Source organism: Mycoplasmopsis canis PG 14, assembly GCF_001553195.1.
GTDB classification, from domain to species: domain Bacteria; phylum Bacillota_I; class Bacilli_A; order Mycoplasmatales; family Metamycoplasmataceae; genus Mycoplasmopsis; species Mycoplasmopsis canis.
Map to the genome: position 1 here is coordinate 807,401 of NZ_CP014281.1, position 57,671 is coordinate 865,071.

At 28.5% G+C, this 57,671-nt stretch carries 45 protein-coding genes (1 of these 45 cut by a window edge); 25 read left to right on the plus strand and 20 right to left on the minus strand.

Annotated features, from left to right (window positions below):
* Nucleotides 1-644: the 5' portion of a TrmH family RNA methyltransferase gene (locus AXW82_RS03175; RefSeq protein ID WP_004795217.1), read on the minus strand. The gene continues 82 nt to the left of window position 1, outside the view; only the first 644 of its 726 coding nucleotides appear in the window; the start codon lies at nucleotides 642-644; its stop codon lies beyond the left edge, outside the window.
* Nucleotides 628-1,164, minus strand: coding sequence for a tRNA (cytidine(34)-2'-O)-methyltransferase (locus AXW82_RS03180; RefSeq protein ID WP_004795216.1), 537 nt, complete (start codon nucleotides 1,162-1,164; stop codon nucleotides 628-630). The genes AXW82_RS03175 and AXW82_RS03180 overlap by 17 nt, the downstream gene beginning before the upstream one ends.
* Nucleotides 1,165-1,323: 159 nt before the next feature.
* On the opposite strand from AXW82_RS03180, the gene AXW82_RS03185 reads away from it, so the two are divergent.
* Entirely contained in the window at nucleotides 1,324-1,899 is a 576-nt protein-coding gene (locus AXW82_RS03185) for a hypothetical protein (RefSeq protein WP_004795214.1), read from the plus strand.
* Nucleotides 1,900-1,934: 35 nt separating this feature from the next.
* Here the strand turns inward: AXW82_RS03185 and tuf are convergent, their stop codons facing one another.
* Nucleotides 1,935-3,122: an elongation factor Tu gene (gene tuf / locus AXW82_RS03190; protein WP_004795211.1), complete on the minus strand. Its 1,188-nt coding sequence runs from the start codon at nucleotides 3,120-3,122 to the stop codon at nucleotides 1,935-1,937.
* A 432-nt stretch (nucleotides 3,123-3,554) separates the two neighbouring features.
* Here tuf and AXW82_RS03195 point away from each other — a divergent pair, with 432 nt between their 5' ends.
* The 3 genes from AXW82_RS03195 (at nucleotide 3,555) to AXW82_RS03205 (ending at nucleotide 7,721) form a co-directional block, all read left to right on the plus strand.
* On the plus strand, nucleotides 3,555-5,936 hold the full coding sequence (locus tag AXW82_RS03195) for a phosphoketolase family protein (protein WP_004795209.1): 2,382 nt from the start codon (nucleotides 3,555-3,557) through the stop codon (nucleotides 5,934-5,936).
* Nucleotides 5,937-6,011: 75 nt separating this feature from the next.
* Nucleotides 6,012-6,473, plus strand: a complete 462-nt coding sequence (locus tag AXW82_RS03200; protein ID WP_223212187.1) for a hypothetical protein — start codon at nucleotides 6,012-6,014, stop codon at nucleotides 6,471-6,473.
* 93 nt (nucleotides 6,474-6,566) lie between these two features.
* Nucleotides 6,567-7,721 (plus strand): trigger factor-related chaperone, encoded by a 1,155-nt coding sequence (locus AXW82_RS03205; RefSeq protein WP_004795205.1) that lies wholly within the window; start codon nucleotides 6,567-6,569, stop codon nucleotides 7,719-7,721.
* Nucleotides 7,722-7,758: 37 nt separating this feature from the next.
* On the opposite strand, the gene rsmI is transcribed toward AXW82_RS03205, so the two are convergent.
* The 7 genes from rsmI to AXW82_RS03240 form a co-directional block, all read right to left on the minus strand.
* A complete protein-coding gene (gene rsmI / locus AXW82_RS03210; RefSeq protein ID WP_004795204.1) occupies nucleotides 7,759-8,487 on the minus strand; it encodes a 16S rRNA (cytidine(1402)-2'-O)-methyltransferase in 729 nt (242 codons plus the stop codon).
* Nucleotides 8,480-9,421 (minus strand): DNA polymerase III subunit delta, encoded by a 942-nt coding sequence (locus AXW82_RS03215; protein ID WP_004795202.1) that lies wholly within the window; start codon nucleotides 9,419-9,421, stop codon nucleotides 8,480-8,482. The genes rsmI and AXW82_RS03215 overlap by 8 nt, the downstream gene beginning before the upstream one ends.
* Nucleotides 9,422-9,423: 2 nt before the next feature.
* A complete protein-coding gene (gene tmk, locus AXW82_RS03220) occupies nucleotides 9,424-10,071 on the minus strand; it encodes a dTMP kinase (protein ID WP_004795199.1) in 648 nt (215 codons plus the stop codon).
* A gap of 11 nt (nucleotides 10,072-10,082) precedes the next feature.
* Nucleotides 10,083-10,670 carry a toprim domain-containing protein gene (locus AXW82_RS03225; RefSeq protein ID WP_004795198.1) on the minus strand — a complete coding sequence of 196 codons (588 nt, stop codon included), beginning with the start codon at nucleotides 10,668-10,670 and terminating at the stop codon, nucleotides 10,083-10,085.
* Nucleotides 10,671-10,672: 2 nt separating this feature from the next.
* Nucleotides 10,673-10,960, minus strand: coding sequence for a YbaB/EbfC family nucleoid-associated protein (locus AXW82_RS03230; protein WP_004795197.1), 288 nt, complete (start codon nucleotides 10,958-10,960; stop codon nucleotides 10,673-10,675).
* A gap of 3 nt (nucleotides 10,961-10,963) precedes the next feature.
* Nucleotides 10,964-12,970 carry a DNA polymerase III subunit gamma/tau gene (dnaX, locus tag AXW82_RS03235; protein ID WP_004795195.1) on the minus strand — a complete coding sequence of 669 codons (2,007 nt, stop codon included), beginning with the start codon at nucleotides 12,968-12,970 and terminating at the stop codon, nucleotides 10,964-10,966.
* 265 nt (nucleotides 12,971-13,235) lie between these two features.
* The gene (locus AXW82_RS03240) at nucleotides 13,236-14,408 is read right to left on the minus strand and encodes an IS30 family transposase (RefSeq protein ID WP_060913340.1); all 1,173 of its coding nucleotides are present in this window, start codon (nucleotides 14,406-14,408) and stop codon (nucleotides 13,236-13,238) included.
* A 525-nt stretch (nucleotides 14,409-14,933) separates the two neighbouring features.
* On the opposite strand from AXW82_RS03240, the gene AXW82_RS03245 reads away from it, so the two are divergent.
* Entirely contained in the window at nucleotides 14,934-17,045 is a 2,112-nt protein-coding gene (locus AXW82_RS03245; RefSeq protein ID WP_004795192.1) for a bifunctional metallophosphatase/5'-nucleotidase, read from the plus strand.
* Nucleotides 17,046-17,071: 26 nt separating this feature from the next.
* On the opposite strand, the gene AXW82_RS03250 is transcribed toward AXW82_RS03245, so the two are convergent.
* From AXW82_RS03250 to AXW82_RS03285, 8 genes are all read right to left on the minus strand, one after another.
* A complete protein-coding gene (locus tag AXW82_RS03250; RefSeq protein ID WP_223212188.1) occupies nucleotides 17,072-17,689 on the minus strand; it encodes a hypothetical protein in 618 nt (205 codons plus the stop codon).
* Nucleotides 17,690-17,769: 80 nt separating this feature from the next.
* Entirely contained in the window at nucleotides 17,770-18,096 is a 327-nt protein-coding gene (locus AXW82_RS03255) for a MazG nucleotide pyrophosphohydrolase domain-containing protein (RefSeq protein ID WP_004795190.1), read from the minus strand.
* Nucleotides 18,096-19,403, minus strand: a complete 1,308-nt coding sequence (der, locus tag AXW82_RS03260; protein WP_004795188.1) for a ribosome biogenesis GTPase Der — start codon at nucleotides 19,401-19,403, stop codon at nucleotides 18,096-18,098. The genes AXW82_RS03255 and der overlap by 1 nt, the downstream gene beginning before the upstream one ends.
* Nucleotides 19,403-20,068: a (d)CMP kinase gene (gene cmk, locus AXW82_RS03265; RefSeq protein ID WP_004795186.1), complete on the minus strand. Its 666-nt coding sequence runs from the start codon at nucleotides 20,066-20,068 to the stop codon at nucleotides 19,403-19,405. The genes der and cmk overlap by 1 nt, the downstream gene beginning before the upstream one ends.
* Nucleotides 20,069-20,079: 11 nt before the next feature.
* Nucleotides 20,080-20,433, minus strand: coding sequence for a hypothetical protein (locus AXW82_RS03270; protein ID WP_004795184.1), 354 nt, complete (start codon nucleotides 20,431-20,433; stop codon nucleotides 20,080-20,082).
* A 69-nt stretch (nucleotides 20,434-20,502) separates the two neighbouring features.
* Nucleotides 20,503-21,264: a hypothetical protein gene (locus AXW82_RS03275; RefSeq protein WP_004795182.1), complete on the minus strand. Its 762-nt coding sequence runs from the start codon at nucleotides 21,262-21,264 to the stop codon at nucleotides 20,503-20,505.
* Nucleotides 21,265-21,333: 69 nt separating this feature from the next.
* A complete protein-coding gene (locus AXW82_RS03280; RefSeq protein WP_237076668.1) occupies nucleotides 21,334-21,957 on the minus strand; it encodes a hypothetical protein in 624 nt (207 codons plus the stop codon).
* Between the two features lie 62 nt (nucleotides 21,958-22,019).
* Nucleotides 22,020-22,733, minus strand: a complete 714-nt coding sequence (locus tag AXW82_RS03285) for a hypothetical protein (protein ID WP_004795178.1) — start codon at nucleotides 22,731-22,733, stop codon at nucleotides 22,020-22,022.
* Nucleotides 22,734-22,997: 264 nt separating this feature from the next.
* On the opposite strand from AXW82_RS03285, the gene uvrA reads away from it, so the two are divergent.
* From uvrA to fusA, 13 genes are all read left to right on the plus strand, one after another.
* Nucleotides 22,998-25,862: an excinuclease ABC subunit UvrA gene (uvrA, locus tag AXW82_RS03290; RefSeq protein ID WP_004795176.1), complete on the plus strand. Its 2,865-nt coding sequence runs from the start codon at nucleotides 22,998-23,000 to the stop codon at nucleotides 25,860-25,862.
* Between the two features lie 21 nt (nucleotides 25,863-25,883).
* Nucleotides 25,884-26,819 (plus strand): HPr(Ser) kinase/phosphatase, encoded by a 936-nt coding sequence (gene hprK / locus AXW82_RS03295; RefSeq protein ID WP_004795172.1) that lies wholly within the window; start codon nucleotides 25,884-25,886, stop codon nucleotides 26,817-26,819.
* Entirely contained in the window at nucleotides 26,812-27,798 is a 987-nt protein-coding gene (gene lgt / locus AXW82_RS03300; protein ID WP_004795171.1) for a prolipoprotein diacylglyceryl transferase, read from the plus strand. The genes hprK and lgt overlap by 8 nt, the downstream gene beginning before the upstream one ends.
* Nucleotides 27,799-27,806: 8 nt before the next feature.
* Nucleotides 27,807-28,745, plus strand: a complete 939-nt coding sequence (locus tag AXW82_RS03305) for an NAD(P)/FAD-dependent oxidoreductase (RefSeq protein ID WP_004795169.1) — start codon at nucleotides 27,807-27,809, stop codon at nucleotides 28,743-28,745.
* 112 nt (nucleotides 28,746-28,857) lie between these two features.
* A complete protein-coding gene (locus tag AXW82_RS03310) occupies nucleotides 28,858-31,224 on the plus strand; it encodes a putative immunoglobulin-blocking virulence protein (RefSeq protein WP_004795167.1) in 2,367 nt (788 codons plus the stop codon).
* A 160-nt stretch (nucleotides 31,225-31,384) separates the two neighbouring features.
* A complete protein-coding gene (locus AXW82_RS03315; protein ID WP_004795166.1) occupies nucleotides 31,385-33,730 on the plus strand; it encodes a putative immunoglobulin-blocking virulence protein in 2,346 nt (781 codons plus the stop codon).
* A 219-nt stretch (nucleotides 33,731-33,949) separates the two neighbouring features.
* Nucleotides 33,950-36,406, plus strand: coding sequence for an Ig-specific serine endopeptidase MIP (gene mip / locus AXW82_RS03320; RefSeq protein WP_060913341.1), 2,457 nt, complete (start codon nucleotides 33,950-33,952; stop codon nucleotides 36,404-36,406).
* Between the two features lie 11 nt (nucleotides 36,407-36,417).
* Nucleotides 36,418-38,829: a putative immunoglobulin-blocking virulence protein gene (locus AXW82_RS03325; RefSeq protein WP_004795162.1), complete on the plus strand. Its 2,412-nt coding sequence runs from the start codon at nucleotides 36,418-36,420 to the stop codon at nucleotides 38,827-38,829.
* A 278-nt stretch (nucleotides 38,830-39,107) separates the two neighbouring features.
* Complete coding sequence (locus tag AXW82_RS03330) at nucleotides 39,108-41,471, plus strand: putative immunoglobulin-blocking virulence protein (protein ID WP_060913342.1); 2,364 nt, start codon at nucleotides 39,108-39,110, stop codon at nucleotides 41,469-41,471.
* A 21-nt stretch (nucleotides 41,472-41,492) separates the two neighbouring features.
* Nucleotides 41,493-44,114 (plus strand): Ig-specific serine endopeptidase MIP, encoded by a 2,622-nt coding sequence (mip, locus tag AXW82_RS03335; protein ID WP_004795158.1) that lies wholly within the window; start codon nucleotides 41,493-41,495, stop codon nucleotides 44,112-44,114.
* A 206-nt stretch (nucleotides 44,115-44,320) separates the two neighbouring features.
* Complete coding sequence (gene rpsL / locus AXW82_RS03340; RefSeq protein WP_004795156.1) at nucleotides 44,321-44,734, plus strand: 30S ribosomal protein S12; 414 nt, start codon at nucleotides 44,321-44,323, stop codon at nucleotides 44,732-44,734.
* Nucleotides 44,735-44,782: 48 nt separating this feature from the next.
* On the plus strand, nucleotides 44,783-45,253 hold the full coding sequence (rpsG, locus tag AXW82_RS03345; protein WP_004795154.1) for a 30S ribosomal protein S7: 471 nt from the start codon (nucleotides 44,783-44,785) through the stop codon (nucleotides 45,251-45,253).
* A 26-nt stretch (nucleotides 45,254-45,279) separates the two neighbouring features.
* The gene (fusA, locus tag AXW82_RS03350; RefSeq protein ID WP_004795151.1) at nucleotides 45,280-47,370 is read left to right on the plus strand and encodes an elongation factor G; all 2,091 of its coding nucleotides are present in this window, start codon (nucleotides 45,280-45,282) and stop codon (nucleotides 47,368-47,370) included.
* Between the two features lie 88 nt (nucleotides 47,371-47,458).
* Here the strand turns inward: fusA and AXW82_RS03355 are convergent, their stop codons facing one another.
* Nucleotides 47,459-47,974 carry a hypothetical protein gene (locus AXW82_RS03355; RefSeq protein WP_004795149.1) on the minus strand — a complete coding sequence of 172 codons (516 nt, stop codon included), beginning with the start codon at nucleotides 47,972-47,974 and terminating at the stop codon, nucleotides 47,459-47,461.
* A 45-nt stretch (nucleotides 47,975-48,019) separates the two neighbouring features.
* Here AXW82_RS03355 and AXW82_RS03360 point away from each other — a divergent pair, with 45 nt between their 5' ends.
* From AXW82_RS03360 to lysS, 7 genes are all read left to right on the plus strand, one after another.
* Nucleotides 48,020-48,622 (plus strand): ribonuclease HII, encoded by a 603-nt coding sequence (locus AXW82_RS03360; RefSeq protein WP_004795146.1) that lies wholly within the window; start codon nucleotides 48,020-48,022, stop codon nucleotides 48,620-48,622.
* Nucleotides 48,623-48,718: 96 nt separating this feature from the next.
* Entirely contained in the window at nucleotides 48,719-49,987 is a 1,269-nt protein-coding gene (locus AXW82_RS03365) for a hypothetical protein (RefSeq protein ID WP_004795145.1), read from the plus strand.
* Between the two features lie 114 nt (nucleotides 49,988-50,101).
* Nucleotides 50,102-50,902, plus strand: a complete 801-nt coding sequence (locus AXW82_RS03370; protein WP_004795144.1) for an energy-coupling factor transporter ATPase — start codon at nucleotides 50,102-50,104, stop codon at nucleotides 50,900-50,902.
* Entirely contained in the window at nucleotides 50,893-51,777 is an 885-nt protein-coding gene (locus AXW82_RS03375) for an energy-coupling factor transporter ATPase (protein WP_004795142.1), read from the plus strand. The genes AXW82_RS03370 and AXW82_RS03375 overlap by 10 nt, the downstream gene beginning before the upstream one ends.
* Nucleotides 51,777-52,832: an energy-coupling factor transporter transmembrane component T family protein gene (locus AXW82_RS03380; protein WP_004795140.1), complete on the plus strand. Its 1,056-nt coding sequence runs from the start codon at nucleotides 51,777-51,779 to the stop codon at nucleotides 52,830-52,832. The genes AXW82_RS03375 and AXW82_RS03380 overlap by 1 nt, the downstream gene beginning before the upstream one ends.
* Nucleotides 52,833-52,958: 126 nt before the next feature.
* Complete coding sequence (locus AXW82_RS03385) at nucleotides 52,959-55,526, plus strand: DNA topoisomerase IV subunit A (RefSeq protein WP_004795138.1); 2,568 nt, start codon at nucleotides 52,959-52,961, stop codon at nucleotides 55,524-55,526.
* A 4-nt stretch (nucleotides 55,527-55,530) separates the two neighbouring features.
* Nucleotides 55,531-57,000 (plus strand): lysine--tRNA ligase, encoded by a 1,470-nt coding sequence (gene lysS, locus AXW82_RS03390; RefSeq protein WP_004795137.1) that lies wholly within the window; start codon nucleotides 55,531-55,533, stop codon nucleotides 56,998-57,000.
* Nucleotides 57,001-57,048: 48 nt separating this feature from the next.
* On the opposite strand, the gene AXW82_RS03760 is transcribed toward lysS, so the two are convergent.
* Nucleotides 57,049-57,243, minus strand: coding sequence for a hypothetical protein (locus AXW82_RS03760; protein WP_060913343.1), 195 nt, complete (start codon nucleotides 57,241-57,243; stop codon nucleotides 57,049-57,051).
* Nucleotides 57,244-57,671: the final 428 nt, after the last annotated feature.

Below are 57,671 nucleotides of genomic sequence, written 5' to 3' on the forward strand. Positions count from 1 at the left end.
ATATTAGTGTCAGATAAGTTCTTTACCTTATCGCTAATTCCATTTCCTTCATTACCTAAAACAATTACTATTTTTTTATCTTCAAAAATAACATCATTTAACTTTTTAGCATTGGTATCCAAAAGTGTTTCATAAACTTTAAATCCTTTTTCTTTCAAAATTTTTAAATTTTCTGTTATGTCTTTGGTTTCTATAATATTAATGTTGAATAGCGCTCCTTGCGAAGATCTTACTACTTTATCATTAAAAGGGTCAATATTTTCGACAATCACTGTATCAAAATTAAATGACTTAGCTAATCTAATTATTGTTCCTACATTTCCTGGATCTTGAAGATTATTTAAAGCTATTACATGGTTAATATCTTGATTTATTAGTTTAGGTTTCTTACATAAAGCAATAACCTTTTGCGGTGTAGATGTTTCAGAAAGTCATTTAATAATATCATAAGAAACTTTTGTAGAATTTAAAAAAACACTAGAATCTGCAGATTCAAATATTTCTTCTACTAAATTGTTTTTTAGCGCTTCTTCTACTAAATGAAATCCGGAAACCAAAAATTTGTTTTCTTGATTTCTATATTTTTTTTCTTGTAATTTTTTTAAATATTTAACTTTTGAATTTTGTTTACTTGTTAGAACCATTAGATAATAAAAATTCTTTCCCTTTTTCTACTTCATATAATGAAAGTTCTTCTCAATTTAACTGCCTCATAACCTCAAAACTTACAATACATACAGAATTAGCTAAATTAATTGACCGCATTTGAGAAACCATAGGTATCCTCAAACAATTATCAATGTTTTTCTGTAGTATTTCTTTATCAATTCCTGTTGATTCACGACCAAACATTAATCAAACTTCTTTATTGTCTTTAATTTCTTTTGTATAATCTTGGTCAGAATAAGTTTTTAAACCATAGCGTGTTATGTAAAAAATATTTTTATCACTATATTTCTTATAAAACTCCTCATACGAATCATGCACTTCGTGTCTAATATCAGATAGCATTCTTCCCGCACCTGCTCTCTTTAAGTATTTCGGGTGTAAATCAAAACTAATTGGTTTAATTATGTGTAATTTGGCCCCAAGTGCAAAGCAAGTTCTTATAATATTACCTGTATTAGGTGAAATTTCTGGTTGAAATAAAACTATATTAAGCATAAAAACCTCCATTTATTAATTTAAATTATATATTTTTAAAAATTTATGTTTAAAAGATTTTCACAAAAACTAATAAAAGTTTGTTTTCTTATTATTTTTAATACAAAAAAGCATTTTTTGCTAAAATAGGATTGTTAAAAATATATATAAAGGAGGCTTATGATAAGAATATTAAGGTTTTTAATACCACTTTCTTTATCTACAACACTTTTTATTGCTTCATGTCAATTTCAAAAAAGTGATCAAAATCATAATAAAATAGAAGCTAACAAAAACAATAAAAGTAGTAGTGAAAACTCTAAACAAGAGGCAAGAAATATTGATTTAGATTACACAAAATATGGAATCGATAAATTTAATGGTGTAGTTAAAGAAAGGGTTTTATTATTCCCGGCGCAAACTAGAGAGAATAATTTGGATTCAAACGGAGTATTTAAAATAAAACTACATTTATCTCCTGTAAAAGGGGTAACAGGTGAATGAATTGCATTTGCTACAGAGGTTCAAAATGCTAAAAACAATAAATTAACTAACCCAATTATTATTAAAAAATCAACTACTCTTGCTAATCCGGATAACGAATACCCTCTTACTTGATCTTTTGAAAAAGATAAGCTTGAGAATGGTAAATCATACACATTTATCTTTTGAAAGAAAGATGGATCTGAAAAAATTATTTTTAGCAAGGAACACATAAATGAAAATTTAGATATATTCCCTGCTAAGCTACCATAATAAAAAAATAACAGCTTTTGCCGTTATTTTTTTTATTATTTAATAATTTTTGTTACTGAACCAGCACCAACTGTACGTCCACCTTCACGAATAGAGAATTTTGTTCCCTCTTCTACAGCGATAGGAGCGATTAATTTAACTTTTAAGTTAACGTTTTCTCCTGGAATAACCATTTCACGTCCAGCTTCGAATTCAACTCCACCTGTTACGTCTGTTGTACGGAAGTAGAATTGTGGTTTATAGTTCTTGAAGAATGGAGTGTGACGTCCACCTTCTTCTTTTTTAAGAACATAAATAGCAGCTTCGAATTCTGTGTGAGGAATAATTGAACCTGGTTTAGCTAAAACTTGTCCACGTTCAACATCTTCACGGTTAACTCCACGAAGTAATAATCCAGCGTTATCTCCTGCTTGTGCTTCTTTAAGGTTTTTACGGAACATTTCAATTCCTGTAACAACTGTTTTTTTAGTAGCTTTTAATCCAACGATTTCAACTTCATCGTTTAATTTTAATGTTCCACGTTCAACACGTCCTGTAGCAACAGTTCCACGTCCTGTAATTGTGAAAACGTCTTCAACAGCCATTAAGAATGGTTTGTCAAATTCTTTAACTGGTGTTTCAATGTATGAATCAACAGCATCCATTAATTCCATAATTTTAGCTTCATATTTTTCATTTCCAGCTAAAGCTTCTGAAGCTGATCCACGGATAATTGGAGCGTTATCTCCGTCAAATCCGTATTCTGAAAGAAGACCACGAATTTCTAATTCAACTAATTCGATCATTTCTTCTTCACCTTCTAACATATCAACTTTGTTTAAGAAAACAACGATACGAGGAACACCAACTTGTTTAGATAAAAGAATGTGTTCACGTGTTTGAGGCATAGGTCCATCTGTTGCAGCAACAACTAAGATAGCACCATCCATTTGAGCAGCCCCTGTAATCATGTTTTTAACGTAGTCAGCGTGACCAGGACAGTCAACGTGAGCATAGTGACGTTTTTCTGTTTGGTATTCAATGTGTGATGTATTAATTGTAATACCACGTGCTCTTTCTTCTGGAGCGTTATCAATAGAAGCATAATCACGAGCTTCTGATAATCCTTTTTTAGCTAAAACTGTAGCAATAGCAGCAGTTAATGTAGTTTTACCATGGTCAACGTGTCCAATTGTACCAACGTTAACGTGTTCTTTACTACGGTCAAAATCTAATTTTGCCATATTTTCCTTTCATATAAAATTTTATTTTATTTTGTTTGTCTTAGCGCTAAAACCAACCTATAGTCTAGTCTTTCATCTAGATCCTGTCCATTTAAAGTCGAGTTATGTTTAGCAAATTAATTTTACCAAAAATTGACTTTTTTAAAAGCGCTATATTTTAATTAAAAAACTTTGAAATATTTTAGCATAAAAATCTAATAATTATATATTTTGGAAGTTTTTTAATATTTAAAACTCTTAGCGACTAATCTTCTTAAAATTATTTTTAATCCTACTAAATAAATAAAAAAGAAGGGAAAATTATATTTTTTAAAATTAAAAATAAGACTTTAAAATATTCAATTTTTTAATAAAATATTAGTACATATTTAAATAACAAAAATATTTATGTATGTCAAATGAAATTTAAATCAAAAATTCAAGGAGAAATTAATGAATAAGTCAAAATTTGATGACAAAAAATTACTAGATAAATTGCACGCTTGATGAAGAGCTGCCAACTATTTATCAGTAGGACAAATGTACTTAAGAAGTAATCCACTTTTATTAAGTGAATTAAAAGCTGAAGACGTTAAAATGTATCCAATCGGACACTGAGGAACAATTCCAGGACAAAACTTAATTTACGCTCACTTAAACCGTGTTATTAATAAGTATGATCTTGAAATGTTTTACATTGAAGGTCCAGGTCACGGTGGACAAGTTATGATTTCTAACTCATATTTAGATGGAAGTTATACAGAATTATTCCCAGAAATCACTAAAGATGTTGATGGTCTTACAAAAATGTTTAAGAGATTCTCATTCCCAGGTGGTACAGCATCTCACGCTGCTCCAGAAACTCCTGGATCAATTCATGAAGGTGGAGAATTAGGGTATGCTCTTTCACATGCTACAGGTGCTATTTTAGATAATCCAAAAATTATTGCCGCAACTGTTATAGGGGACGGGGAAGCTGAAACAGGTCCTTTAGCTGCTGGTTGATTTGCAACATCATTTATTAACCCAGTTAACGATGGAGCTGTTTTACCAATCGTTCACGTAAATGGTGGTAAAATTTCTAACCCAACAATTTTCGCAAGAAAAACAAATAAAGAAATTTCTGATATGTTATCAGGATTTGGTTGAGAAGCTATTTTCGTTGAAGCCGATGTTAATGATCAAGTTGGTATTCACGAAATTATGGCAAAACAATTTGACTTAGCCGTTGAAAAAATATTAAAAATTCAATCTGAAGCAAGAAAAAAACCTGCTGAACAAGCTACAAGACCTATTTGACCAGCTCTTATCGTTAGAACACCAAAAGGTTGAACACAACCACACACAATTAATGGACTTACATACGAAGGAAGCTTTAGAGCTCACCAAGTTCCACTTCCAGTTACATCAGAAAATCCAAAAATGTTAGCAGAATTAAAAGAATGATTAATGTCATATCGTCCACACGAATTATTTAACAAAGATGGATCATTCAAATCTGAATTTGCTGAAGTTGCTCCAAAAGGATTTAAGAGAATGGGAATGCACCCTATCACAAATGGTGGTGTTAATCCAAAACCTTTAAACTTAGGAAAATGAGAAGACTTTGCTCTTAAATTTACTAAACCAGGTGAAATTAAGGGACAAGATATGGTTACAGCTGGAACATGATTTGCAGATGTTATTAAGAGAAACCCAGATAACTTCCGTGCATTCGGACCAGATGAAACTAAATCAAACAGATTATTTGATATCTTCAAAGTTACAAATAGACAATGAATGGAAAAAATTGATCCAGAACTTGACGAATTCTTAAGTCCAGTTGGAAGATTAATTGATTCACAATTATCAGAACACCAAGCAGAAGGATTCTTAGAAGGATATGTATTAACAGGACGTCACGGATTCTTTGCATCGTACGAATCATTCTTAAGAGTTGTTGACTCAATGTTAACACAACACATGAAATGAGTTGTTAAAGCTCGTAAAATCAATTGAAGAAAAGATTATCCATCTCTTAATATTATTGCTACTTCTACAGCATTCCAACAAGATCACAATGGTTACACACACCAAGATCCAGGTATTTTAGGACACTTGGCTGACAAGCGTCCAGAATTAATCCGTGAATACTTACCTGCTGACTCAAATACATTATTAGCTGTTTTAGATAAAGCCTTTAGAGAAAGAGATGTTATTAACTTGATTGTTGCTTCAAAACAACCAAGAGAACAATTCTACTCAGTTGAAGAAGCAAAAGAATTAGTTGAAAAAGGATATAAAGTTATTGATTGAGCATCAACAGTTAAAAAAGGTGAAGAACCAGATTTAGTAGTTGTTGCTTCAGGTACAGAACCTAACTTAGAAGCCTTAGCTACAGTTTCAATTTTAAACAAACATTTCCCTGAAATGAAAATTAGATTCGTTAATGTTGTTGATTTATTAAGATTAAGACACCAAAGCATCGATCCTCGTGGTCTTTCAGATGAAGAATTCAATAGTGTATTCACAACAAATAAACCAGTTGTATTTGCATTCCACGGATTTGAAGGTCTTATTAGAGATATCTTCTTCTCACGTCAAAACCACAACTTATTTGTTCATGGTTATAGAGAACACGGAGATATTACAACATCATTCGACATTCGTTTAATGTCAGAAATGGATAGATTCCACATTTCACAAACAGCTGCTGCAGCAGTTTATGGTGAAAAAGCAAAAGACTTCTTAGCGTTAATGGATTCAAAAATTGAATACCACAATAAATACATTAAAGAAGTGGGAATTGATATTGATGAAGTAAGATTCTGAAAATGAGAAGGACTTAAAAAATAATAATTAAAAACAAAACTATAAAAATCATAGTTTTGTTTTTTATATGATAAAATTTGAGTACAAAAAATAAGGAGAATGATGAGAGAAAATTTAAAACTGTTAAGAACTTTTTCTATTACAAATTTAACCCTTTCAATTGTTGCGGCTATTTTATTAATTATTTCATTAACGATGCTTTCGGTAGGGGTTGCAACAGAAAATAGGGCAGCGATAGTTTCTGGTAGCATCGCTACAACTGTTATTATTGCTTTTTCTGTGCTCGCTTCAATTGCGGCAATTGTTTTAGTTATTTTAGGAACTATAAAGGCTTATAATCTAAGCAAAATGTCACAAAAATATTCTGTTATTTTTATTTTATGATTAATTTTAGCTATATCGCAAGTTTTTAACATAATGTTCGTGTGAATACCTATAGTAGGTTTTGTTATTGGTTCAATGTTGTCAATATATATTATATTTGTTTATATTTATACAATTATAAAAACTTCTGGGTCGCTTAAAGAATATATTGATTTTAAAGAAGTTGAACAAAATTAAAACCATGTTAAAGCGTGGTTTTAATTTTGTTCCAAAAAATATATAAATTCATAAAATCATTTATAATTAAATAATCAATATATAGGAGTATACATGAAATTTATTACAAAAAACTTCAAAATCGAAGGCTCAGAATGAGTAAAAATCCAGAATGAAGCTTTAAAATTTTTAGAAAGCCAAAAACAAAAAATAAATCAACAAATTATTTTAGATTTTGCAACTGATGGTTGTTTAGAAGCAACAATTACTAATGAATTTAGAGAAAATTCACAAAAAATTAAAGATTTTCAATTTTTCTTTAGACCAATTATCTTAAACAAAGAATCTAACATTAATCAACTCAGTTTTGAACTTAAATCATTTTATTTTGATAAAGAAGATTTAAAGGATTTATCGTCAAATAATTATAAAGACTTGGATTTTTCTTTAAATCCTGGTTACGAAATGCAAATTTCTGAATTTACAAAATCTTATATTAGTAATTTTAAATTCAGAGAAGATAAAGGTAAAGAAGCAGTAGTTTCTGATACAGATGTTGTAAGAATAGAAGTAAAAGACTTAAAAAAAGGTTTAAATCAGAAATTTGAACTAGTCGCTTCAAAAGACCTTGATGAAATAAATCTTGAAAAATTCATTATAGGGAAACAAGTAGGACAAAAATTTATTTATAAGCCAAACAACGATTTCGAATTAGAAGTATTGGTATTAGGTGCTTTTAAAGTCGTTTCTGAACCAATTACAGATCTTAATGCCCATAAAATTGGAATAGAAGAATTAAAAACTCTGAGTGATGTTAAAAAATATATTTATGACTCATTGATGGAACAAATCGTTGGTGAAGCATTATTTGAGTACGGATGAAGAATAGTTGAAAGCATTAAAGAAGAAAATAATGAAATTGAGCTACCAGAAGAACTAATTCAAAGTGATATTAATGCATTTAATTTCGCACCTTCATTCGAGGGAAATAAAGAAGAAATTGTTCATTCTTCAATTGTTAATTACTTTTGATTTAATTGAGTAGCTAGAAAATTTGATATTTCTATAACAAATAACGAATTAAACTACGAAGTAAAGAGAGTTAAAACATTTTTAAATATGGAAAACAATAAGCAAGTGGATATTAAAAAAGTTGCGGATGCAATTTTGATGAAAAAGCTTGCTGTTAAAGTTCTTAAAGAAAGCAAAAATTCTTTTATTGATGAATTCGATAAGTACATTATTTTTGAGGAAAAAAATAAAGCATAAAAAAAGAGACTTTTGTCTCTTTTTTCTTTAAAGTGTCTTAATCAACTTTTGAAAATCTTGCGTACTTATTAATTTTTTCTCTTTTTTCTTTCGGAATCATTAGACACATTGTAAATTCACCCTTAATACTTTCTAAACCAGAAAAGTAAGATATTAATTTGCTAGGCGAATCAAAGAATCAAGTCTCATGTATTTTAGTTAATTCTTTTGCTAATGAAATTTTAATAGTATCTTCGAAAATTTCGTAAATATCACCTAAAGTAGATAATAATTTGTGAGGAGCAACAAAATAAATATACGGATGATTTTTTAATACTATAGTTTCTTTTAACTCTTTTTTTCTCTGTTCTGTTTTGTCTTTAACAAAACCCATAAAAGTAAAATTATTACTAAATCCTGAGCCCACAAATGTAGTTATAGATGCACTTACTCCTGGTATAATCTCGACAGCAATATTGTGTTCTCTTGCGGAATTAATAATTTCAAATCCAGGATCAGACACAGAAGGCATTCCAGCATCTGACACTACCGCAACTGATGTTCCATTCAAAACCATAGATATAATACCTTGAGCTGAGTTTTTTTCTGTAAAAGAATTGTATGTTATCAACTTTTTGTTTTTTATTGAAAATTTGTCCAATAACTTTTGCGTTACTCTTGTATCTTCACAAGCAATTACATCAACACTTTTCAGGGTTTCTAATGCCCTAATAGTGATGTCATTTAAATTACCAATAGGAGTACCTACAACAAAAACCTTATTCATAAATTTCTCCCATCTTTAATAACATATCTTGTTTTTGAATTTTAAAATTCCCAAACAGCTCAATATTTTGTAAAAAATCATTAATATAATTTATTCACTTTGTTAGGTAAATTTGTTCCTTAAGGATAAAATTTGAAATTTTGTTTAGTTCCTTAAAATAATTATTATGAATATAAAAATTATTAGTTTCATTAATACCAATAATTGAATATTTAATAAGATTTAGTATAAAAATATTTCTTTCTTGCTTGTCTTTCTCTAAATCTTCATTCAAAGAAACATATAATGAATAAAAGAAATTTTGTTTTTTATAAGCATTTTGCATTATTTTGACATATTTATCAAAAATTTCGTTATAAGACTTATTGCTAAATTCCTTAGCTCTTGAAATATTGTTATTCGAAAATAATACACAAACTTCAACAAACGCATCAAAATGAGAATCGAACTCCTTATATACCTCAGATAAATCTTCTTCATCTAAAGTAACTATTTGTGCACGAGATAAGATAGTGGGCAGTAATTTTTTAATGTTATTTGAGAAAATAAAGATACTAATATTTTCTCCAGGTTCTTCTATTTCTTTTAATATAGAATTTAAACCTTCAAGTGAGGTAGATTCTAAATTTTCTATAATACCAACTTTATATTGATAAGGATTCATCAGAGACGATAAGTTTAATCTTTCAAAAAAATGATTAAGATCCTCTTTTTTTATTTTATTACTATTGCCATCGAGATAGAAAATATTAGGAAAAATGTTATCTAATTCGTAATTCATGTATTCATCTATTTTGAGATCTGAGGAATTTATTGCCTTAATCAATTTTAAGATTTCTTTTTTTGTATTTGCAACTTTTTGTGTATTGATTATATATAAATGTGAAAGCTTGTTCGATTGAACAAGCTTTTCTATTTGCTTATAGATGCGCATTATTAAATTGTTTGTATAAATTTCTTAAATTTTTCATTCTTATATAATTTATCAACAATTTCGTTGCAAACTTCTTCTGGGGTCATCATTGCATCCACTATTAAAAAACGGTTTGGATCCTCATTAATAAGATGTTTATATCCACCATACACTTTTTGATGAAATTCAGTTTTTTCATTTTCAAGACGATCTTCAAATAATCTAGATTTATCTCTTCTTTTTTTAGAATCTTCTGGGGTAGCGTCTAAGAAAATTGTTATATCAGGAATAGCGTTATCGATAATTAATGTTGTTAAAGATTTAGCAAATTCATAACCTAAACCTCTTGCAAAACCTTGATATGCATAAAAACTATCTATATACCTATCACATAATACTAATTTGTTCTCTTTAATTGCAGGTCATATAATTTTTTCTAAATGTATTCTTCTACTTGTTGAATAAAGCATTGCTTCGGCAACGGGAGAAAGATCGCTTTGAGTATCGAGAATTATTTCCCTTATTCTTTCAGCTTCTTTTAAATCCTTCCCTCCAGGTTCTCTTGTCTCTATTATTTCTAGTCTAGGATTCAGTGATCTTAGTTTTTTTGACAATTCTTTCATAACTGTAGTTTTTCCACTACCATCTAGTCCTTCAAATGTTATAAACATAATTTTTCCCCTTATTTTGTTCTATTTTCTAAAGATAATTTTAAAGTGATTTCATCAATGTAATCAACTGATGAACCAACCGGTAATCCGACAGCAAGTTCAGAGATATTTTTATTGTTATTTTTTATGTATTTTTTTAAAACAAATTTAGTAATTTCTCCATCTATATTTGGGGAAATACCAAATATAACTTCATCAAATCCCTTAGTATAATCTGATAATCTATTTATAAGATCTTTTTCTTTTTCTATAAGATAATCTGAATTTAGTTTTTTCCTAAAAACAAAATATTTGCCTTTGTAAAATCCTGCTTTTTCAATTTTTTGCATTATTTGTAATGACTCAACAATTAATAATGTATTTTGCCTATCATTGTCTCCGCATATATCGCATGGTTCATTATCAAAAAGTGGTTTTGTACACATTTCACAAAAACTAATACCATGTTTAATAGCTTTAAAAGCATTAGCTAATAAATTTACTTCAGATTCTTCGGAATCAAAAACTCAATAAACTATTTTTTCGGCTGTTTTTTTTGTTATTCCGGGTAGTTTGGTTAATTTTACTATAAAATCATTAATTTTTTCTGAATTAAACATTATTAAAACGGAAATCCACCAGGCATTGCAGGAGCCATTTTATCTTGTTCTTCTTGAATTTTTTCAAACAAATCATTTAATGCTACCACAAGTAAATCTTGTAATAATTCTTTATCATCCGGGTCAATTAAAGCGTCATCTAGCTCTATATTTTGAATTTCTCTATTTCCTAAAGCAGAAATTTTAATTCCTTGCTTTTCAACTATAAATTCTTTTGATTCTAGTTCTGCTTGTTTTGATTCTAGTTCTTTTTGCATTGTTTTTAATCTTTTAATTAATTCTGGATTCATAATTTAGTTCCTCTTTTCTTCTTTAAATATACTATTAAATAATTCTGTTGCATTTGCTTTTTTAGGATCAATCAGAGCCGGGGCTTCTGGTCTATATAATTCAAAAGGTATTTTAATTTTTCCTTCACTAGTTCTAAATGAAGAAAACTGATTTGCTATATCTTCCTTTTCGTTTATTGAAATGAAAAATAAAGTCTTATAACCATCTGAAAAAAGATAATCAACATAACTTTGGATATCATAATCTTTTGATTTTGATCTAAGTTCTTGTAATGCTTCTTCATCAGATACAACAAAGATAATGGCATCCTTTGTTGCTCCAATTAATTTTGCTTTTTTCAATAATTCTTTTTCTGCCACAAATTCTGTGTTTGTTTTTTCAGAAAGAATTTCGTTATTTTTCTTAATGGTTCCGTACTGTTTTGAAAAATCCTCATTTTTAAATTTAGCATATAATAGTGCATTTAAAACTTTTTTTAGGTATTCTTCATGATTTTCGTTTTGAATTTCTTTGTCAAAAAAAGTTATTTCACGTGTATTGATCAATTCGCTTTTAGCAAATTCAGAAGTGTTTGGTGAAGGTTCATCAAGATCTCTTGATAAATCGTTATAATCTCCATTTTGTTCATTTAGTTTTATAAAAAACTCATTTGTTTGTCTAATCATTTCATCAGCTTTTTTTAGTAAGTCTTCTTCTTTAAAAATTTCTTCTTCATCAGCTGAAAATTTTTTGTTTATAAAGGTATCATTTTGAATTTCTAAGAAAAAATCATTATTTTGAGAATTTTCTACTTTATTTTCTTTTGTTATATGTTGAGTTTCTGAATTATTTTGAAATTTGCTGATTGAAGAATCTTTTTTGGTCTCCTCTATTTTTGGAGAAATTTCAGGAATATGTGGTTTTTCAAGGTTTTGCATAAAGGTATGATTGCTTTTTTGTATTTCTATTTTTTCTAAAAGAGCTATAAAAGCAATTTGAATTAACTCGTATGGACTTTCATGTCTGCTGATTTTTGAAAAAATTTCATATAGCTCATCATAAATAATTATCGCATTAGATTGTGAAAGCTTTATTTTTAGAAGTTGCTCATGTGTAATTCAATTTAAGAAAGAAATATCTTTTGTTTTACTGTACAACAATCATTCTTTAACTAAATTCATCAAAGCTTTAATCAATTTATTTGCATCGGCTCCACTATCATTGAAATCATTAGTTGTGCTAATGATTTCTTTTACATTACCTTCCAAAATTTTGTTCAATAATTTAATGTAATTATCAACGGAAGAAACTCCAAAATTTCTTTCTATAGATTCTTGGTCGATAAAATTATCATTAAAAGAACTTGCTTGATCGGCGATTGATAGTGCATCTCTCATACCACCAGTAGATAATAAAGCAATTGTTTTCAATGCTCTTTCTTCATATTTTATTTTTTCTATATCTAAAATTTCTTTTAAATGACTAATAATTTCGTTGTCTGAAATTCTTTTAAAATTATATCTTTGAACTCTAGAAAGTATTGTCAATGGTATTTTTTGCGGATCAGTAGTAGCTAAAATAAATATTGTGTGAAATGGCGGTTCTTCTAAGGTTTTCAAAAGTGCATTAAATGCACTTTTACTTAGCATATGCACCTCATCAATAATATAAATTTTAAACTTACCATTAATAGGGGCTTGTTCCACTTTTTCTTTTAGTAATCTTATTTCATCAACACCGTTATTTGAAGCTGCATCCATCTCGATTATGTCTAAATTATTATCAAGATTTTCTAAACAAAAATTACATGCCTTTGTGGGTTCAGAACTATGTACACAATTAAGTACCGAAGCAAAGATTTTTGAAATCGATGTTTTACCAGTCCCTTTAGGACCAGTAAAAAGATAAGCGTGGCCTATTTTTCTATTTGTAAGTATATTTTTAAGAGTTTTTATGACGTGTTCTTGACCAACTACTTGTTCAAAAGTTTTGGGTCTATACTTACGATATAGTGTTTTATAATCACTCATGTCTCCCCTTTCTAATAATATTATTTAATTATATAAAATTGCAGTGTAATAAATACCTATTTTTTAAGTTTTTTAATGTATGAATATTCTAAAAGTCATTTGCAAGGATGTAATAAAAAAACTGTAAAATAATTTTATCAAATTTTAAATTTACAAAAAGGTATAGGAAAATAGAAAACTTTAAAAGTTTTCTCGCCGCTTTTGCTTACTTTTTCAAAAAGTAAGGCTCCCTTGTCTGAAATCAAGGGCGGGGGGTTAAAATAATCTAAGGTTGATTAATAATTTTTCTATAGTTATTTATTCATTCCATCATAAAATCAATTTCTTCTTGAGTATAATTGTCAAGACTTTTACCTTTAGGAATAAAATACCTTATTAATCTATGCATATTTTCAATGGAGCCTTTTTGCCATGAACTATATGGAAGACATTTGAACAATCTGTCTTTAGGAATGATTTTGTGTAATAAAACATTTTCCTTACCATTATCGACAGTTAAGGATTTAATATTTAAACCAAACTTTTTAATCATATTATTTAAAGCTTGATGAATATATTTTGAACCTCTTTTGGTTATTGTAGCATATGACTTTCTAGTTTGTCTTTCTAACAAAGTTACTAAACACTTTTTATCATCAATTTTGCCCATTACAGTATCAAGTTCGTAATGGCCCATTTCTGATCTATCGTTAATATAATTTGGTCTCTTAGTTATTTCGGTAGCGTTATTCAATGTTACTAATTTAGTCTTCTTGGTTGTTTTCCTAATATATTTACCTTCTGATTTTCTAATTATATGTTCATAATCTATATAAAATGGTAAGGATTGCATCTTTTTATACACTGAACTAACAGAAGGGCTAAAGCCAATGTGAGATTTCTTAAAAGAATTTACCAAAAACTTTACAGAAGTTTTTGGCATCTTTTCTTTAATATTTCTTTTGATTTTGTATTTATTATATTTATGTCTAATATCATTTCAATACTCTTTAAATGGTTCTCATTTTTCTTGTAACTTAGTATTTCTGAAAAACAATCTTGAGTATCTATAATCCAATAAATGATCGTATATTTTAGAAAAATGAATAACTTTAACCTTAGTGACTCTTTTAAAACAATTGTTACATTGAAATCTTTGATATTTTAATAAATCTTTAGAATGTTTACTAGTCATAAGATCAATTTTGTTTTTTATTGTTCTCACATCTCTTTTTATTTTTCTAGAGGCTTTTTGAATTGATATACCTTGGCTAATTTCAAATAAAGCATTATAAATTGAATCAATATCCATTTGTTTTTTCTGTAAATTTCTAGTTAGTTCTAATTTTCCTTGAAACTTTCAAATAGTATCAATATTTTCTGCAATTTCATAATGAGTATATTTATTTTCTTTCTTTGATTGATCAAAAATACAAATTCATTTTCCTAAATTTTTCATTATAATATTAATGTATCCTTTCTTGTTTTTGCACATTTATTTTATTACAGGATACATAAAAACAAAGTCATATGCATGTTCAACTTGCATATGACTTTTCTAATTAATAGTTTTTTAATGTAAAAATATAGTATTTTTTTAAATTTTTTTAAATATAAAAAAATAAAAAACCGCTTTTGCGGCAATTATTGTGTGAATTAAGCAGCTGCAGCTCTTTCTTGTCTTCTTACTTCTCTTGCGTGTTCTCTTGAAAGTTTTTTAGCTCTTTTTTCAGCACGTAATTTATTTTTTAATCTAACTACTTTACGCATGTTGTTTCCTTTTGTGAGTTTTTTATAATAAGTGACTATATTTTACATTAAATTTTAAAAACTAAAAGTAAAAATAAAATGCTACTTATAATTACCACTTTTTGAAAAAGATAATAGTAAAAAATCAAAAATCTTGCTAGCAAGTTTCACACTTTATTTTCTATCTTTATTATTAATGTTCTACAATTATAGAAAACACAAAATGGAGAAAAGTATGAAAAATAAAAGAATTTTTAAGAATATGTTAATAGGTCTATCAAGTGTATCATTTGTAACCCCGTTAGTAGTTACAAGTTGCTCAGTTGATAAAGTACAAAAATCAAGTAATGTTGAAGAGTTAAGGAAAGAGTACAAACAAAATAATATTGAATACAATCAAAAAATTAATGAATTTTCAAAAAAATTAAAAGACTTAAAAGAAAAACTTTCTAAAGCAGCAGAAAGCGAAAAAGCAAAAGTAGAAGATGAAATTTTTGATTTGTTTTTTGAATCAAACAGAACTCTTAAACCACTTGTTAAAAAATACAACTACTTATTCACAAAATTAAGAGAAGCAGAAAGAAAAGAAAACACAAAATTAAAAACAGTTAAAATTTATCATTCAAATGACGAACATGGTCGCTTAGAATTTGATGATTATAAATACAATAGATATGCTGGGATGGTCGAAACTTCGAGATACCTTGATGATAAGAAGAGAGATTTATTATTATCAGCTGGTGATTTAATTCAAGGATTACCTTTATCAGACTCTGATAAAGGTGAAACAATCACTAAGATTGCTAAGTATATGGGTTATGATTCTGTCGCTATCGGTAACCATGAATTTGATTATGGTCTTAAGCACATGCTTGATTTAAATAAAATGTCTTCAAAAGAGCAATTTGGAAAGAATACACCATTTATATCAGCAAATATTTATTACAAAGACTTAGCTAATGAAGCTAACAAACCTGAAGGCTATGACCAAAACAATGTTGGAAAAAGAGTTTTTAAACCATATATTGTAAAAGAATTAGAAAGTGGTCTAAAAGTTGCTGTTTTTGCTCTAACAACACCAGATACTGTTTATACTTCACACCCAAGAAACTCAGCTTTAGTTGAATTTAGAGACCCTGTTGAATCAGCAAAACAAGTAATTGCAGAAATCAAAAAAGATCACCCTGAAATTAGTTTTATAATTGCAACAACACACTTAGGTACAGGAAGAAATGAAGCGAGATGAACTTCAGAATATCTTGCTCAAAATGTTGAAGGAGATTTAGATTTAATATTAGATGGCCACAGCCATACTTATGTTGAAATTAATAAAAAACATGCTGAAGACAAAAATATTTATATAACTCAAACAGAAGCTTACACCAAATATTTAGGAGATATTGATGTAACTTTCAATACTGAAACTGGAAAAATAGAAGAAGTTCACCAAGTTTTAAGAAATGTTGATCAAATTGAAGTTTATAATACTAATTTAAGCGAAAAATTAGTTAACAGACTAAAAAAAGCTTTCGACAAAGAGAATAAAGTTGTTGCTTTTACGTCTCCAGGAGTATTTGAACATACAACAACAAAAGAAGTTGACAAAACTCCATACTGAATTGGTAGAATTCTGCCTACATCATTAGGTACATTTGCTGCTGATTCTATTGCTTGAGGATTTATAAAAGAATCACCATGAAAATCTCATGAAGGATGAGATGAAGCTACACTTGACAATTCGATTGGACTAGTTAATGGTGGTGGATTACGTGCTAATTTTGCTAATGGGGAAATTACAAAAGGGGACGCACTTTCTGTTAGTCCATTTGGAAACAGAATTTCAACAGTAAGAGTAAAAGGAACGGTATTAACAGAAGTTCTTAAACATGGACTTTCAAAAGGAAGATCAGGAGCTTTTTCTCAATTGTCTACTAATGTTGCATATCAAGTTAATGTTACAAAGAAAATGAATGATAAAACACAAAAAGAAGAATATGTTTGAGTACCTGACGAAACTTCATTCAAAATTAATGATAAAGCAATCGAAGCAGAAAAATACTACTACATTACAACTAACGACTTTATTCTAGCAGGTGGTGATGGATATTCAATGATAAACACAAACAAAGTGAAAACAATAGAATTAGCTTATGAAGGTGATAAGTATATTAATACATTAATTGAATTTGCTAAATTAACAACAGCAACTGACGCAGCATTGGATGCAAATAAATTTCAAAAACCAATGGGTGATTATCTAAAGGAAAGTACACGTTCAAAACAAGTTGTTAATATTCCAAGCGAAGCTTACACAAATACACTAAAAGAACCTAACAATAAACCTTAATAATCAAAAGAAAAATCACTAAGTAATTAGTGATTTTTCATCTCATTTTCTTCATAATATAAATTAACAAAATCTTGATATATATCTAAGTTATTATATTCTACGCTCTTTACGTCAGAAAAATGAACTCCTCAAATAATTAAATAAATCTCTCCTAATGAAATTTTTTTCTTTACGTTTTTTAATAAATTAAAATTGATTGCTAAACTTTTTTTAATTTTTAATTTTAGATTACCAGTTATCAGGTTTTCGTTTTTAGCGTATTCTTTATCAAAATAAAAACTTTCATTATCAAATGACCATTTCGAGATTTTTTCCAATGCATCTTTGATGCGTTTTTTAGTAATAAATAGTATTTTCAAATGAAATGCAGATATAAAGAAAGGAATAATTGGCCATACTAGCATTATATAATCTGTCTCATCATTTAATTCACTTTTGAAAACTAAAAAATTAATTAATAAATATGTAATAAGCATTAAAGTTAGAAATAAATAAAATAACATTATAATGAAATGATTTCTTCTAACTTTTTTTAATATAGATTCAAAAGATTCCTTAAATAGAATATTAACTTTAATATATTCATCTTTTATGTAATGAATTTTTTCAAAAACAAATTTATATATTAATTGTTTTTTCATAAAAAGAATGAATAGAACACTCATTATAAGAAAAGTGCCAAAAAATAATGACATAAAAATTATGTATGAGTTCATTTTAACTATTTTCTCCTTTCAATAAATTCAGTTAGGTTTATCTTGTGGTTATATCTAATAGAAGCTTCTTTATCTTTTTCAAGAATAATTTCAGTTAAGTCGATGTTATTTATGCTTGCAATTGCTATTGTATAATGAATTACATCAGCTAGCTCAGAAGCTAATGAAACGCCGTCTTTAGGTTTTTTTCAGTTTTGATCTATCGCCACTGCTTCAGCTACTTCACCAACTTCTTCTATTAACTTTGTTAAAAGTCTTGGGTTATTACCAAAATCTTTATATCTATCATAAAGATAATCTTGTAAATCTTTTATTGTTAGTTCTTTTTTCATTATTCTAATCCGTTTTTATTTTTAAAAATTAATTTTATTGGACAACCTTCAAAGTTAAAGGTTTGTCTTAACTGATTTTCCAGAAATCTTTCATATGAAAAGTGTACAAATTTTTTGTTATTAACAAAAAAAGTAAATGTTGGGATTTTTGCTAATTCTTTTCTTGCGTAATAAATATTAAGTCTTCCTCCATTAAAAGGTTGCGCCGGTTGAATTAACTGTGTTTCTAATATTAAAGATGAAAGTAATGATGGTTTAATATCTCTTTCTAAGTTTTCTCTTACTTCATTTAATTTATCAACCAATTTATTGAGTCTTTGATTAAATTTTGCTGAAATGAAGACAAAAGGAACTCATGGAACAAAGTGAAATTTATTTCTTAATCTTTTCTCAAATTCAGCCATTGTATTTGTTTCTTTTTCGACAAGATCTCATTTATTAATAACTATAATCAATGGCTTATTATTATCAAGCGCATATCCAATAATTCTAGAATCAAAATGAGAAATTTCTGGTTGAGTTGCATCTATCACCACAAGAGATAAATCGGCTTCTGCTAGTGAATTCATTGCTCTCATTAACGCATAATGATCAACACTCTCGATTAATTTTGATTTTCTTGTAATACCTGCTGTATCTACTATATTATATTTTTTACCCGAAATTTCTACTATAGATTTAACGCTATCTCTTGTTGTTCCTGCAATTTCAGAAACTATTGACCTATTTTCTTTTGCAAGATTATTTAATAAAGAGCTTTTTCCTGCATTTGGTTTACCAATAATGGCCAAATTAAACAAATCTTCTTCTTCTGTCTTTGTAAAATCTAAATACTTCATACATGCATCTAAAACTTCTCCAACACCCTCACCATGTAGCGCTGAAATAGGAAAAATTTCATCAACACCAAGAGCATATCAACCATAATCAAATGTTTGATTTGACTCAAGTTTATTTGCGGCTGCAATAATTGGTTTATTGCTCTTTCTTAAAATATTCATTATAAATAGTTCATCATTAGAAATTTCATTGGTCCCATCAAAAATGAAAACTATAACATCAGCTTCTTCAATTGCTATTTTTGCTTGAATCTGAATTTGTTCTTGAAATGGTCTATTTTCAATTTCTATACCACCAGTATCGATCAAACGAATTTCTTCACCTGATCAATTAATTGTTTCATATAACCTATCTCTAGTAACACCTGGTTGATCATAAACGATAGAAACTTTTTTACCTATAATTCTATTAAAAAGCGTACTTTTACCAACATTTGGTTTACCTATAATTGCTACTGTATTTTTCATTATTTACCTATTTTCTCATTAACAAGAGAGATGATTTTAGCAATAACTTCTTCAATAGTTAATTCAGTACAATCAATAAATACTGAATCTTCTGTCTTATGAAGTGGATCTACTTCTCTGTTCATATCTTGTTCATCTCTTTTTTTAACATCATATAAAACTTCATTAAAACCAGTATTGTAACCTAATTCTTGGTTTTGAATCATTCTTCTTCTGGCTCTTTCTTCAGCTTCTGCTCATAAAAATATTTTTACTTCTGCATGAGGCATAATTTTAAAAGTTGTATCTCTACCGTCAATAATATAACCCTTACCTTTTTTGGTCATATATTGAATATGATCTACAACAAACTCTCTAACTTCAGGAATCTTAGCTATATTAGGAGTAACTTGAGATATATAATCGGCTCTAATTTGATGCGAAATATCCACACCACGTAGCTCAATTTTATCATCAGCTAAAAGTTTAATCATTCCAACTTCAAGAGTTTTAATTACATTCTCAACGTCTCTAGTATCAACGCCTTTGTCAACAGCATTCTTAGCAATAGCTCTATATACACTACCACTATTTATAAAGGTGTACCCTAATCTTTTGGCTATTTCTTTTGAAACTGTTGACTTTCCTACACCACTTGGTCCATCAATTGCTATATTTACTTTCATAATGACTCCTTTTAATTATTCTTATTATCAATTTCAATTATTCATTCTTTATCATCACTTGTAAAATTATACTCATCAATAAAGTTTATTCTATTATTGGATATACTTCTTTTGATTCCTAAAAATTCTTTGTGTATTTCATACAATTTTAAATTTTCTGATATTTTTATTGATTGATCTAAATTTATTTTCTTTTTTATAACAAATTCTTCTTTTTTCGCTTTTTTATTGGCCTTAGTAATTTTTCTTAATCATTCTTTATCTTTTGCTAAATCTTTTGAATTATTAATACTTAAAAATTTAATTCTTTCATATTCATCCAACCCTTGAAAGTCTAAATTTACTAATTTATTTTGCTTTTTCATTATTTTATATTTTACATAGTATTTTTATATCTAAAAATAAATAATAAAAAAGTCAACAAAAATTGACTTTTAAAAAGTTAGCCCTTTTAAATGACTCATGATATCTTGAAGTTCTAACTTATGTTTAGAACTTTTATTCAAAATTTTGATTGACGAAATTAAGAATATCATAACCAAATTTTTAGTATTCTTTTCCCCAGTAAATTCTGGTGTTGAAATAGGCCTTTGCAAAACAAAGGAAATTGTTTTTTTAATAATACTTTTATAAAAAAGTTTTTTACTAATGTTTAAAAATATTAAACTTGAAGAAATATATTGGCCGAAAACAACATTTCTTTCTGTCTGATTTCTTTTTTTAGAAGATTTTAAGATGTAATAACTTCTCTCTGCTTCTTCAACTTTAAAAGCAGTATTTAAAGAAAATTCTTCAAGTTCTTCTGGTTTAAGTTCGAGATTTACTCTAGAATTAAATAAATAAAAACTTATTAGTGCAACAGGTATCAATGAGCTGATTACGAAAATAATAGAAAGCATTCCTTCAATGCTTAATCAAATATTATAAACTCTATTATCTTCATCTATCCTTAGGCCATTCTTATCTTTAATCAATGTTCCGATAACTATGTTCTGGTTCAATATTAAGATAGCAAAAATAATCGATACTAGCAATGCGAAATAAGCATAAATTGTATATTTAACAATACTTTTTTTATTTGTTTTAAATATTTCTTGATTTAAAACTCATACTCTATACTTAAATAATAGTAAGTATGAAAATCAAACCGATAATATTGCAAAAAAGCTTAACGCAAAAAATAATGTTTTATTCACTTTTAAGTTCTCCTTATAATTCTAAAAATAATTATAACAAATAAAAATTTAATCTTGTTTTTTTCTACCCTATTTGTGAATTAAATTAATAAATTCTTGATAAATATTTAATTTCTTTTCTTCTATATTATCAACTTCTGGTAAATGAATTCCTCAAATCATCATATAATAAATTGATCAATCTTTATATTTAAATCTTTTGTTATAAACTTTACAAGAAAATACAAAAGGTACTAATTGAATAAATTGAAAAAATAAATATGTGTTTGGCGGAGTTTCATTCGGTGTATACTCTTTATCAAAGCAATATGAATCATCTACAAATGTTCATTTTTCTAACCTTTTTTCAGCGTTTTTTATCATTTTTTTAGGAGTATAAACATAAAAAAAAAAAACTAAAGAAGGAAACGGAATTATACAAAGTAAAAAAACGTGTAAATTAAAATAAGTTCAATTAATATAACTTCAATAACCTAAACCAATAGCACTAAAAATTTGCAGGAATAAAACAATAAGATATATTTTGTTTATGTAATTTAAATTTTTTCTCATTAATCTAAATCCGTCTTTAAAAATTTTATTAACTACTATTTCATCTCTTTTTTTACTTAAAACCTTTATTCTTCTTAAAACATTTTTAAATAAAATGCCTGGTATATAAACGCTTTTTAATAATGCATAAATAGTGAACATCGAAATTAAAATGACTAAAAATGGCAAAAACAAGTGAAAAAGGTCCATTGAAAAAAGTATTTTTATTTCCATAATTTCTCCGACAAGTTAATACATTCTAAATAAAGCATTTCGTAATCATCAATGCTTGTTTCTGATTCTTCAAAATGAGAACCTCAAATAAAAAAATAATATAACGAAAGAGCTTTATCTTTTTCTAATTTACTTAACTTTAGAACTATATTGTAATTTAAGAAAAGATCTTTTTCGACATCACCAATGTAATAATATTCTTTCTTTTTATTTTCCTCTAACAAAAATTCTTTGTAACCAAAAATATCGGCTAGTTGGTTTTTAATCGGTGATTTTGAAATAATTTCTTTCATTTTAACTAAACTTTTCTTAAAAATATAGCAGTCTTTCATTATTCAACCTAAAACAAATAGTATTACTGGCAGAAATGACGGAAATAATATTAAATTTCACAATAAAGAATTTTTGAATCCTAACATAAATAAAAAAATCAAGTTAAATACTCAACAAATTGCTAAAGAAAGAATAAATAAAATTCAAAATTTCTTTTTTCCTGATTTTCAAAGTTCTTCAAGCAAATTAAACCCTTCAACATATTTAGAATTTAATGAAATTTCTTTTTTGTTTAGATTAATTTTAACCATTAAATTTAATTGAAATTTTGCTATTTTAAATATTTTAAATACCTTAAAATAAAGGGCAAAAATAACAGCTGAATAAGAAATAAACATCGAAAAGAAAACGAATAATAATAATCAAGACATAAATTACCCCCGTTAAAATTTTTTATTTTTTAAAACTTAATAATATTTGCTATATCTAAATTAACTTTAAAAGTTCATAAGCAACTATTTTAATTGAATCTCTTTTTACTTCGCTATTTCTTATACATTTTATAATTAAAACTGCATTAATATTAAGATAATTATGAAATTTCCATATTTTTCATAAAAAACATTAAAATGAATTTGTTATATTTTCCTTAATAAAAGGTAAAATATATTTATATTTTAAATTTGGGGGTCAACATGAATAAAAATAACAATAAAATTATTATCACAGGGGCAAAAGAAAATAATTTAAAAAATGTTTCTTTAGAAGTTCCTAAAAATAAATTAGTAGTATTTACAGGTCTTAGTGGTAGTGGTAAAAGTTCGCTGGCTTTTAATACTATTTACGAAGAAGGGAGAAGGAGATACGTTGATTCTCTTAGTTCATATTCAAGAACTTTTTTGGGTGGAACAAAAAAACCTAATGTTGAAAAAATTGAAGGGTTAAGTCCTTCAATTTCTATTGAACAAAAAACCATTCATAATAACCCTCGTTCAACTGTTGGTACAGTTACAGAAATTTATGATTATTTAAGATTGCTTTACGCAAGAATTGGAAAATCATACTGTCCAAGACATAATATTGAAATAACTTCACAAACTACAAAAGATATTTTAAATTTAGTTTATAAAAATCCAGAAAACACTCAATTGATTATTTATGCACCAATTGTTGATAATGAAAAAGGCACTCATGCTAATTTATTAGAGAAATTAAAAAATGAGGGATATTTGAGAGCTAAAGTTGATGGTGAAATATTATCCCTTAAAGACAAAATTGATCTTGACAAAAACTATAAACACACAATTGATTTAGTTATCGATAGAGTTAAAGTTAATGAAGAAAACTACAATAGAATTTCTGAGGCTATTAATATTGCTACTGATAAAGCTGGTGGGATAGTAAAAATTGAGAATTTAGATAAGAAAGAAGTTCAAACTTTTTCAAAATTACATGCTTGTATTTATAAAGATTTTTCAATACCAAAGATAGAAACTAGAATGTTTTCTTTTAATGCTCCATATGGAATGTGTGATAACTGTAAAGGATTGGGTATTGAATTTAAGGCTGATTTTGATGCTGTTGTTCCTGAATCATGAAAGACAATCGAAACTGGTGCAATAAAATATTTTGAAAATACAGTAAATACAACCAATCTTGAATGACAAGAATTTCATGCTTTATTAAACCATTATGACATACCTATTAATTTACCAATTGACGAAATTGAAGATGATAAATTAAAATACATGTTATATGGTTCTGGAGAAGAAGAAATTGAATATGTCTTAGTTTCTTCTTCAAACAATAAATATAGAAAAAAACAAGCTATTGAAGGTATATTAACAAAAATTGAACGCTTATATTTTGAAACCTCTTCTGATATGAGGCGTGATTATCTTAAAAAATACATGAGCTCTGTTTCTTGTCACTTTTGTAAGGGTGCAAGACTTAATGAAGCAGCTTTAAGTGTAAAAGTTGATACTAAAAATATTTACGAAATGACTAAACTTTCTATTTCTGATATGTTGATAACATTTGAAAGATTTATAGATAAGTTAGATGAATATAGCAAAACTGTTTCTAATATTATTACATCAGAAATAATTGATAGATTAACTTTTTTAAATGATGTTGGATTAGATTATTTAACATTAGACAGAAGTGCTGAAACTCTCTCTGGAGGTGAAGCTCAACGTATTAGGTTAGCTACTCAAATCGGTTCTAATTTAAGTGGTGTTTTATATGTTTTAGATGAACCATCAATCGGATTGCACCAACGTGATAATATAAGATTAATTAACACAATGAAAAAAATGGTTGATTTAGGAAACACTTTAATAGTAGTTGAGCACGATGAAGATACTATGTTTGCCGCTGACCATATCGTAGATATTGGTCCTGAAGCAGGAGAAAATGGTGGTAGAATAATTGCTGAAGGTTCTTTAGAGGATATAATTAATTCAAAAGAATCTATTACAGGTAAATATCTTTCAGGTGAGTGAAAAATAGAAATTCCTAAATTTAGAAGAAGTGGAAATGGAAAAAAAATAACTATTAAAGGTGCGAAAGAAAATAATCTTAAAAATATTGATGTAACAATTCCGCTCGGTAAATTTGTCGGTATAACAGGTGTTTCAGGAAGTGGAAAAAGTACTTTAATTAATGATATTTTAGTTAATGGATACCAACAAATGCAAGGATTATCTGAAGGGTTACAACATAAAAAAGCAAAATTTAATGGTATTGATGGGTTAATAAATGTAGATAAAATTGTTTCCATTAGTCAAAGTCCAATCGGGAGAACACCAAGAAGTAATCCCGCTACATATACAGGTGTTTTTGATGATATAAGAGAAATATTTGCGAATGTTGAAGAATCAAGAATTAGAGGTTATACAAAAGGTAGATTTAGTTTTAATACACCTGGTGGTAGGTGTGAAAAGTGTAGTGGTGATGGTTTCTTGGTTATTGAAATGCATTTTCTTCCTAATGTTTATATCCCTTGTGATCAATGTGATGGAAAGAGATATGATAGAGAAACTTTAGAAATTAAATACCAGGAAAAAAACATTAATGACATACTTGAAATGAGTGTTGATGAAGCTATTAAGTTTTTTGACACAAAAATAAAAATTGTTGAAAAATTAATATTTTTACAAGATGTAGGGCTTGGATATATTAAATTAGGGCAAATTTCTACAACTTTATCAGGTGGTGAAGCTCAACGTGTGAAATTAGCAACCTACTTGCAGAAAAAACCAACCGGCAAAACAATTTATGTTCTTGATGAACCTACAACTGGATTGCACATTCATGATATTAAAAAGTTAATTTCTATTCTTAATAGAATTGTTGATAACGGTGATACCGTTGTTGTTATAGAACATAATTTAGATGTTATAAAATCTTGCGATCACTTAATTGATCTTGGTCCTGGTGGTGGTATACATGGCGGAAGAATTGTTGCTTCAGGAACCCCAGAACAAGTAGCCAATAACAAAGATAGCTTTACAGGTCAGTTTTTAGATAAGATTTTTTTCAAAGAAAATAATATATAATTTATATATTAACGAGGTAATATGAATAACAAAAAGAAAGTTAGTGTAAAAGAATTAATCGATTTCTTTGGTTGAAGAATTTTAAACAACCCGGAAACACATATTAATTACAATTACATATATCAACCAGCAATTAAACGTGTTGGACTGGAACTTGCAGAATTATTAACGCACGAAAGATTAAATAACAACGTTATATCTTGAGGAACCAGTGAATCTTTATGATTTCAAAAGATTGGTAAGCAAGCATCACAGAGAGCAATTGAACATATTTTTGTGCAACATCCTCCTCTTATAATACTTTCAAAAGGGGTTGCTAAACCAGCATTAAGTTGAATTGTTGAGTCAGCTGAAAAATTTGGTGTTCCTGTTTGTTTATCACAAGTTAGTTCATCTTTATTATCAACAAATGTTGGTTCATACTTAAATAACTATTTTTTAGATGAAACACAAGTACATGCATGTTTAGTTTTAATAGGTGGAACAGGAGTCTTGATCATTGGTCAAAGTGGTGTAGGTAAATCTGAAGCAGCCCTTGAACTAGTGCAAAGAGGACACGTTTTAATTAGTGATGATTCAGTGTTAATAAGAGATGGTGGTAATATATTTATAGGTCGCTCTCCACGTATAACTCAAAACATGTTAGAAGTACGTGGTATAGGAATGATTGACGTTAAACATATTTATGGTGTTAAATCCGTTGCAACATCTTCAGTAATTGATCTTGTTGTAGAATTGGTTAAAACAGATAGGCAAAATGAATTAGACAGATTAGGAATTGATTTTCTTAAGTATCCTATTTTTGGGAGATCAATTCATAAAATTCAGATCCCGATTAAAGAAGGTGGTTCAGCCGCTTCTTTAATTGAAACTGCTGTAGGATTCTTGTTATCAAAAAGAGACGGATTGAATGTTATACAAGAAATGGAAAGAAGGAGGTTAGAAGAAGATGAATAATTTAAATGGCCCAAGTTATGTACCTGATGTAGCATTTCGTGCAGGGACACCAAGCATTTTATTTAATATAGGTTCATTCCAATTACATACATATTCATTAATGATATTATCAGGATATTTAGCTTCAATATTAACAATTTTCTTCTTTTGAAGAAGAGAAAAAATGAATATGGATGTACTATTTGGTTTAATTTTAATAACAATTCCTATGGGTATTATCGGTTCACGTTTAGGGTTCGTATTCGAAGAATTAATTTATAGTAGCGATCCATTCAGAGGCTCTGCATGATATGCTCTATGAGATGGGGGATTAAGTATCCAAGGGGGTGTTTTCTTTACCATTGTTGCTGATATGACTTATGTTTATACAAAAAGAAATGTAATTGATATTAGAAAAGCAACATCAATTATTATTCCTACTATTTTAGTGGGTCAATTCATTGGTAGATTTGGTAACTATGGTAATCATGAAGTTTATGGAAAAATAGATTGATCTGGAAATAGTTCAATTTTTTGAGGAAAAAGTTTTGCAGATAATATGTATATTTCTGATTCGGTAACTGATGCACTTGGATTAGAAGGTGCATATAGATATCCTTTATTCTTATATGAAGGTTTGGCTAACCTGGTTGGGTATTTAATTATTGTTTGAATATTTAATTTATTTTGAACATTTAAACCAGGTGCTACAGCTGGACTATACTTATTATGATATGGTATATTAAGATTAGCACTTGAACCATTAAGACAAGAATCATTTTTATATTATTCAATAATTGCTCTTGCTTTTGCGATTGTTGGTGGATTTATATTTATTTATTTTGCTTTTTGATCTAAAGTTAAATATGTAACAACTGTTAAAAATAAAGTATTTAAACATTATGAATACAAATACCCTGAATATTATTCAGCTTACGTAAATAGAAGTTCATTTAGCTTTTTATTCAAAAAAACATTGACATATACTTGATTTAAATAGAGGTAATTATGGAAGAAAGAAAAATTTATGATTTAATCATCATTGGTGGTGGACCTGCAGGATTAAACGCTGCTCTTTACGCAAGTAGAGCGAACTTAAAAGTAATTTTTATCGAAAAAGGTGCGCCTGGCGGAAAGTTATCACTAACTAACAAAATTGAAAATTGATTAGGTACCGAAATTATTGAGGGATGACAATTAGCTACTAACTTTTTTGATCACGCTAAAAGATTTGGTGCTGAATATAAATATGGCGAAGTTGTAAATATAATAAACCATGGTGATTTTGATAAAGAAGTTATGCTTTCAAATAATACTTCCATATACGGAAGAACTGTTTTAATATCAACAGGTATGAAAAATAGAGAACCATCATTTATAAAAAATTATGATAGTTTTTTACAAGGTGGAATAAGTTTTTGCGCCATCTGTGATGGGCCTTTATTCAAAAATTCTCCTACAATAGTTTTAGGAGGAGGGAATTCAGCAGTTGAGGAAGGAACATACCTAACAAAAATAGCTTCACATGTTTATTTTGTTATTCGTGAAAAGGAATTCACGGCAGAAAAAAAACTTGTAGAAGATTTATATAAAGCAAAAAATGTAACTATTTTTAAAGAATCTCAAATCGATAGATTAGAAGGTGATAAAATCCTTCAGTTTGCTATTATTAAAAATAATATCACTGGCGAAGAAACTAAAGTGGAAGTATCATCATTTTTCCCTTATATTGGTATGGAAGCAACAACAACTTTTGTTAATGGTTTAGATATTCTCGATGAAAAAGGATTTATAATCACTGATGAACATATGCAAACAAAAGTAAAAGGAATTTTTGCTGCCGGTGACATCAGACATAAAGAAATTCGCCAAATTGTAACCGCTGCAAATGATGGTGCAATAGCTGCAAAAAAAATATCTGACTTATTAAATTCAATAAATGATTAACTAAACTTAGGTTTAGTTTTTTATATAGATAAAATATTAATATTTTATTCTCAAAACATGATAAAATAAAAATATACTTAAATAAAAATAGTAATTTAAGGAGGTCATACCTATGAAAAGAAAAAGCAGAATATTATTATTAACATCTTTTTTAGGTGTAGCTACTTCAGCCGCAATAACAACTTTAGTACATAAACAAAGCACTAACAGTCCAAAATTTAAATTTGAAATTAACGGTATTTTAAAACCGAATTTTGAAACAAAGGATGTAGATTTAACTAATGCCAAAAATAGTGCTACAGATTTTAACCTACCTAAATTAGAAAAACCGAAAGTTATCATTTCAACACCTGATAAAAAAATTGTTCCAATCGAAATTAAACCCATTATCGAAAAAGAAAAACCGAAAGTTGATAAAGATGCTACTGTTTTAAATAGAGAAGAACCTAAAAAAGATACAAAGGAATTACCAAAGGAGACAAAACCTCTAGAAATACCTAAAGAAAAACCGAAAGAAGTGCCTAAGGAAACACCTCTTGTTGCACGTCCTGGATATAAACTTGTTCCAATTAATAATCACGGAATTATAATTTATGCAGAAGTTAAAGATATACCACCTAGAGAATATTCCTCAGCTGACATAGCAAGAGGAATTGCAAACCGTGTTCCGTATAGAGCCGAACTTCTTCCAGAGGTATCAAGGATAGTTGGTGGTGATACTGAAGAAAATATTAAAAAAACAGTTGATAGAGCTATTTTAAAAACAAAGTGAGCTGATGGAATTTTTAGAAATGAAGGTGCTCTATATAACACAATAATAAACTCTAATGATGATATTAGCTTAAAACAAGAATACTTTGATAATGATGGTACAGCAGCAAATACGCTCGGAAGTTTTTATTGAAGATATCACAATCTAATTTGAAATAAAGAATTAATGAGAAAATATGTAGATGATGTAGGATTAAAACATTTTGATGAATGATGAAATTCTGAAGTTTATATATCATGACCTCATGGGTGAAACAGACCAAAATTATCAATTGGTAAATTTAAACTACTTATGCATCTTGACTATTCTAAATTTGACAAAATTTCAGACAAAACAAGAGAGATGCTTAGAAATGGCCATGTGCTACCAGAGGATACTGGAGCACCCTGAATCAACTCTAAGGGCGAATGAGAAATTGATACAACTAGTCCTCCAATTAAAAATGGCTTAGGAGAAATTAGAAGAAATAATAGAGAAAAAAGAGTTTTAGGAAACGACTCTATTTGAAGCAGATCAGGTGATGATATTTTAAAAGGTAAATATCACAACTGAACAAAACTAGAAGAGAATTTTAGTTTTAAAAAGAATCCAAACTATGCTAAATTTTTAAATCTTGGTGGGTTTGAAATAAATAGATATGTTATAGATAAAAAATTAGAAGGTGTAGATAGACAAGAAGCTAGAATTATAACAATCGATGCCGGAAGGTCAGAAACTTTCAAAAAAACTTTAGAATTCATTGAGTTTATTAAAAAAGACGGGTTAAAAGTAGACGGATATAGAATTTTAAATGTAGGTAAATCAGGATATAACCAAAACTTTGATAAGATTTTTGCTGCTTTGCCTGATAAACTTCCTATGTTAGAGCTATTTTTTGAATCAAAAAATACAACAGCTTTAAAATACCTAAAAAATAAAGAAATTGATGAATTATCACTAATTACTAACAATAAAGTAAATTCATTAGCAGATGATTGAGCCTTAAATCCTTGAGCTTTAAATAAAGTAGCATGAGTTAATATGGCAGATTATAATGTTTCAAGTTCTTATAATCCTTGAGATACTATTTACACTAGAATTACATTCGATAATCTTGCTTTTGATGATGAAGATATTGTTAATGGTGATCTAACTAATATTAATAACGGCCTAAGAATGGCATATTGAACAAGAAATAATGAACGTATATTCCAAGGCGGGTGAGGTCCTGGAACAAAACCTGATCGTGAAAGTGATGGAAATTCATATCCAATGGGACTTGATTTTTCAAATGCTAAAAAAATTAAAACACTAAAAGGAATGATTTTCTACAACGAAGATAATCCTAGCCAAAAAAGAAAATTAAATAAAATTAAACTTTACAATGATTCAGATACATGAACAGTCTCTGCATCAGAAATGAATGGTGCTCAATTCGCGGATGTACTAGTTACATCTCAACCTCAGATGCCAAAATCTAAAATTACTTTTTCAAATGGAAAAGCAACAAAGAAAATCAAAATTACTCCAGACAGTAATTCAAACTCACTTGATGGCAATGGATTAAGAAATTTAAGCACCTTGATGTCATATTCTGATGGTACTTTTAATAAAAGTTCTACAGAAGTTATCGTGCCTGAAAATGCAACAAACTTATATAATTCTCTAAAAGGCGCAGGATTTCAAGTAAAATATTCATCAACAGATGATGATTTTGAGATATTTTAATTTTTATTAACTAAAAATATATTTGACATGTATTTTTAGTTTTTTTTATAAATTAAAATAGTTATTTTAGTAGTTTTTAAAATTAACAAAAGAGTATTAAATGTGATAAAATAAAAAGTGTAATATATATTTTATCTAAAATATATACAAGGAGAGGCTTATGTTGAATAGAAAGAAAAAAATAATGCTAATAACTTCTACTATAGGTATTACAACCGCAATTTCTGCATCAACAGTAATTCACATGAATTCTGCCAACACGAAGGGTTTCAAATTTAAAATAAACCCCGGTACTACAAGAAATTTTATTGCGGATTCTGTTGATTTAACAAAAACTGAACCTGCCGCAACAGATATTAATGTTCCAATCTTAAAAAATCCACCAATAGTAAAACCAATTATTCAAAAAGACCCTCTAAAAACCGAAATTATCCCTAAGATAGATGATAAGAAAAAAGAAATTAAAAACCCTATTTTACCTAAATCAACAAATTCGCCAAAATCAGATATTTTACCTAAAAAAGATGAAAAACCTAGTCAGCCAACTCTAGAGATAACTGACCCAACTTTAAAACCTAAACCAGCCCCTACTGAAACAAGAGTAATTATTAAGGATAATATTAAATACTTTGTTGAAGTAACTCCTTTACCACCTAGAGTAAACAAAAAATCAGATATTGAAAAAGGAATTGTTAATAGAAAAAATTATAGAGCCGAGTTTACTCCTGATGTACACAAAATTTCTGGAGCTTTAACACCCGAAAATATTGCGGCATCAGTAGCAAATGCACAAGCTAATGGTAAGATTCAAGATCTAACTTTCGGTGCAACATCTTCATATAGACCCATATTAGAAGATCCTAATAGGGATTTAGCTAGAAAACAAAATTATTTAGATAATGTCGGAAGCGCCGATGAGCAAATGGCTGGTTTATGAGCTAGATACTTCCAACTTTTAAAGAATAAAGAAACAATATACAAGTATGTTGATGATATTGCAAGAAGTCACTTCGAAGAATGATGAAACTCCAAAGAAACAATTAGTTGAGATCAAAGTAATGGTAGGCAAACTGTTCCATTAGGACATTTCTTACTTATAATGCACATTGATCACACTAAAATTACTAAACTTTCTAAACAAGTCTTAGATGAACTAGCGCAAGGTAATGTTATCCCTAAAGATGGGGGTAATTTATCAGTAAATGAAAATGGTGAATGGGTTTCTCATACCTTTAAGCCACCATATAATGCAGTTTTAGCAAGAACTAAAAATGAGAATCAGCATTTTAGAGTATTGGGTAATAATAAAGATGATTTTAGAACTCCTAACCAAATAGAAAAAGGTAAATACACTAATTGAAATGATGTAGATAAAACTAATTATTATGCATCTATCGGAATAAACGAAATTAGTGGTGGAGGGATATCTGTTACCGAATATACTCGTAAAGAAAAAATTGAAGGAGAAAACAGAGAAAAAGCAACTGTTGTCACAATCGATGTTTCTGTACCAAATGCTTATAGACATGCAAAATCTATTATGGAAAAATTCATTTCAAAAGGTATAGAAATCACAGGTTACAGAATTAAAGGTATTGGATTATCAGGCGATCAAAATATGGACCATATTCTAGCTGCTTTACCACAAGAATTGCCACTTCTTGAACTTTTCTTCGAATCTAGAAACACATCTGCACTAAGAAAAATACATAATAAGAAAATTGATGAATTAGGTCTTTATACAAATAACAAAGTTAATTCATTGGCAGATGATTGATCATTTAATCCTTGAGCTTTAAATAATGTTGCTTGATTAAATATGAACGATTATAACGTAAGCTTTTCATATAGCCCACGTGATACTATATATACAGTTATTACTTTTGATAATCTTGCTTTTGATCCAGAAGATTTAGGCCCTAATGGTAGCCTCGATAAAATTAATGATGGACTTAGAATGGCCTACTGATCAAGAAATAATGAACGTATTTTCCAAGGTGGCTGAGGATCCGGGAATAAACCCGATAGACACGCAGCAAGCAACTCATACACAATGGGGCTAGATTTATCTAGAATACCTTCAATAAAATCACTTAGAGGATTAATTTTTACAAATGAAGATAATCCTAGTGAAAAAAGAATGTTAAACAAAATAAAATTATTCAATAATTCAGACACTTTCCAAATTGCAACGACTGAAATGAATGAAGCACAATTTGATGAAATTTTAATCAAACAAACAAGTATGCCAAGATCTAAAATTATGTTTAGTAATGGATCAGCAACTCAAAAAATTAAAATTATACCTACTTCTAATGATAATACATTATCAAGTTCAGGTTTAAGAAATTTAAGTGTATTAATGCAATTTTCGGATGGAAATTTCTCTAAAAGTAGTACTGAAATTATAGTTCCTGAGGGATCGCATTCATTATTAAATACACTTAGAAATTCTGGTTTTAATGCTAGATTTGAAAGCGAAGACGATTTATATGAACCTTATTAGAAACCGATTTATTCGGTTTTTATTTTTACTTTAAATGATATATAGCAGCCATAAAACTTTTTTTACTAAAAAAATTATTATACAAATGTGATAAATTTCACAACTGGTAAAATAAAGCTTAAATGTGATAAAATAAAAGTGTAATATATTTTATATATATTAAAAAAGAAGGAGTAAGCAAAAAACAAAAACACAATAATAAAAACAAAGAGGTAAAAAATGAATAGTAAAAAAATGAAAAAAATTCTTTCTGGCTTATTAATGACGTCGTCATTTTTGGGTTTTAGTACAGTTATTAGTTGTGGAGATAACAAAAATAACACTAATAATGCTTCAAATACAGAAAATAAACCTAATGACCCAACACCTGGATCACAAAACCCTGGGGTTTCAGACCCAAATGCAATACCAAAATCAGAATTAGAAAAGAAAACTTTTGATGATCTTTTTAGATTTACAAATGAGTTTGGTGCGCCATTAAGTTACAAAAGTTTATCAATTCAACAATTTTTTAACAATATCGATGAAGGTAAGCTTAATATTTCTAAGATAGATGAAAAAACTCCATTAACATTTCTAAATGCTCGTCAAGAAGGAAATTCTGCAAAATTATTTTTCATCTACAATAACAAAGAAAATGAAATTGTAACTTACACTATAAGCGGATTTGAAGGAGCACACTACGATCTTTCAGGTCCTAAAGTGCCTGCAAGTAAGTTTGGTTCTTATGTTAATTCAACTTTAGAAGAACGTTATAAACAAGATGCTGAAGAATATGATCAAGGTTTAAATAGAAATAGCGAACCTCGTAACAATTTAAATGCAACAAGTGAAACAATCGCTAAATTCGATGAAAAAGCAAAATCATTAGGGTTACCAAGTTACGATAGATCAAACAAAATGGGTATGACTATCCCTAAATATGATTCATCTGGAAATGTTGTTGGTTTAGATTTAAAACTAAGCGAAACAGGTAAAGGTCCTTCATGAGTAGATAATTATGGCAAAGATGGACCAAAAAATAGGGGACTTGCTAGAACTATTACTAACCAAACGTATGCAAATATAGCATTGCAAACATTCCAGTTTAATATTACAAATTGAAATGTTTCACCTGATGAATCTGTAAGAAAACTTGTCCAACAAGCTTTAAGAAATGACGAAAATGTTAGCTTATTCATAAATATGTTAGATAATCAAAAAGAAAAAGAACGTTTACTAGGTGTTTATGAGAGAAATAAAACTGTTATGGGTGTTGTTAAAGAAGTTATTAATCAAACCTGAGAACAAATGAAAAAAGATAAAGGTGGAGAGGACCAAGCAGCGGTATTTTACACTCAATATATAAAAGATCAAAGAAAAAAACTTTCTGATAGAGTAAATGCATTACAAATTGATCAAAAAATTAAAGATAGAATTAATAAGCGTATTGATGATACAACTGATTTTTATGATTTAGAGAACTTTTGAAATACTAGAGGTGGGGCAGATGGTACAGCATGAATAATGGATTATGAATTAACTACCGATGGTTCTTATCCAATGAAATGATATTTTGCAACTAATTTACACGTTCTTGATGGTGTTGACTCTAGCAACATTGAAAGTTTTGGCTTAACAAGGTTAAACAAGTCAACTCCTTCATTATTTAATAAATTAAAAACTAATGAATTTGATCGCGGAAAATTTACTCATTATGGAATTGAAACGCCAAGTGCATTAACAAGAATTTTTGATGGTCGTGATTACTTAACAAAAGATCCTGTAGAATTTTTAGCAGACAAAAGTTTTGATAAAAAAGAATTTATAGATATAGCTATATTTGAAATTGATTTCACAAAAACAAAATACACTAAAGAACAAGTTCAAGACATAACGAATGATTATGCTAATTGAGATGAAAGCAAAAAAGCTCAATTCGCAAATTACGACTATTTAAGTAATTATGAGAAAATTAACATTCCTCTTGCTAGCAAAAATATTAAAAATCTCGAAAATTATGATAGCTTATATATCTTAGGGTTCCCTAAGACTCAAGCCGGGCCATTTTTAGATTATTTCTTAGATAGATATGAAGATGAAGACTTACTTAAAAATGCAAGATGGTCCTTTAGTTTATGAACTAACGCTTCATATGATTTATATAACAAACCAGCTCCAACAGATGAAAATACTAAGTTTTTAGCTGATCAGGGTTATGGTTTATCGTATAATATAGGTTATAGAACATTCACAAATAAACCCGGAATTACTGATCAATTCTTAAGTTTCCCCGTAACTGGTAAAGCACCATATCATTCAACTGATGATAATAAAGATTATATTTCAATGAATTTAGCTTATTTACCTAAACGTTATGTACCTGGTGGGGGTGCTTCAGGATCTTCAGTAAGAACAAAGGATAATAAAATTGTTGCTATTTTCCATACAGCAAATGAAATTGCTAATACTGGAGTTGCAGCTGCTTTAAGATCTAATGGATTTGATTATAAAGGACTTTACGGAACATATAATTTACCTCAATACGATATTATATATGGAACAGGTAAAGACCAAAAAAATTCTTACCGTCATGAAATGCTTAATAAGAATAAGGGTAATACATGACTATTTAAAAATGGATTCCAATCAGAAAATGTTCCAACTGAATTTAAATTTACCGAAAAACAAAGTTAAAAGGAGTAATGATGTCTAATCTAAAAAGAAAACATAAAGTTATTTTATTAACATTAGGTAGCGTTGCTTCCTCAACTGCAGTTTTCGGTACAATTCACGGTATTAAAACTGATAAATCATTATCTCAAGAATTTAAAGTTAAAAGTAGTTGAAAGGCTTTTTTAGATGATAACACCGCAGACCTTTCAAAAGCTTTTCCAAATACATATGATGCCGAATTACCAAGAAAGCCGGAACCTAAACCGGTTCCGCCCGCAAAACCAATTGAAAAACCAATTGATGTTATAGATATACCAAAAATTATAGAGCCTAAGCCAGAACCAGAACCAAAACCGGAACCATTACCTCCTTCTCCAGTTCCTACACCTAAACCGGAGCCTAAACCGGAGCCTAAGCCAGAACCAAAACCTATTGAAACAAATCCTCCTGTTGTAGTTATCCCTGAGGAAAAACCAAAACCGGAGCCTAAACCAGTTCCTGAACCACCAAAAGAAACTAGAGAGAGAAAAGAAATAGTCAAAGACGATATAAGATACTTTGCTGATGTAGTTACTTTCCCTCCAAGAACTGATAAAAAAAGCGATGTGGAAAAAGGGATAACAAATCGTGTTCCATATAGAGCAGAAATAACACCAGACATAGAGAATGTTACTGGTGCATTAACAGAAGCTAATATCAAAGCCAGTGTTAATAGAGCTATAAGACATGGTAGAAGTTCAGATCACATTTTTAGTGCTGGTAGTTCATATCGTGAAATTTTAGAAAATGATGATCTTGATGTAGAACGTAAAGTAAATTACTTTAACAATCAAGGAAGTAGTGGTGAACAATTAGAAAGCTTGTGATATAGATATCATAATCTACTAAAAAATAAAGAACTATTGAGAAAATACGTTGATCAAGAAGGTGAAAGAAATTTTGAAAAATGATGAAATGATAAGAGAATGTTTAGTTGAGAACCTCCTAGATCATACAACCGCCGTCAAATTCCTCTAGGTCATTTGCTTCTAATAATGCACATTGATCACAGTAAAATCACAAAAATTAGTGATGAAGTAAAAAGAGAATTAGCTAAGGGATTTGTTATTCCTAATGATTATGCAACCTTACATGTCAATGAAAATGGTGAATGATTCTCACATAATTATGAACCACCAAACAACCCAACCGTTGACAGAATCGTAAGAGACAATAAACGTAAGCGTGTTCTTGGAAATAATGATAAATGAAGTCGTAGCGCAGAAGATATTGAACGTGGAAAATTTGCAAATTGAAGCGATCGTGATGTTACAGCAACTTTTAGGGAGCAACATGGATTTGGTGATTTATTAAAACGTGGTGGTGGTATTTACGCAACTGAATATACTCGCAAAGAGAAAATTGAAGGTGTAGATAGAGATAAAGCTGTTGTTATTACAATTGATGTTTTAACCCCGCATGCTTACCAAAACGCTGAAGAAGTTATTAAAAAATTCCAAGAAAAAGGAATTGAAATTACAGGTTATCGTATAAAGAATATTGGTAAAACTGGTTATGATCAAGATATGGCCAAAATATTTGCTGCACTTCCTCAAAAATTACCAATGCTCGAGTTATTTTTTGAGTCAAAAAATACTTCAGCTTTAAAATATATTAAAGATAAAGAAATTGATGAATTGTCAATGATCACTAATAATAAGGTGAATTCGTTGGCTGATGATTGAGCATTTAACCCATGAGCCCTCAATAAAGTCGCATGAGTAAATATGGCTGATTACAATGTCTCAAGTGACTACAATAGATCATTAACAATATACACACGTATTACTTTTGATAATCTTGCTTTTGATCCTGAAGATTACAAACCTGGTGATTTATCAATAATTAACAACGGATTAAGAATGGCGTATTGAGTAAGAAATAATGAGCGGATTTTCCAAGGTGGATTTGGTCCAGGTTTAAAACCAGACAGAGATAGTAGTGGAAACTCATATCCTATGGGGGTAGATTTTTCAAGAATTCCACAAATAAAAACATTGTACGGAATGATTTTCTATAACGAAGATAACCCTAGTCAAATAAGAAAATTGAACAAAATAAAATTATATAACGATTCAGACACTTGGTCTGTTACTACAACTGAAATGAATAATGCACAATTCGCAGATATTTTAATAACTACGCAACCCCAAATGCCTAGATCAAAAATTATGTTTAGTAACGGAACAACAACAAGAAAAATTAAGATATTACCTACATCTCAAGATAGCACTATAACAGCTTCCGGACTAAGACATTTAAAAACATTAATTAGTTATAGTCATCTTTCTCAAAATACAGAAATAATTATCCAACAAGGCGCAAATAATCTTTATAAATCTCTACAACAAGCTGGATATAATGTACGTTTCGAAAGTTCTGAAGATGATTTAATTATTTATTAAAATAAACAATAAAGATATATTTATTTAATGTATCTTTATTTTTTTAAAATCATATTTTTTATATTTTTAAAAGAAGAAAAAAATAAAAAATACATTTCTATTAAAATTACAAATAACAATAAAAATTACTTTTTAAACACTATATAAAGGATTAAAAACATTTTTTTAAAACCATTTATATAAGTATGGTATAGTGATTTTACCAAAGAAAATAAGTTATTAAATGTGATAAAATAAAAATGTAGATATATATTATAAATATATATTTTGGAGGAAATATGATTAATAGAAAGAAAAAAGTAATTCTTATAGCATCATCAATAGGATTGACTGCAGCTTCTATTGCAACAACTCTTGTACACACAACTTCAGCATCAACAAAAGGTTTTAAATTTCAAATTGATAGAAATGCAAAACCTAATTTTGAGTCTGGTGATGTGGATTTAACAAAATCAATAATTAGTGCTTCGGATTATAATTTGCCAAAGAAACAAGCACCTGAAATTGTTGAGCCGCCTAAAATTGTTGAGCCACCTACAACAATTGCTAAACCAATTATAAAGGACCCCGAAAAACCTCAGCCAATACCTAAACCTGTTCCTGAACCAATAACACCATCTCCAAACCCTACCCCTGCGCCTAAACCCGCACCGACTCCAACACCTGCACCTAAACCTACACCAATTCCTGTACCACCTAAACCAGTTGAGCCACCTAAACCAAAAAAAGTTAAAAAATTAATAAAACATGGTGACATTGAATTCGAAGCAGATGTTATAGAAATACCAGAAAAAACTTATGATTCTTCTGATATTGAAAAAGGAATTACAAACCGTGTTCCTTACACAGCGGAAGTTACACCGGATGTTACTGGAGTAAATGGGGCCCTTACAGCAGAAAACATTAAAAAAACACTAGGTAGAGCCGTTAATAAAGCTAAAATGGTTGGAAAACATTTTAGCAATGATTATGGATATGGGGCGGCATTAGGAAATCCTAACTTAGATATTGCAGAAAAACAAAACTATATTGCCAACGATGGAAATGCACCTGATCATTTAGGGAATTTATGGGCTAGATATGAAGCACTTTTATCATCTAAGGAAAACATAAAACAATATTTAAATCCTACTGGTCTAGCTAATTTAGATAAATGGTGAGATATGACAGAAACAATTTCGTGACCAAGATTAATGGGGACCGAAACTCGGCCATTAGGAAAATTATTATTACTAATGAATATTGATCCAGACAAAATTACAAAGTTGAGTAAGGAAGTTTTAGATCAATTAAAAAATGGAAGTACAATTCCAAATTATGGTGGTGATGTTTATGTCAATTCTAATGGTGAATGAGTTTCAAGAACTTTTGAACCAGCTGTAAATAAAGTAACAGGAGAGATGACAAGAAACAATAAGATCAAACGTGTTTTCGGAAATAATGACTATTATTGAAGAAGTCCTGATGATATTAAAAAAGGGAAATTTGCTAATTGAACTGATAGAGATGTTACAAGTTACTATGCTGGTAGAGGACTGGATGTGTATGGTGGCGGAATTAAAATTACAGAATACACAAGAAATGATGTAGTTGAAGGTGCAACAAGAGAAAAAGGTGTGGTAGTTACCCTTGACGTTCTAGAACCTAATGCATATAAAAAAGCTGAAAAATTAATCAAACAACTCCAAGAAAAAAATATTGAAATTACAGGGTATAGAATCGAAAATATCGGTAAAGCAGGAAGTACACAAGATATGTCTAAAATATTTGCTGCCTTGCCTAATAAATTACCTCTTCTTGAATTATTTTTCGAATCAAGAAATACATCTGCTCTTAAATATTTGAGAGATAAAGAAATTGATGAATTATCACTATTAACTAATAATAAAGTTAATTCATTACACGATGAATGAGCATTTAACCCATGAGCACTAAATAAAGTTGCATGAGTTAATATGGCAGATTATAATGTATCAAGTTCTTATAATTCATGAGATACAATTTACACACGTATTACATTTGATAATTTAGCCTTTGATCCAGAGAACTACACAACCGAAGGTGATTGATCTGAAATTAATAACGGTTTAAGAATGGCTTACTGAGTAAGAAATAATGAACGTATTTTCCAAGGAGGATGAGGTCCTGGACTTAAACCTGATAGAGATGCAGCCGGAAATTCATACCCTATGGGAGTTGATTTTTCAAGAATACCAAAAATAAAAACGTTAAGAGGTATGGTATTTTACGATATTAAAAACCCTTCAAGAAAAAGAAAACTTAATAAAATTAAACTTTATAATGACTCTGATACATGAGAAGTCACTACTGCGGATTTAAATTTAGCGCAATTTGATGATGTTTTAGTTAAGAATTCTAGAGCGCCTAGATCTAAAATTAAATTTAGTAATGGGGCTTTAACTAAAAAAATTAAAATTAAACCAACTGTTAGTGTTCAAAATATTAATGGTGATGGAATAAGACATTTATCAACATTAATGCAATATTCAGATGGTAATTTTTCAAAAAGTTCAACTGAAATAATTGTTACTGACGGAGCTGTGCAACTTTACAATACACTTAAATCAGCAGGATTTAATGTAAGATACACAAATATTGAAGATGAATTTGAAATCTTTTAGATTTGGGATGAGGTATTAATTATGAAAAAGAAAATTGTTAATAAAGTTTTATCAGGGTTATTACTAACTTCTTCTTTAACTCCACTTATAACTTTAGTAAGCTGTAATAAAGATGACTTAGATAAAAAGAAAACATCAGATAAAAATACAAATGATCCAAATAAAAACATAAATGAAAACGGAAAACAAACAACAGGTGGAGAAACTGAACTATCTAGCGAAGAGATTTCTAAAATAATTAAAGAAAACGACATTAATAAAATTGGAAAAATTTATTTTGAATTAGAAGGTGATTCAAATGCTCCATTTAGTATTCCTAGAAGAATTTCTGATCCAAGTCAAATTACATTAAGAGAAGCAATTGAATCTAACACTGATTTTGAACCAAATAATACAAAAATAGGTGGAACAGTCTTAAATAAAAGGATTCTAGATGATAAATCAAGTTTAGAAATTTCTATACTATTTAAAAATAATCAAATAGTTAAATATGTTATCAAAGGATTTAAACAAGATACAAATCCTTATGCTCCACCTATTGAATCTGATAGCGAAAGAGAAAAAAGACTATCAGAAGAAAATGATTATGCAGTAAATAAAAATCACATTCAAAAATATGAATATGACTTAGAGAAAATAAAAAATGTTTTAGAAGCTAATAAATATTCTAGAAATTTTACTACTTCAGAATCATCAAAAGAAAAATATAACAAAATTGCTGAAGAATTAAATATGCCTGATTATGATACTGCTTCTAAATTCGGTTTTGTTATACCTAAGTATGATGAAAGCGGCAACATTACTGGATTAGATATCCCAAATCGTGGGGCAAGATCAACTACTCACTGATATGATCATTATAAAAGATTAACAGAAGGTGGTCCAAACAGAAATACTGGTTTACCAAGAAAATTAATAAATGATAATTATGCGGAAGCTGCACTTCAGTCTTATATGGTAACTTTTTCTAGTTTTTATCTTTCTAGTGACCCTGTGGTCCAAACAAAATTAGAGAGATATTTAGGGGAACCAAAATTTGATATCTATGGTTTAGTTAATTTAATAAAAACAGAGTCTAAAAAACAAGAATTTAAAGCCCGTTTAGATAAGGATAAAGCAGATAGAGCATACCCTAATGACGCTGTTGTTGAAGCTGTTTTCCGAGATACTATCAAACAACTAGAATCAGAAGCAGGAACAACTCAATCTCAAATTGATGATATGTATAAGAATATATATACTCCTTTTATAAAAACTCAATGAGATTTGTTGATAAAGGCGGTAGAAAAACATAAAAGCGAATTGCCTGAAGGTACAATAGAAAGATTGAAAAAAATAGTAAACGGCGATAATGTTTATGACTTCAAAACATTTAATAACTTCAAAGGAAAAGCAAGAAGCTCTGGTGGCGAATCCGGAACTGCTTGAATTTTGGATTATGAATTACCAAAGAGTGGTAGAAGTTATCCTACAAAATGATATTTTGCAACAAACTATCACGTAATTAATGGATCAGACGTTGATACAATTGATTATATCGGAATGAATCGTTTAAAAAGAACTGACGAAAAACATATTTTTAGTAATTTAAAAGTTGTTGATGTAGAAGATAGAATTGAAAAAATTTCTTTTGGGAAAGAAGGGTTTAAAAGAGTTTTTGATGCTAGGGATGTTTTAAATACAAATCCTTCTACATTATCTGGAGATGATAAATTTAAAGATAAAGAGGAATTCATGGATTTTGCTGTTTTTGAATTAGATTTTGAAAAATTTACAGCAAAAGATAGAGATAATAAAACTGCAGAAGAATATGCTAAATGATTCACTAATAATTACGCAAATATTGAGGATAAATTAAAACTAAAAGTCCCGAAATTTGATTATATAAATAGTTATGACAAAATAGATCAACCACTATTAAGAAAACCTGGGGAAACTCAAGAAAATAAACAATATGATAACTTGTACGTTGTTTCATACCCTAAAGCACAAAGCAAAGGATTTTTTGATTTCTACCTCAAACAATATGAAGATGATGATCAACTAAGAGTAATTAAATGAACTCACACAATGTGAACAAACGCTTCTTCACGTTGATATGATCTTAGCAGCGCAACTGGTGAAAGAGATGAAAGATTAGTAAAACGTGGTGGAACACTTTCAAATATGTTAAATTTAAGACAGTTTAAAGATAAACCAGGAGTATTCGATAATTTTATTATTAACCCTCGTCTATCTGGTGATAAATTCTTATTATCTAGAGATGATAATAAAGAATATATAAATAGTGGTATTGGGATGTTATTAAAGAACTTTGAAATCGGAGGTGGTGCTAGTGGATCTGCTGTAAGAAATCAAAATAATGAAATAGTAGGAATTATTGCTATCGGATTTACAGGTTCTACTACATCAGGTGCAATGGGACTTCGTTCATATGGTTATGATTACAAAGGATTATATGGAAGTACATACACAAACCTTCCTCAATATGATTTAATATTTGGTGGTGGAAAAGACCAGAATATTGGACATTCATATAGAGAAAAATTAAAAGAATTATACCCAAGTGGTATAAACACATATTTAATGAAAAATGGTGTTAATGATATACCTGAAGGATACAAATTTAACAACAATAAATAACTCTAAAAAATGAGTTATTTTTTTAATTTTAATATTTAAAATAATGTAAAAAAATATTAAATAAAAACTTTTAACCCTATAATGTAGTAGTAAAAAAAATTTTTTACGACACACTAGGGTGTGTTGTTATGTTATAATATTCAAGCTATTATTTAATACATAGCCTAAACATTGTTTAAAATATTAAAAAATCAGAAAGGATAACAATGCCAACAACAAATCAGTTAGTTAATAATGGTCGTAGTTCAAAGATCAAGAAGCAAAATGCTCCTGCGTTATCTTTAACATACAACTCATTAATTAAAAAATCTAAAAAAATGGCATCACCATTCAAACGTGGTGTATGTACTCGTGTTGCAACAATGACACCTAAAAAACCTAACTCAGCTTTACGTAAATATGCTCGTGTTAAGTTATCAAATACAATGGAAGTTACAGCATACATTCCAGGAGAAGGACACAACTTACAAGAACACTCTGTTGTTTTAATTCGTGGAGGGCGTGTTAAAGACTTACCTGGGGTTAGATACCACATCGTTCGTGGAACACAAGATGCTGCCGGAGTTGCAAAACGTAACCAAGGTCGTAGTTTATACGGAACAAAAAAAGCTAAAAACTAATTTAAGCATAATTTAAATTTTAATTAAATACAAAAATAGGAGGACATTATGTCAAGAAAGAAAAGCGCGCCAATCCGTGAAGTACTTGCAGATCCAGTTTTTAACTCATTAGTAGTTACAAAATTAATTAACCAAATTATGCTTGACGGAAAAAAATCAATTGCTCAAGATATTTTATATTCAGCATTTGAAATTATTAAAGAAAAAACAAACAAAGAACCAATGGAAGTATTTTTAGCAGCTGTTGAAAATATTACTCCACAATTAGAAATTCGTACAAGAAGAATCGGAGGAACAAACTACCAAGTTCCTACTGAAGTTCCTGCACGTAGAAAACAAACATTAGCACTTAGATGATTAGTGCAATATGCTAGATTAAGAAACGAAAAAACAATGGATGTTCGTTTAGCTAATGAAATCATCGATGCATCAAACAAAACAGGTGGAGCAATCAAAAAACGTGAAGATACACACAAAATGGCTGAAGCTAACCGTGCATTCGCACACTTCAGATGATAGTGTTTATCATTTAAGTTTTTAGAATTATGGCTAGAGATTACGAATTAAAAGATTACCGTAATATCGGTATTATGGCCCACATTGATGCAGGTAAAACAACAACTACAGAAAGAATTTTATTCCATACAGGAAAAATTCACAAAATTGGTGAAACACACGACGGTGGTTCACAAATGGACTGAATGGAACAAGAAAAAGAAAGAGGTATTACAATTACTTCTGCTGCTACAACAGCTTTCTGAAAAGGTAAAAGAATTAATATTATCGATACTCCAGGGCACGTTGACTTCACAGTAGAAGTTGAACGTTCACTTCGTGTATTAGATGGTGCTGTTGCAGTTCTTGATGCTCAATCAGGAGTTGAACCACAAACAGAAACTGTTTGAAGACAAGCAACTAATTACAAAGTTCCACGTATTGTTTATGTAAATAAAATGGATAAAGCTGGTGCTGACTTTGCAGCTTCAGTTGCTTCAGTTAAACAAAGATTAGGTGGAAATGCTGTTGCTATCCAATGACCTATCGGTGCTGAATCAGATTTCAAAGGATTAATTGATTTAGTTACATTACAAGCATTCACATACAATGGTGAAGCACAAGAAGAAGAATTCCCAACAGAAATTCCAACTGACTTAAAAGAAATAGTTGAAATTAAACGTCAAGAATTATTAGAAGCTGTTGCAGCTTTTGATGAAGAACTTATGATGGTTGTTCTTGAAGGTGGAGAAGTTGATATTCCTACATTTAAAGACGCAATTAGAAAAGCTACTTTAACTTCAGAATTTTTCCCAGTAGTTTGTGGAACATCATTCAAAAACAAGGGTGTTAAGAAAATGATTGATGCCGTTGTTGATTACTTACCATCACCTTTAGATATTCCTGCTATTAAAGCACACGAAGGTGAACAAGAAATTAGTGTTGAAGCAACAGATGAAGGAAACTTCGCTGCTTTAGCATTCAAAGTTATGAACGACCCATTTGTTGGATCATTAACATTCTTCCGTGTTTACCGTGGTGTTTTAAACAAAGGAAGTTATGTATTTAACTCAACAAAAGGTGAAAAAGAACGTATCGGACGTATCTTACAAATGCACGCAAACAGCCGTGTTGAAATCGATGAATGTCGTGCTGGAGATATTGCTGCCGCTGTTGGTCTTAAATATACAACAACAGGTGATACACTTGTAGATGAAAAATCAGCAAAAATCGTTTTAGAAAAAATGGTATTCCCAGAACCAGTTATTTCTCAAGCTTTAGAACCAGAATCAAAAGCTGCTACAGAAAAACTTTCATTAGGATTACAAAAACTTGCAGCTGAAGACCCTACATTTAGAACATACACAGACGAAGAAACAGGTCAAACAATTATTGCTGGTATGGGTGAATTACACCTTGATATTATTGTTGATCGTTTAAAACGTGAATTTGGTGTACAAGCTAAAGTTGGAGCTCCTCAAGTTTCATACCGTGAAACAATTACAAAAACAGCAGAAGTTGAAGGAAAACACATCAAACAATCTGGTGGTAAAGGACAATACGGTCACGTATGAATTAAATTTGAACCAAACCCAGATGGTGGATTTGAATTTGTCGACAAGATTGTTGGTGGTAAAATTCCAAAAGAATACATTAAATCAATCCAAAAAGGACTTGAAGAAAAAATGGCAGCTGGTATTTTAGCTGGTTACCCAATGATTGATATGAGAGCTACATTATTTGATGGATCATACCATGATGTCGATTCATCAGAAATGGCTTACAAAATTGCTGCTTCTAAAGCTCTTACAAAAGCTAAAGACCTTATTGGTACAGTATTATTAGAACCTATTATGGATGTTTCAGTTGTTGTTCCTTCTGATCACATGGGGGATGTAATTGGTGATCTATCTCGTCGTAGAGGTCTTGTAAACGATCAAGAACAAAGAAATGATGGAGCTGTTATAGTTAGAGCACAAGTTCCTTTATCAGAAATGTTCGGTTACTCAACAGAACTTAGATCTATGACAAGTGGACGTGGTACATACCAAATGCAATTTGATCACTATGAAAAAACTCCAAAAAATATTTCTGACGAAATTGTTAAACGTAGAAATATTCAAGCTAAAGATGAAGAATAATATTTAAACAATATTCAAATTAATAATTAAACAAGTCGAAAGGCTTGTTTTTTTATAAAAAAATCACCGTAGTGATTTCAAAATAATTTTATACTTCTTGTTCAGATTGAAATGCTGCTGTTAATGTCCCGCAAAAAGCGCAACTTAAAAATCTTTGATCTTCACTAAACTCTACGAATCTAGCATTTTTTGTATATTTTCTTGTGTACTCTGAACCATCTAAAAAATTAACTTTTAAAAATGGTATATAAAGCATAACTCTTGATGCTGGTTCCAAATCAGAATTATAAACAGTGTGAATTCTTAAGTCATGTGAATGGAAAATATTAGTTTTAAGCAATTCTACCTCATCAGGGAGAAAGAAGCTCATTATTCTTGAGTAATTATATTCAAGAATTTCATCAACATTAATACCTTCATTATTATGTTCTTTTAATAATTCTTTATATGTTTCGAAAAAAATGTTTTTATCGAACAAATTAACTTGTTTATCTTCATATATTTCTAAAAATGTATTATAAAGATCATATTCATTATTTGATCCAAACAAATAATCATATTCTCTTTCACATTTAATGCACTTTGCATGTACTCTTGTTCCCATAATTCCTCCACTTTTATATATTTAATTTTATAATAAAATTTAAGTATGTTAAATTTTGAAAAAGAAAATTTTAAAGGTATTTTAGTCGCTGGATGTGATGAAGCTGGAAGAGGTCCGGTTTGCGGGCCTTTGGTTGCTGCATGCGTTATTTTACCTCTTGATTACGCGAATGAAATGATTGATGATTCTAAGAAATTATCTGAAAAGAAAAGGGAAATCCTTTTTGAGGAAATAAAACAGAATGCAATTGATTATTATATTGAAATACGTAGTGTTGATGAAATTAATAAAACAAATCCAAAAAAAGAATCACAAATTGGCATGGCCAATGCAATTAAAAAACTAAAGATAAAACCAGAACATGTATTAACAGACTTTGAAAAAATTGATATTGAGATACCTCAAACTAATTTGATAAAAGGTGATCAACTTTCTTTGAATATTGCTGCAGCTTCTATTTTAGCAAAAGTTACAAGAGATAAAATTTTACAAGAATATGCTTTAAAATACCCAGAATATGGATTTGAAAATCATAAAGGCTATTTAACTAAACAACACTTAGAGGCACTTAGAAAATATGGTGTTATAGAAAGCTTTTATAGAACTAAATATAAACCTATAAAAGATTTAATAAATAAAAAAGATTAAAGTTTAGTTTATGAAAAGGATTTCTATTTTCTGCTTTTTTTAATAAAACTTGACCAGTCATATTTTTAATGATAAAACATAAAAAAAGGGGCAATAATGAAAATTAAAAAATTAGTATTTTTAATAATTCCATCTATAACTTCATTACCTCTAGTTATTTCTTGTAATAATGTTGATGAAAAAGAATATAATAAAGTGACATTTGAATATCTATTACAAAAAAATAATGAAGAAAATGGTGTGGTACAAAATTCAACTTTTATTTTAGATTTGGCAACGACAAAAAATGAAAAATTTTTAGAAAATGAAAATATTGTTTTAAATGATGAAAAGGATTTTGAAAAGAATATAGTCGAAAATTTTTTAAGTAAATCTAAATTAAAATCAATTCCGAAAAAAGATATTTATGAAGAATTTGAAAGAAGATTTTTAAGCTCTAAAAAAATTAGCGATGTCTTAAAAGAAAATAATATATATGTTTACGAAGAAAGTGGAAAAAATAATTATCATTTCATACAAACTAAAAATAAAAAATTGTATTGGAAAGTTAATGTAGATGATATTTACGGATATCAAAACCTTATCAATAAAGAAGATTTTTCAAAATACTTTATTGTTTTTATCAGACCAAAAAACTACATTGTAAAATCACCCTCAAAACTAATAAATGGGGTACAAGAAGCTAAAGAAATTTATGATGAATTAAAAAGTAACTTTAAAAAAGATATTTCAATTTTAGATAATGACACTAAATTTGTTTCACCAATTTATCAAATCAATAGAAACTCAACTTATTTGCACGAAAAAAGTGAATTCGCTTGAAATATTTTAGAAGACAACTATAGGACAATAACTAATACAGATGAATATAATAGTATTTTTAAAAATTGATTTTCGAAAATTAAAGAAAAAGATGCATCATTAGATGAAAAAGCTGAAATCCTTAAAGCAAAAGATGATTTTAGAAATAAATTTTTAAACAATATTTCTGTTGAAGAAATATTAAATTATTACAATATTTTCATATATGAAGGTTCTAAACACAAATATAATGGTGATTTTAAAAATTATTTATATGAAGGGCTTGAAAATAATGAGATTATTTCTATGGAGCAAACTTCTTGAACAAGATTAGATTCTATAGTTATTTACAATAATGAAAATAATCAAATTTCAATAACTGAGAATGAAGGTTTACCTACAATTAATATTATTACTTCCTCATCAGATAATGATTATTTCAAAAATCAAAAATGATTCGAAGTAGTTTTGGTTCCTAAAACTAAGAAAATATTATTCAATCCTGATTTATCAAAAAGTGAAAAAATTTGAAATTTAGCTATTTTACAAAGAAAAAAATCTTAATTTTTATAAATAAAATTAAAACTGCTTGTGGTTTTTCTGCAAGTGGTTTTATAATTTTATAAAATAATAAAATATATTAAAAAAAATTAAATGTGTAATAAAATTATAATAATTATGATTAAGGTAGAAAATGTTATTTTTAGTTACAAGCCTGGTGTGCAAAAACCCGCTTTAGATAATGTGAGTTTTGAAATAAAAAAAGGTGAGTATGTTGCTGTTTTAGGTCACAATGGTAGCGGAAAGAGTACTCTTTCTAAATTATTAGTTGCTTTATTAAAACCTCAAGAAGGAGAAATTTCTATTGACGGCATTCAATATAGCAGAAAAAACTTACTCCAAATAAGAAAGAAAATTGGCATTATTTTTCAAAACCCTGATAACCAATTTATAGGTTCATCTGTTGAGGATGATATTGCTTTTGGTCTTGAAAATAAAAAAGTTCCTCAAAAAGAAATGAAAGAAATTATTCATCATTTTGCTAAAAAGGTTGATATGCTTGATCATTTAGAAAGAGAACCTGAAAACCTTTCTGGAGGACAAAAACAAAGAGTTGCTATAGCTTCTGTTTTAGCATTAGATCCAGAAGTAATAATTTTTGATGAAGTAACTTCAATGCTTGATCCAAAGGGTAAAAATAGTGTATTAAGTATTATTAAAGAAATTAAAGAAAAAAGAGAAAAAACTTTAATTTCTATTACACATGATATGGACGAAGCCATCTTAGCAGATAAATGTTTAGTATTTGCTAATGGAAAGTTAATTGCGACCGGTGATCCAAAAACCATTTTAAACAATAAAGATATTATTGAAGTAGCTAAAATAGACTCTCCATTCATTTATAAACTAAGCTCTTTATTAAATGGTATTGAGCCAACATATGATAGAAAGGAATTGATATCTAAAATATGCAAATAAAAATCAATAATTTGAAACATGTTTTTAATAAAAACTCTCCTTGAGAATTCCTTGCTCTTGATGGTATTAACTTAAATATTAAAGATGGGGAATATATAGGTGTAATAGGAGCGACAGGTTCAGGTAAAACCACATTAATTGAACACTTTAACGGTCTTCTTAGAGCTACTAACGGAAATATTGAATGAGATTTTATTAAAGATAATATTCAACAAAAGTTTATTTATGGCGAAACTAAAAGTAAATTTAAAATTAAAGATTTAAGAAAAAAAATAGGGATTGTTTTTCAATTCGCTGAATATCAGCTATTTAAGAATACAATTAAAGAAGATATAGCTTTTGGACCAATTGCATTCGGAGTACCTAAAGATGAAGCTTACAAAATCGCAAGAGAATGTCTGCTAGAAGTAGGTTTATCTGAAGACTATCTCGAAAGAAGTCCTTTTGAATTATCAGGGGGACAAAAACGTAGAGTTGCTATTGCTGGTATTCTTGCAATGAATCCTGATTTTATGGTATTTGATGAACCTACTGCTGGTTTAGATCCTGTCGGGGTTAAAGATATATTAGATATACTAACTAATTTACATAAATCTGGTAAAACTATCATAAATGTAACTCACGATCTTGATCATGTTTTGGAAAGAGCTGAAAGAGTTATAATGCTTAAAAAAGGTAAAATTGTTGCTGATAATAATGCTTATGATGTTTTAAGTGATATTCATTTTTTGAGAGAAAATCACTTGCAACCACCTCAACTTTTAGATTTTGTTTTAGAATTAAGAGAAAAAGGTATCAATGTTCCTAAAGTAAGAAATATTGAAGAATTAGCGCATTTTTTAAATAATGAAGTATTAACGAAGGAAGGTAAATAATGAAAAGTATTTTCGGACGTTACATTCCAGGTAACACTTTTATGTATAGAATAGACCCTAGAATAAAAGTGTTACTAAGTATTTTAATAATAATTCTTATTTTTATTGCTAGCAGTTTTATAGAAATTGGATTAATACTTTTATTTGTTTCTTTTATTTATGTTTTATCAACAAAAAAAATTAGACCGGTATTTAAGTTATTAAAATTACCTTTATTTATATCCGTTATTTTGTTCTTTGTAAATATGTATACCGTTAATAGTCAGACAGTATTTAAGAATGAATATTATGTGTCGTATTTTTGATCTTTTTTCACTCATTCAGGAAAAGAGTTGGAAGGTATTTCGGGGCAAAAAGTTCGTTGAATAGATTTTTATGACCCAAAAATAGTTGGACAAGATACTATTAATTATTACATTAACACATATGGGGAATATGCTAAAGTTCAATATGGTTTTTCATTAAACTCGCTTAACAGAACTCTTTCATTAATGAGTAGAATATATATAATGGTTTTAACAACTAGTTTATTAACAAATACAACTAGACCTATCTTATTAAATAAATCGATAGAAAGTTTATTGTGACCTCTAAAATTTCTTTTAATACCCACTCATATTGTTGCAACAATAATTTCTATTGCATTAAGATTTATTCCTACCTTAGTAGATGAAGCAAACAGAATTATTAAGGCACAATCTTCAAGAGGTGTAGACTTTAAACATGGAAATACTAAGGAGAAAATTGTTGCTTTTACAACTTTAATCATCCCTCTTTTTGTTTCATCGTTCCAGAAAGCTGAAGACTTATCTAATTCAATGGAAACAAGAGGTTATGATCCTTATGAAAAAAGAACAAAGTATAGGGTTTTTAAGTTAAAATGAACAGACTTTTTAATTACATTTATATTTATTTCTATTTTAATTTTATTTGTTTTAAATCATATTATTGTTCAAAATTCTAGTTTTAATCCTATTGAATGAAGTTTTAATGCATATCATATTGGACATTATACTGTTCCTAATATTTTTATAATAACGAAAATAGTTGCATAAAATAATTAAAATAATATCTTTAGCAAGGTATTATTTTAATTATTCAATTTTTTATTTTGGCTAATTAATTTTTATTAATGTTATAATTAAATAAATATTTAATTAACTAATAACTAAGGACTTTAAATGAGTAAACTAATTAAAGAAAAAATTGAAAAGATTGTTGAAGAAACTCTTGAAAAGACAATGTCTGAGCGTTTTGAAAAATATGCAAAATATGTCATCCAACAAAGAGCATTACCTGATGTTAGAGATGGTTTAAAACCAGTTCAAAGGCGTATTTTATATTCAATGTTTGGTTTAGGCCTAGATAGTGATAAACCATACAAAAAATCAGCTCGTGTTGTTGGTGATGTAATTGGTAAGTATCACCCCCATGGTGACTCTTCAGTTTATGAAGCAATGGTTAATATGTCTCAATGGTGAAAGATGAACTCACCAATTTTGGATATGCACGGAAATATAGGTTCAATAGATGATGACCCTGCTGCTCAAATGAGATATACTGAAGTTAGATTATCAAAAGTTGCTCATTACATGATAGGTGATATAAAGAAAAAGACAACTTTATTTGTTCCAAACTTTGATGATTCAGAAACTGAACCAATTGTATTGCCTTCTTTATATCCTAACTTACTCGTTAATGGTGCTATGGGTATAGCGGTAGGTATGGCAACAAATATGTTACCTCATAATTTAAACGAAATAATTGATGCATCTATTCAAAAAATAAAAGATCCTAATATAACATTAACAAAAATTATGAAGTATATAAAAGGTCCTGATTTTCCAACCGGTGGAATAATATACGGAAATAAAGGAATCGTAGAAGGATTTGAAACAGGGAATAATTCTGCGAAAGCAAAAATAAGACTTTTTAGTAAATATAAAATTTCTGAAAACTCACAAAATAAATTTATTGAGATAACAGAAATACCATATGGTATAGTAAAATCTTCTTTAGTATATTCAATTGATTTATTAATACAAAACAAAACGATTTCTGGTTTAGTTGAAGTTAGAGATCAATCAGACAGAAATGGAATTAATATCCTTCTTACATTAGAAAAAAATGTAAATGAAAAAAGTGTTTTAACTTATCTATTTGAAAAGACTAAGCTACAGAACACTTATAACTATAATAATGTTGTAATTATTAACGGTAGGCCAAGAATTGCTAATTTAATGATGTTACTATATAGTTATGTAAGTCAAGTTAAAGATGTTAAAACAAAAACTTTACAATTTGACTTAGAAAAAGCTAAGCTAAGGTTAGAAATTGTTTTAGGTCTTATAAAAGTTTCAGAGATAACTGATGAAGTTATTAAAGTCATAAGAAACGCAGAAGGTTCAAAAGCAGGGGTTGTTATTGCTTTAATGCAACACTTTGATTTTACAGAAAACCAAGCAATAGCAATTGCTGAATTAAGATTATACAAATTAAGCAAGACTGATAAAATTGCCTTGCTAAATGAAAAGGGTGAATTAGAAAATACAATAAAACGTTATGAATTACTTTTAAGTGATGATAATGAATTCAATAATTTTATAATTGAAGAACTTAAATTAATTAAAAAACTTTTTGGTTGAGAAAGAAAAACTCAAATTGTAGAATCAGAATTTGATTTATCTTATGATGAAACAGATTTAATAAAAGATGAATCAACTTATATCGCTATAAGTAAATTGGGTTATGTCAAAAGATTTTCAGAGAGAATTGCTGAAGCGAATTCACTATCTACATATACTTTAAAAGAAGATGATTCTCTTATTTATTTCAATAAAACAAACACAATGAAAACATTACTTGTTTTTACTAGTTTAGGAAATTATATACAAATACCTATTTACAAAATAAATGAAACAAAGTGAAAAGATTTAGGTTCTAAATTAAGCGATATTGCTGAATTTAAAATAAATGAAAAAGTTGTTTCTATTATTGAAGTTACAAATTGAAGCGAAAATGTCTTTGTTATCTTAGGAACAAAACAAGGATTATTTAAAAAAGTTAAACTTAGCGACTTTAAGATACAAAGATTAAATAAAAGTTATACAGCTATAGGCATTGCTAATGATGATGAATTAATTAACGCTACTTTAAGTAATGGGTTATTGAATATTGTTATTATAACCGAGTCGGGTCTTGCATCTATGTATACCGAAACAGATGTAGCAATTTATTCGCCAAAAGCTAAAGGAAATAAAGGTGTTTATTTATCGTTAAATGACAAAGTTGCTGGATTTACTGTAGTAAATTCCGCTGATATCGTTAATATTGTTTCTTCATCAGGTAAATTAAAACAAATTAAATCATCAGAAATTTTACCTATACCAAAAAATATTAAAGGTAAAAAAATCTTTGATAGTAAATTAAATGGAACAATTAAAGATGTTCATATAAATAAAGATGACAAAATAATTGCGCTTAACGGCAATAACCAATGTTTAATAGAAAAAATTTCTGACTATACAAATAATAAAATTTCAAGCAAGATAATCGACTTAGAAATACCGCAATTGTTGGAAATTTCTTTCCTTAAAGTATGAACAGATGAAACAATAGAATTTAAAAATATGTTTACTGCTGAAGTAAGAAAAGAAGAGGAAGAAGTTTTTGCTTTAAGCGAACAAACTCTTGAGGAAAGTTCAAGAAAGTTAGAAGAACTTTTAAAGAAAATTAATGGAGGAAAATAAAAAAATGCAAAAATATACAGAACAAGAATTAATTAGAAGAAATAAATTAGAAACATACAAAAGCATGGGTGTTGAGGCTTTTGCAAAAGCACATAATTTAAAAGATATGCTTTATTCAGATGATATTGTTTCTAAATATGATAAATTCACAAAAGAAGAACTTCATGAAAAAGAGTTTAAAGTTGCTTTATCAGGAAGAATTATGACAATGAGAGGTCCTTTCATTCTAATTCAAGATTATCATTCAAAAATACAACTTTACTTCAATAAAAAAGAACATGAAGAATTAGCTAAACTTGTTGATACATTTGATATAGGAGATATTGTTTATGCTGAGGGTTCAGTTATGAAAACTAACACAGGAGCTGTAAGTGTAAAAGTTGAATTTATTAAATTATTAACTAAAGCACTAAAGCCTTTACCAGGTAAATTTCATGGATTAGTCGATATTGAAGAAATTTATAGACATAGATATGTTGATTTGATAATGAATGAAGAATCAAAAAATGTCTTTTGATCAAGAACTAAAATTATTTCAGAAATTAGAAGATATTTTGATGAATTAGAATATATGGAAGTAGAAACACCATTCTTGCACGACTATCTTTCAGGAGCATCAGCAAGACCTTTTAAAACACACCATAATGCATTAGATCAGGAATTTGTTCTCAGAATAGCTACTGAAATTCCGCTTAAAAAACTTTTAGTTGGTGGAATTGATAGAGTATATGAAATTGGTAGAATATTTAGAAACGAAGGTATTGACACAACTCATAATCCAGAATTTACATCAATTGAATTTTATGAAGCTTATTCTAATTTAGAAGGTATGATGAACAGAACTGAAACTTTATTCAAACGCTTAGCAGCTAAGTTAGGTAAAGATAAAGTTATGAATCGTGGTGTTGAAATTGATTTAACAAAACCTTTTAATAGAATCGATATGGTGGATGCGGTTTCTAAAGCAACTGGAGCAGATTTTAAAAATATTTCTTTTGAAGAAGCTAAAGAAATTGCTATTAAGCATGGTATTAAAATTCAAAAATTCTTCCAATTCGGTCACATTGTAAATGAATTATTTGAATTACTAATAGAAAAAACATTGATTCAACCAACATTTGTTTATGGGCATCCTATTGAAATTTCTCCACTTACTGCAAAAGGAGAAGATCCTAGATTTACTGAAAGAGCAGAACTTTTCATTAACACAAAAGAATACGCAAATATGTATACAGAGCTTTCTGATCCTATCGACCAACTAGAAAGATTTGAAGCTCAATTAAACGAAAAAAACAACGGTAATGATGAAGCCAGCGATATTGATTGAGACTTTGTTGAAGCTTTAGATTATGGTATGCCTCCTACAGGTGGTTGTGGTATAGGAATCGATAGATTAACAATGCTTTTAACAGAAAAAGAATCTATTAGAGATGTTCTTCTATTCCCTACTATGAAAAGAAAAAATAAAAATTAAGCTAAAAATTAACTAGCTTAATTTTTTATATTTTATATAAGCATTCAACTAATTTGCAACTGTCGAACCTGATGAATTAGTAATCGTAGAAGGTGTTGAATCACTCGGTACTCCACCATTATCAGTTTCTGATGTTGATGGATTGGCATTACTTGTATTGTTAGGAGGCGTTTGCAGATTTCCGTCCTTTGGTTTTGAAGGTTTTGTTTCCTCGTTTTTAATTGGCTCAGGATTTTTTGTCATCGGTATGACTAGTTTTTGGACAAAATTCTTTTTGCTAATCTTCTCATCTGAGAGTTTGTAATAAATTGTTAAAATTCTTGTGTTGGGATCGTATTCTGCTTTAAAATTTTTGTTTTTAGGTTCATTTTTATATTTGGCTCTTCGGCAGAAATTAAAACATTTGTTTCAAAACCATCCTTTAATTTAAATAAGTTATTTGAACTATTTTCTCATCTTGAGTTTTTAAGAACTGACTTGCCACCTGTTCCTTTAATGCTATAAAAAGGATATTTAGTATCTTTATCTTCTCTATATTTTTGTATAGCAAATTTTATTTCTTTATCCTTTTGACTAGCTATTTTCTTGTTGTATATGTAATCGAATTTAGCGCCTATATCTTCAATAGAAGGATCTATTATAAAAATATTTTCATATTTTGATTCTTCATT